The 57,671-nt window shown below is 33.0% G+C and carries 54 protein-coding genes and 1 tRNA gene (1 of these 55 running past the window's edge); 51 read left to right on the plus strand and 4 right to left on the minus strand.

The annotated features are described in order from the left end of the window. Both J6Y29_05560 and J6Y29_05565 read left to right on the plus strand, forming a co-directional pair. The coding region (locus J6Y29_05560) for an aminoacyl-tRNA hydrolase (protein ID MBP5427335.1) at window positions 1-258 on the plus strand (258 nt) is incomplete at its 5' end. A 75-nt stretch (window positions 259-333) separates the two neighbouring features. Continuing rightward, window positions 334-1,197 (plus strand): phosphatidylserine decarboxylase, encoded by an 864-nt coding sequence (locus J6Y29_05565; protein MBP5427336.1) that lies wholly within the window; start codon window positions 334-336, stop codon window positions 1,195-1,197. A gap of 83 nt (window positions 1,198-1,280) precedes the next feature. Here J6Y29_05565 and yabG read toward each other — a convergent pair whose 3' ends face one another. Next, entirely contained in the window at window positions 1,281-2,135 is an 855-nt protein-coding gene (gene yabG / locus J6Y29_05570; GenBank protein ID MBP5427337.1) for a sporulation peptidase YabG, read from the minus strand. Between the two features lie 56 nt (window positions 2,136-2,191). Further along, window positions 2,192-3,175: a CotS family spore coat protein gene (locus J6Y29_05575; protein MBP5427338.1), complete on the minus strand. Its 984-nt coding sequence runs from the start codon at window positions 3,173-3,175 to the stop codon at window positions 2,192-2,194. 121 nt (window positions 3,176-3,296) lie between these two features. Here J6Y29_05575 and J6Y29_05580 point away from each other — a divergent pair, with 121 nt between their 5' ends. The 3 genes from J6Y29_05580 (at window position 3,297) to J6Y29_05590 (ending at window position 4,639) form a co-directional block, all read left to right on the plus strand. Further along, window positions 3,297-3,482 carry a ferredoxin gene (locus J6Y29_05580; protein MBP5427339.1) on the plus strand — a complete coding sequence of 62 codons (186 nt, stop codon included), beginning with the start codon at window positions 3,297-3,299 and terminating at the stop codon, window positions 3,480-3,482. Between the two features lie 74 nt (window positions 3,483-3,556). Then, a complete protein-coding gene (locus tag J6Y29_05585; GenBank protein MBP5427340.1) occupies window positions 3,557-4,138 on the plus strand; it encodes a VanZ family protein in 582 nt (193 codons plus the stop codon). A gap of 18 nt (window positions 4,139-4,156) precedes the next feature. Next, complete coding sequence (locus J6Y29_05590; GenBank protein MBP5427341.1) at window positions 4,157-4,639, plus strand: NAD(P)H-dependent oxidoreductase; 483 nt, start codon at window positions 4,157-4,159, stop codon at window positions 4,637-4,639. A gap of 52 nt (window positions 4,640-4,691) precedes the next feature. On the opposite strand, the gene J6Y29_05595 is transcribed toward J6Y29_05590, so the two are convergent. Next, complete coding sequence (locus J6Y29_05595; GenBank protein ID MBP5427342.1) at window positions 4,692-5,735, minus strand: NAD(P)-dependent oxidoreductase; 1,044 nt, start codon at window positions 5,733-5,735, stop codon at window positions 4,692-4,694. Between the two features lie 351 nt (window positions 5,736-6,086). Here J6Y29_05595 and J6Y29_05600 point away from each other — a divergent pair, with 351 nt between their 5' ends. The 10 genes from J6Y29_05600 (at window position 6,087) to J6Y29_05645 (ending at window position 16,842) form a co-directional block, all read left to right on the plus strand. After that, window positions 6,087-6,749: a ribulose-phosphate 3-epimerase gene (locus J6Y29_05600; GenBank protein ID MBP5427343.1), complete on the plus strand. Its 663-nt coding sequence runs from the start codon at window positions 6,087-6,089 to the stop codon at window positions 6,747-6,749. Window positions 6,750-6,754: 5 nt separating this feature from the next. Beyond that, window positions 6,755-8,134: a DUF4153 domain-containing protein gene (locus tag J6Y29_05605; GenBank protein MBP5427344.1), complete on the plus strand. Its 1,380-nt coding sequence runs from the start codon at window positions 6,755-6,757 to the stop codon at window positions 8,132-8,134. 32 nt (window positions 8,135-8,166) lie between these two features. Beyond that, entirely contained in the window at window positions 8,167-8,802 is a 636-nt protein-coding gene (locus J6Y29_05610) for a thiamine diphosphokinase (GenBank protein ID MBP5427345.1), read from the plus strand. Window positions 8,803-8,830: 28 nt separating this feature from the next. Beyond that, complete coding sequence (holA, locus tag J6Y29_05615; GenBank protein MBP5427346.1) at window positions 8,831-9,841, plus strand: DNA polymerase III subunit delta; 1,011 nt, start codon at window positions 8,831-8,833, stop codon at window positions 9,839-9,841. 89 nt (window positions 9,842-9,930) lie between these two features. Then, a complete protein-coding gene (locus J6Y29_05620; protein ID MBP5427347.1) occupies window positions 9,931-10,236 on the plus strand; it encodes a hypothetical protein in 306 nt (101 codons plus the stop codon). Window positions 10,237-10,239: 3 nt separating this feature from the next. Beyond that, window positions 10,240-10,920, plus strand: a complete 681-nt coding sequence (locus J6Y29_05625; protein ID MBP5427348.1) for a hypothetical protein — start codon at window positions 10,240-10,242, stop codon at window positions 10,918-10,920. A gap of 106 nt (window positions 10,921-11,026) precedes the next feature. Further along, on the plus strand, window positions 11,027-11,272 hold the full coding sequence (locus tag J6Y29_05630; GenBank protein ID MBP5427349.1) for an AbrB/MazE/SpoVT family DNA-binding domain-containing protein: 246 nt from the start codon (window positions 11,027-11,029) through the stop codon (window positions 11,270-11,272). Window positions 11,273-11,423: 151 nt separating this feature from the next. Beyond that, a complete protein-coding gene (recA, locus tag J6Y29_05635; protein MBP5427350.1) occupies window positions 11,424-12,455 on the plus strand; it encodes a recombinase RecA in 1,032 nt (343 codons plus the stop codon). Between the two features lie 140 nt (window positions 12,456-12,595). Then, window positions 12,596-14,173 (plus strand): hypothetical protein, encoded by a 1,578-nt coding sequence (locus J6Y29_05640; protein MBP5427351.1) that lies wholly within the window; start codon window positions 12,596-12,598, stop codon window positions 14,171-14,173. A gap of 74 nt (window positions 14,174-14,247) precedes the next feature. Continuing rightward, complete coding sequence (locus tag J6Y29_05645; protein ID MBP5427352.1) at window positions 14,248-16,842, plus strand: calcium-translocating P-type ATPase, PMCA-type; 2,595 nt, start codon at window positions 14,248-14,250, stop codon at window positions 16,840-16,842. Between the two features lie 246 nt (window positions 16,843-17,088). Here J6Y29_05645 and J6Y29_05650 read toward each other — a convergent pair whose 3' ends face one another. Then, a complete protein-coding gene (locus tag J6Y29_05650) occupies window positions 17,089-17,307 on the minus strand; it encodes a transposase (protein ID MBP5427353.1) in 219 nt (72 codons plus the stop codon). A gap of 63 nt (window positions 17,308-17,370) precedes the next feature. Here J6Y29_05650 and J6Y29_05655 point away from each other — a divergent pair, with 63 nt between their 5' ends. From J6Y29_05655 to pulA, 36 genes are all read left to right on the plus strand, one after another. Continuing rightward, a complete protein-coding gene (locus J6Y29_05655; GenBank protein ID MBP5427354.1) occupies window positions 17,371-17,520 on the plus strand; it encodes a hypothetical protein in 150 nt (49 codons plus the stop codon). Between the two features lie 350 nt (window positions 17,521-17,870). Beyond that, a complete protein-coding gene (rplM, locus tag J6Y29_05660) occupies window positions 17,871-18,332 on the plus strand; it encodes a 50S ribosomal protein L13 (GenBank protein MBP5427355.1) in 462 nt (153 codons plus the stop codon). Between the two features lies 1 nt (window position 18,333). Continuing rightward, window positions 18,334-18,726 (plus strand): 30S ribosomal protein S9, encoded by a 393-nt coding sequence (gene rpsI / locus J6Y29_05665; protein MBP5427356.1) that lies wholly within the window; start codon window positions 18,334-18,336, stop codon window positions 18,724-18,726. Window positions 18,727-18,878: 152 nt separating this feature from the next. Further along, window positions 18,879-20,066, plus strand: coding sequence for an amidohydrolase (locus J6Y29_05670; GenBank protein ID MBP5427357.1), 1,188 nt, complete (start codon window positions 18,879-18,881; stop codon window positions 20,064-20,066). Further along, entirely contained in the window at window positions 20,053-20,508 is a 456-nt protein-coding gene (gene tsaE / locus J6Y29_05675) for a tRNA (adenosine(37)-N6)-threonylcarbamoyltransferase complex ATPase subunit type 1 TsaE (GenBank protein MBP5427358.1), read from the plus strand. Before J6Y29_05670 ends, tsaE begins: the two co-directional genes overlap by 14 nt. 14 nt (window positions 20,509-20,522) lie before the next feature. Then, complete coding sequence (gene tsaB / locus J6Y29_05680; protein MBP5427359.1) at window positions 20,523-21,224, plus strand: tRNA (adenosine(37)-N6)-threonylcarbamoyltransferase complex dimerization subunit type 1 TsaB; 702 nt, start codon at window positions 20,523-20,525, stop codon at window positions 21,222-21,224. A gap of 10 nt (window positions 21,225-21,234) precedes the next feature. Then, window positions 21,235-21,690 carry a ribosomal protein S18-alanine N-acetyltransferase gene (gene rimI, locus J6Y29_05685; GenBank protein MBP5427360.1) on the plus strand — a complete coding sequence of 152 codons (456 nt, stop codon included), beginning with the start codon at window positions 21,235-21,237 and terminating at the stop codon, window positions 21,688-21,690. Between the two features lie 117 nt (window positions 21,691-21,807). Next, on the plus strand, window positions 21,808-22,581 hold the full coding sequence (sigG, locus tag J6Y29_05690; GenBank protein ID MBP5427361.1) for an RNA polymerase sporulation sigma factor SigG: 774 nt from the start codon (window positions 21,808-21,810) through the stop codon (window positions 22,579-22,581). Window positions 22,582-22,720: 139 nt separating this feature from the next. After that, window positions 22,721-23,323, plus strand: a complete 603-nt coding sequence (locus J6Y29_05695) for a hypothetical protein (GenBank protein MBP5427362.1) — start codon at window positions 22,721-22,723, stop codon at window positions 23,321-23,323. A gap of 174 nt (window positions 23,324-23,497) precedes the next feature. Next, window positions 23,498-24,670, plus strand: coding sequence for a SpoIID/LytB domain-containing protein (locus tag J6Y29_05700; GenBank protein ID MBP5427363.1), 1,173 nt, complete (start codon window positions 23,498-23,500; stop codon window positions 24,668-24,670). 58 nt (window positions 24,671-24,728) lie between these two features. Continuing rightward, entirely contained in the window at window positions 24,729-25,115 is a 387-nt protein-coding gene (locus J6Y29_05705) for a TIGR04086 family membrane protein (GenBank protein ID MBP5427364.1), read from the plus strand. 505 nt (window positions 25,116-25,620) lie between these two features. Beyond that, window positions 25,621-26,121: a GtrA family protein gene (locus tag J6Y29_05710; GenBank protein ID MBP5427365.1), complete on the plus strand. Its 501-nt coding sequence runs from the start codon at window positions 25,621-25,623 to the stop codon at window positions 26,119-26,121. A 32-nt stretch (window positions 26,122-26,153) separates the two neighbouring features. Then, window positions 26,154-27,839, plus strand: a complete 1,686-nt coding sequence (locus tag J6Y29_05715; GenBank protein ID MBP5427366.1) for a phospholipid carrier-dependent glycosyltransferase — start codon at window positions 26,154-26,156, stop codon at window positions 27,837-27,839. A gap of 18 nt (window positions 27,840-27,857) precedes the next feature. Continuing rightward, on the plus strand, window positions 27,858-30,287 hold the full coding sequence (locus J6Y29_05720; GenBank protein ID MBP5427367.1) for a phospholipid carrier-dependent glycosyltransferase: 2,430 nt from the start codon (window positions 27,858-27,860) through the stop codon (window positions 30,285-30,287). 69 nt (window positions 30,288-30,356) lie between these two features. Then, window positions 30,357-31,067: a tRNA threonylcarbamoyladenosine dehydratase gene (locus J6Y29_05725; protein MBP5427368.1), complete on the plus strand. Its 711-nt coding sequence runs from the start codon at window positions 30,357-30,359 to the stop codon at window positions 31,065-31,067. Continuing rightward, complete coding sequence (locus tag J6Y29_05730) at window positions 31,049-31,741, plus strand: PilZ domain-containing protein (GenBank protein ID MBP5427369.1); 693 nt, start codon at window positions 31,049-31,051, stop codon at window positions 31,739-31,741. Before J6Y29_05725 ends, J6Y29_05730 begins: the two co-directional genes overlap by 19 nt. Before the next feature lie 45 nt (window positions 31,742-31,786). After that, window positions 31,787-33,061 (plus strand): aminotransferase class I/II-fold pyridoxal phosphate-dependent enzyme, encoded by a 1,275-nt coding sequence (locus J6Y29_05735; GenBank protein MBP5427370.1) that lies wholly within the window; start codon window positions 31,787-31,789, stop codon window positions 33,059-33,061. After that, window positions 33,048-34,310, plus strand: a complete 1,263-nt coding sequence (locus J6Y29_05740) for a hypothetical protein (protein MBP5427371.1) — start codon at window positions 33,048-33,050, stop codon at window positions 34,308-34,310. The genes J6Y29_05735 and J6Y29_05740 overlap by 14 nt, the downstream gene beginning before the upstream one ends. Window positions 34,311-34,409: 99 nt before the next feature. Continuing rightward, window positions 34,410-34,868: a cell division protein SepF gene (locus J6Y29_05745; GenBank protein ID MBP5427372.1), complete on the plus strand. Its 459-nt coding sequence runs from the start codon at window positions 34,410-34,412 to the stop codon at window positions 34,866-34,868. Between the two features lie 170 nt (window positions 34,869-35,038). Continuing rightward, window positions 35,039-36,844, plus strand: coding sequence for a hypothetical protein (locus J6Y29_05750; GenBank protein MBP5427373.1), 1,806 nt, complete (start codon window positions 35,039-35,041; stop codon window positions 36,842-36,844). A 236-nt stretch (window positions 36,845-37,080) separates the two neighbouring features. Next, window positions 37,081-40,284 carry an ankyrin repeat domain-containing protein gene (locus J6Y29_05755; GenBank protein MBP5427374.1) on the plus strand — a complete coding sequence of 1,068 codons (3,204 nt, stop codon included), beginning with the start codon at window positions 37,081-37,083 and terminating at the stop codon, window positions 40,282-40,284. Between the two features lie 366 nt (window positions 40,285-40,650). Further along, the gene (locus J6Y29_05760) at window positions 40,651-40,881 is read left to right on the plus strand and encodes a hypothetical protein (protein ID MBP5427375.1); all 231 of its coding nucleotides are present in this window, start codon (window positions 40,651-40,653) and stop codon (window positions 40,879-40,881) included. A 196-nt stretch (window positions 40,882-41,077) separates the two neighbouring features. Next, entirely contained in the window at window positions 41,078-42,187 is a 1,110-nt protein-coding gene (locus tag J6Y29_05765) for a copper amine oxidase N-terminal domain-containing protein (protein ID MBP5427376.1), read from the plus strand. A gap of 84 nt (window positions 42,188-42,271) precedes the next feature. After that, window positions 42,272-42,427, plus strand: coding sequence for a hypothetical protein (locus tag J6Y29_05770; GenBank protein MBP5427377.1), 156 nt, complete (start codon window positions 42,272-42,274; stop codon window positions 42,425-42,427). 379 nt (window positions 42,428-42,806) lie between these two features. Then, the gene (locus J6Y29_05775; GenBank protein MBP5427378.1) at window positions 42,807-42,986 is read left to right on the plus strand and encodes a hypothetical protein; all 180 of its coding nucleotides are present in this window, start codon (window positions 42,807-42,809) and stop codon (window positions 42,984-42,986) included. Window positions 42,987-43,054: 68 nt separating this feature from the next. After that, a tRNA-Leu gene (locus J6Y29_05780) sits at window positions 43,055-43,143 on the plus strand. A gap of 109 nt (window positions 43,144-43,252) precedes the next feature. Continuing rightward, entirely contained in the window at window positions 43,253-45,010 is a 1,758-nt protein-coding gene (locus J6Y29_05785) for a hypothetical protein (GenBank protein MBP5427379.1), read from the plus strand. A 198-nt stretch (window positions 45,011-45,208) separates the two neighbouring features. Further along, entirely contained in the window at window positions 45,209-47,458 is a 2,250-nt protein-coding gene (csaB, locus tag J6Y29_05790; GenBank protein MBP5427380.1) for a polysaccharide pyruvyl transferase CsaB, read from the plus strand. Next, window positions 47,455-48,186, plus strand: a complete 732-nt coding sequence (locus J6Y29_05795; GenBank protein MBP5427381.1) for a WecB/TagA/CpsF family glycosyltransferase — start codon at window positions 47,455-47,457, stop codon at window positions 48,184-48,186. The genes csaB and J6Y29_05795 overlap by 4 nt, the downstream gene beginning before the upstream one ends. Before the next feature lie 248 nt (window positions 48,187-48,434). Continuing rightward, a complete protein-coding gene (locus J6Y29_05800; protein ID MBP5427382.1) occupies window positions 48,435-48,650 on the plus strand; it encodes a hypothetical protein in 216 nt (71 codons plus the stop codon). A gap of 207 nt (window positions 48,651-48,857) precedes the next feature. Then, window positions 48,858-50,720, plus strand: a complete 1,863-nt coding sequence (locus tag J6Y29_05805) for a 1-deoxy-D-xylulose-5-phosphate synthase (GenBank protein MBP5427383.1) — start codon at window positions 48,858-48,860, stop codon at window positions 50,718-50,720. A 1-nt stretch (window position 50,721) separates the two neighbouring features. Then, the gene (locus tag J6Y29_05810; GenBank protein ID MBP5427384.1) at window positions 50,722-51,528 is read left to right on the plus strand and encodes a TlyA family RNA methyltransferase; all 807 of its coding nucleotides are present in this window, start codon (window positions 50,722-50,724) and stop codon (window positions 51,526-51,528) included. Between the two features lie 12 nt (window positions 51,529-51,540). After that, the gene (locus J6Y29_05815; GenBank protein MBP5427385.1) at window positions 51,541-52,335 is read left to right on the plus strand and encodes an NAD(+)/NADH kinase; all 795 of its coding nucleotides are present in this window, start codon (window positions 51,541-51,543) and stop codon (window positions 52,333-52,335) included. A 5-nt stretch (window positions 52,336-52,340) separates the two neighbouring features. Next, on the plus strand, window positions 52,341-54,053 hold the full coding sequence (gene recN, locus J6Y29_05820; GenBank protein MBP5427386.1) for a DNA repair protein RecN: 1,713 nt from the start codon (window positions 52,341-52,343) through the stop codon (window positions 54,051-54,053). Window positions 54,054-54,488: 435 nt separating this feature from the next. After that, window positions 54,489-55,217: an rRNA pseudouridine synthase gene (locus tag J6Y29_05825; protein MBP5427387.1), complete on the plus strand. Its 729-nt coding sequence runs from the start codon at window positions 54,489-54,491 to the stop codon at window positions 55,215-55,217. Window positions 55,218-55,543: 326 nt separating this feature from the next. Next, on the plus strand, window positions 55,544-57,671 hold the 5' portion of the coding sequence (gene pulA, locus J6Y29_05830; GenBank protein MBP5427388.1) for a type I pullulanase. The gene runs 1,211 nt beyond the window's last position; the window shows 2,128 of its 3,339 coding nt (coding positions 1-2,128); its start codon is at window positions 55,544-55,546; its stop codon lies off the right edge, out of view.

A 57,671-nucleotide genomic window follows, 5' to 3' on the forward strand; every position in this document is an offset into this window, starting at 1 on the left:
CCATCAGGAAGTGCTGGTAGTCACAATGGATTAAAGTCTGTTGTGTCGATGCTAAATAATCAGAATTTTCTTAGGGTTAGAGTTGGAATAGGTAAGCCGCCAGAGAACTGGGATTTGGTTAATTATGTTTTGGGAAAGTTTAACGAGGATGAACAAAAGGATTTTTGTAAGGTAGTTCAAAATGCTAAAGATGCTGTAAAGTGTATAATAAATTCGGATATAAATTCGGCGATGAATGTATTTAACAAAAGATCATAGAGTTATTTATGTTTGTGGATTATGTGTAAGTATAGATAGATTATTAGTAGCATAAAAAGTAGTGGAGGGTAAAAAATGTATAAAGTTTACAACAGACAGACCAAAAAGTATGATACATTGTCAGAACCCAATAGGTGGCTGGCCTTTCTATATGACACAGTGATAGGGAGAGTGTTATTGGGTTTGTTAACCAAGAGAATATTTTCTAGTATAGTTGGCATGTACATGAGTAGCAGCGTGTCGAAATGGAGAATAAAAAGATTTATAGAGAAAAATAATATAGATATGAGCGAGTATCAAGCTGAATCGTATAGAAGTTTCAATGATTTTTTTATAAGAAAGATAAAACCAGAGCGAAGATTGATAGATAAGAAAAAAGATGTTTTGATAGCGGTTTCAGATGCAAGAATTTTAAGATATAAGGTGACGCCTAAATTGACACTTAATATAAAAAACAGTACCTATACAGTGGAAGAATTAATAAAGGATAAAAGAGAGGCAAGAGAGTACATGGGTGGAGAGTGCCTTGTGCTAAGGCTTGATGTGGATGATTATCATAGATATGTGTATTTAGACGAGGGACAGGTTGTAGCGTCAAGGAAGATAAATGGAGTATTTCATACCGTAAATCCTATATCAGATGGTAAGTACAAAGTGTATGCACAAAACACCAGAGAATGGGTAAAAATCAAAACAGAAAACTTTGGAGATATTATACAAATGGAAGTAGGCGCGATGTGTGTAGGTAGAATAAGAAATTTTGTTCATGAGAAAGTGTCTAGGGGGCAAGAAAAGGGTTACTTCGAGTTTGGAGGTTCTACAATAATTATTTTATTTAAAAAAGATGCAGTTTGTATAGATCAGGATATAGTAGATAACTCATTTGTGGGTATCGAAACCATAGTAAAGCAAGGAGAAAAAATAGGAGTTAAGGCGTAAGCAATGAGAGTCGCAAGAGTTTGTGCTGATGTTGGGCAAGACCTTGCGATATCTACATTGCATAGGTTTTTGTTGCCATTAGGTCAAGGCTCTAGAGGGTAGCCATAGCGCCTTTTGCCTCGTGTTTGAATACCACCGATGCCTTTTTCTCCAGTGATAGTGGATCGGATTACTTCTTCTGGAGCAACTATTCTGTCTACCCCAGCACTTGCAACGGTTTGGCATATAAATACAGGGTCTAGTGCATGTATCAATACACGCAGGGGAGAGCTTGCGAAATTTGCACCAGCCTTTATTATGTTTATATACATTGATTGACAGGCCCCTGCGAATATTACTAAATTATCAACGTTTTTCTCGTATTCACGTGCTACTTTGACTGCATCGACGAAGTACTTTGATGTGCGGTAGTTGGATATATTATTGTAGCCGTTTTTAGATTTTATTACGCCGTCGTGTCCGGTTAAAACCAATATATCAGGTTTGTATTTTTTAAGTAGGCGAAGTATTTCAGATGGTTGGTCTTTTTCAGGTACATATACACCAATTGCGTTTAGATTGTTTTTCTTGTATTGGTCAATACAAATTTTTAAGTAAGAATCATCGCCATCTACATGGAGTATCTTGCAGTTGGTGACAAAGTTTTGACGAAGTGAATTTTTATATTTTATGGGATGCCTTTTGTATCGACCTGCCATTTTAAGTTCGATATTCTTCTTATCAGCTTGTACTAACATATTCCTGGTATATTCACTAATTTTATTCTTGGGTTGTAATAAAAGATCGCTTTCTAAGGCATCTGCCTCTAGTCTGTAACAAATGCCTTTTAGTATATAGTTTGTGGTAGAGTCAACTTCTTTTTTGTCGACAACCTTAAATAGAATGTCGGAACCATAGGATTTTCTTGTGACAACGTCACCAATGTTTATATTTTGCATAATATCACCAATTTATATTAGTCATACTATAGCTTATTCACTAATACAAAGCAATGCTACAATACATCATACTTTTTGAGAAACGTTTCAATGGGGCGAATTTCGTCTATTACATTGTTAAGTTTTGAGAGATATATAGAGTCAGATAAATTTTTTTTGCTGTTGTAATATGTGTTTATCACTCGCCAAAATTTTTGAGGGAACATGAGCATAAGTTTCATCACATATAATTCATCATAAGATAATGGAACTTTCTTGCGGTAACAGTCTAGTATTTTCTGAGCTTCATTTATGTCCCAATTGCACTTTCGAAGTTTTCGTTTAATTAGATTGCATAAGTCATAAATTTTTAGTTCGTAACAACAGTATTCAAAGTTTATTAAGAAATAAGTGCCACTCTTATTTACAATGTTGTTATGCGTGAATTCATGGTGACAAAATGAACCTTCTTTTTGTGTCATAGAAACTAAATCCATATAGCGCGATTTGGAAAGCTTCTCTATAACTTCTTTACCTAAATTGTAGAAATAATCAATGTAGTCTAGTAGTAGATAATCGAATTTTGTTTTTCCTAAGTGAGCATTTTTTTTAGCACGCTTTATTTCATCTAGTCGTTTTTGATACACGGATGGAAGCTTTCCTAATTCATCTTTATTGAAAACACTAGGAGATTTGAAAAATCCTCTGGAACTTATGTGAAAATCAGCTAAAAGTTGTGTTGACTTTTCTACATCAGTTGGATTATCAAAATTCATTTCTTGTCCGTCTAGAATATTTGTTAGGGTGTATAGGTTGTTGTTTAGTATAATGAAAGGATCGTTGTTGGTGGTCAACATAAATTCATCTACGTACTTAAAGTTATTGGAAATAAGATGCTGTTTGGCGTTATGTATGAAGCGAACGCGTTCTGGTGAAATAACTTGCTTTTTTAGTAGCATCCGTCCAGTATTGTTTAGTACTATATAGTTATCCCTAAAAGAGGATATATTGGATATTTCAATATTGAAATTACTTTTTAATTTTTCTGCAATTTCTTTCATAGCGAAAATCTCTCCTTCAATTTGATATATTATATTTGTATTACAAGATATGTTGAATAATGCATAGTAGATGTGGACACAATAGTTTAAGTGATAACAAAAAGAAAGAGAGGCGAATTAAATGAGATACTACGTGAATGAAAAATGCATATCTTGTGGATTATGTACGTCTATATGTCCAGAGGTGTTTTCAATGAATGATGAGGGAGTTGCGGTGGCTACGCAAAACACAGTACCACATGAAGATGCGGATAGCGCAGATGAAGCAAAAGAAAGTTGCCCTGTTGATGCAATAGAAGAGGCATAAAAAAATATTCATCCCTTTGATTGACAGGGATGAATATTTTGTCGATATATTGCTAGTGAGAGGGAGATGATACGATGAATTATGTATATTCATTTATGTGTTTTATTTTGCCAAGTGTGGTGTGGCAGATAATCAATAGGGATAAATTAAAAAAGAATCTTGTTAAGCATATTATATGGTCATATGTATTCATAATATACTGTTATTTGGTTGTTGAAGTGGCAGCAGATATGGGAACACTATGGGATTTATTGCATAATCGTTCTATAATAGGACAAGTTTATTTAAAACCTCTCATTGTAAATGAATTAAGATCACATGTATTAAATATAATTATGTTTGTACCGTTGGGATTTTTGTTACCGTGTATATGGAATGAATTTAGAAATGTTTTTGAAGTTTTGAAGATAGGATTTTTCTTGTCTCTTGTAATCGAAGTAAGTCAAATGTTTTGTTATAGAGTAACAGATGTTAACGATTTGATAACTAATACGACAGGAGCGATTGTTGGGTATGGGATATGGGAATTTATGCAAGGTGTTTTTGGAACAAGAAAAAAAAGAGATAATATGATTACAAAAGAAGAAGCTATAGTATATATTTTTGGAGGAACTTGTGGTATATTTATGTTGTATAGTCGAAGATTATTCACATAGGAGAGGAGTAGATTTTTTATGAAGAAGATATTGGTGGCTTATTTTAGTGTGAGTGGTAGAACTAGACAGGTTGCACAAAAGTTGGCAAAATGTATAAATGCTGATTTGTATGAGATTATTCCAGCAGAACCGTATACTGATAATGATATAGACTGGCGATCCAATAAGGAGAATCGAGCATCGATAGAGATGAAAGATAAATTTTCGCGTCCGAAGATAGCAAATGGGGTACAAGATATGGCAAAGTATGATAAGATATATTTGGGATTTCCAATATGGTGGTACGTCGCTCCCAGAATTGTGAATACCTTTCTTGAATCGTATAATATGTTCGGGAAAGTTATTGTGCCATTTGGTACATCTGGTGGAAGTGGTCTGGGGAAAACAAATCTTATACTTAGCCCTTCATGTGAAGGCGCGATATTAAAGGATGGAAGGGTATTTAGCCCCGATGTTGATGAGACTACACTTAAAGAATGGGCGATGAAAGTGATTAATTAGGGTTTACATAAGGCTTACGTTTTACACGTAAGCCCATTATATATAGTATCCGTTAAAAAAATAATTTTGCTATTTTTAGTATGCCTTGACTCCACGGTACTCGGTGTGATACGCCCGATTTATGTTCAAATGACGATAAGTTCTCAAGATACCACTTATAATTTCGAAGAAGAGCATCTTTATTTGAATATTTGGGATTAAAACCAAGTAATTTTGTAGCTTTATCTATTGACACAAAAGACTCTTTGCCAGCAGTTTCGTATACCCATTTATATAGAGGCGAAAGATGCATGAATTCTAAAATTTTTAGACAAATTATCATAAACTTCTCAGGGAAGCAAATAATTTTTTTGCCAAAGCCTGCGTAATCTAATATGTATTGATAATCATTTTTCATTGTTGAGAATTCTTTTGCACCAATGTTAAACGTGTCATTTACTATATTTTCGTCTAGCGTGGTTGTAGAGTATATTGCATCGCAAAGGTCCGCTACATCTAGAAATTGATATAGATTGTTGCCTTTGCCGATCATAGGAAAATTTTTGCCACATCGTGCCCAATCATAAAATAGAGCAAATACACCCAGACGCTCAGGTCCGATAAATGACTTTGGACGAAGGATAGGTACAATCATACCTTTTTTCCTATATTCGTGACAGATTTCTTCAGCTTTAATTTTAGATTTTCCATAAGGCCCAACACCAATTAAAGGATCTGTTTCGTACAATGGATGATGATCTGGAATGCCATAAACAGATGTTGAGGATATAAATATAACTTGTTTTATGTTATGTCTAAAAGCTACTTCCAATACATTACGAGTACCATCAACATCTGTTGAATAAATGTCTTGTTCACTATATAAAGGTAGAGCCGCTGCAGCATGAACAACAATATCGACGTCTTTCATTGCAAGGTCTAGGTCATCAGTATTTCGAATATCGCCTGTAATGACACGTATTTTATCTATCATGTCAGGATAATCGAATTTTGCAATATCAAGAGAAGTTACATCAAATCCTTTTTCAACTAAATATCGAGTAAGATTTATTCCCAAAAAACCTGCTCCACCTGTAATAAGAAATCTTTTTGCCATATCAAAGCCCCCAATGAATTATTTAATGAAAAAGATTAAGCGATTTAGTGCGAAATCTTGTATGTGACCTCTTTTTTTTAGCCTATCAACTTAGATTATAGCAGTAAAAAACATATTTTGTCAAAGCGTTCCTAAATGTTTTTTTAGACATTTTTTGACGATTTATGTAGTATTTTATAGGAATTATAGATATAATATTTAGAAAAAGTTAAATATCTATAGTTTCGAAAATTGTAGCTATTTAACTATATGTAGTTGTCGTTTGTGGTGACTTTTGGTAAAATTTTTAGTGGAAATACAAATAAAAATGTAGTAAAATATAAAGCGACGTAAAAAAGGAGGGTAGATAGTATGATAAAGATAGCGCCGTCTATATTGTCAGCGGATTTTGCTAATTTAGGAGACGAAATAAAAAAGATTGATGAATGTGGAGCAGATATGGTGCATGTGGATGTTATGGATGGGGTTTTTGTTCCTAATATAACTATTGGAGCAGGAGTTGTAGGGGGATTACGAAAGTACACAAAGCTTGAGTTTGATGTACATTTAATGATAGAAAATCCCGATAAGCATATAGAAGACTTTGTAAAAGCGGGCAGCGATATAATAACGGTGCATGTCGAGAGTACAAAGCACTTGCATAGGACAATACAAAACGTAAAGAAAAGAGGAGTAAAGTGTGGAGTGTCGCTAAATCCGGCCACATCATTAAAGGATATAGAATGGGTGTTACAGGATGTAGATATGGTGTTGTTAATGACGGTAAATCCTGGCTTTGGAGGACAAGCATACATAAAGAATATGACAGATAAAGTACGAATGTTGAGAAATATCCTAGATGATAGGGGACTTGATGTCGATATAGAAGTTGATGGAGGAGTATCAGAAGATAATATTAAAATGTTATCAAAAGCAGGAGCGAATGTATTTGTATCAGGTTCTACTATATTTAAATCTAATGATATACAAAAAACAATTTCCGATTTAAGGAAACTTGCGGAAGGAGAAAGGTGATTTTTATGGAAAAAATTAAAAAGTTGTTAAATACAATGAAAGAAATAATAATGAGGTTCCCAGGGGCGGTATTGTTCCTTGTGATATTTTGTATTTTTAATCCTGTTAGATTGGTTTTTAACTCTATTAAATTGGGTGATAAAGACTTTTTAGATAGTTGTCTTAAAATGTGTTCATATGGATTTAATTTGTCTTTTATTCTTGAGATATTATTGGAGAATTTAAGGCAAAAGAGAGTTAGATTTAGGCTCATTTGTTATAGTTTAATCGCGGTGTTTATTGGAACTTTATGGGTAAGTGGTTTCTTTAAACAAGATATGGTAGCAGTTTGGGGAGTATCCACGGCTCTTAGTTGTTTAATGTTATTGGTTTTTGCTAATAAAGACAGAGGATCTTTTGAGTTTAACTGGATAAAGCTTTTTGAGAGTGCGTTTTTGGCGTTTATGTATTCTATCGCTGCTGTATTTGCAGTAGAGCTTTTGGTACTTGCAGTAGATGGATTGATAGGATTTAAGGCAGGGAAGCTGTACTTGGATATATTTTGGGTAGGTACGACATTGGTTAGTGGTTTTATATTTCTTGCTAAAATACCAAAGATTGGAGATCAGTTAGAATGTCCTCTTTTCATAAAAAATATATTTAGGTATATAGTTATTCCATTTGTAAGTATTGCAATAGTCATTGCATATGTGTACCTTATAAAGTTTTATGTAAAAATAGATTTGAGTGAATTAAAAATTCTAGCTATTTCGTTACCACTTACTTTTATGGTTGTATTCACATGTTTCTTTGCAAAAATATTTGAGAGTAGAGGCATGGAGATATTAAAAAAAGTTATGTTGTTGCTATTGATACCAATAGTGTGTCTAGGAGTGGGTGCTGATATTATGGAAATAAAAAAAGAAGCACTAACTATTGAGAATATTTTAATAGCGAAGACATACCTAGTGTTGATTGTATTTATGGTGTTGATTTTGATCAAGAAGTCTAAGTATCAACATTTGGGATTATTATTTGCAGCGGTATTGATGTTAATAAGTACAGTAGGTCCTTTGAAGATGCAAAATTTAGTTTTGAAAAGTCAGGAAAAGAGAGTTATATCTGTATTGACAAGAAATAATATGTTAAAAGATAATAAGTTTGTTGGAGTTGAGAATATATCCCAAGAAGATTATGAAGAGATAAGAAAAGCAATGAATGAGCTTAGAGAGTATAAGTTAGCTGGACCAGAGTTTTTTGAAAGTGTGGGAATGAGTGAAAAGGACTTTAGTGAACCATGGGAGAACTGGAAGATAGAAAGAAAATTCGAAAAGGAAGCTAAGAAAGAGGCATCAGATGAGTCAGCAGATATTAGTGAAAAAAACAAGAGAGATCAAGAAGTATAAGGTTTTAAGGAAAAGAGGTAGCAAAGCAAGGAATGAAAGGGCTTATTATTTGTGGCGGTAGAATAAAAGATAAGGAATTTTTGAGAAATTATACAAAAGATGTAGATTTTGTTATATGTGCTGACAGAGGAGGATTATATGCAAAAGATATGGACATTATGCCTGATTTGTTGTTAGGTGATATGGATTCTATACCAGGCTGTATCCTAGAGGAGTACAAAAATAAAAAAGTAGACATGACTTTGTATCCGTCTGAAAAGGACATGACAGATTCAGAGATAGCTATATTGCGAGCTGTAGAAATGGGAGCAGATGAGCTTATTATAATGGGAGCTTTGGGTAGCAGGTTAGATCATTCGTTAGCGAATATATGCATGTTAAAGAAATTGGTGGATATGCATATTAAGGCGACGATTGTTGACGAGAATAATGAGATAACATTGATAGATAATGAGCTAGAGCTAAAAAAAGATGATGAGTATATGCTAAGTCTTTTGCCGCTAACTCCAAAAGTAACTGGTGTTACGCTAAAAGGACTTAAGTATACTCTAGAGGATGGAACGCTAGAGATGGGGACTAGTCTTGGTGTATCTAATGAATTTGAAGATGATGTAGCCAAGATAACGATAAAAGACGGACTGTTGTTGGTGATAAAATCGAAGGACTAGAGCATAGGTTAAGAAAGGTAGATATCAGATGAGTTCAAATATACTAAAGCAAGAGCTTAAAAATAGAGTTGTTAGGAATGTGTATTTGCTGTACGGAGAAGAAGATTATCTTAAGAAGTTTTATGCTAAAAAGATTGAAGAAATTGTTTTAGAAAAAGATTTCGGTGACATTAACAGGTTTGTAATTGAAGAGCCAAAAGATGTCTCTAAAATTGAAGACTTATGTGAGACTCTACCTTGTTTTGCAGATAAGAAATTTATCCTTGTTAGGAATAGTTCGTTTTTTAAATCGACCAAAAAGGAAGCAAAGTTGAAAAAGGAAAAATTAGAAAAATTAATAGAGATTCTGCCAGAATATGTGTGTTTAGTATTTGTTGAGATAGAGATAGATAAAAGACTTAAAGCAGTGAAGGCAATAGAAAAAAAAGGATTGACAGTAGAGTTTGGAATACAGGGAGATACAGTTTTGTTAAAATGGGTAGAGAAAGAAATGAAAAAATATGGCAAAATTGTACATCCTAGTGTGGCTATAAAGATTATACAATATTGTGATTCTTGTATGGAACAAATATGTACCGAGATGGAAAAGCTCAGGCTTTATGTGGATGATAGAGAAGAGATAACAGATCTAGACGTAGAAAATGTTTGTATAAAATCAGTTAATGTGCGCATTTTTGATTTGATAGATAATATATCACTTGGAAGATCAGATTTGGCATTGAAAAATTTTAGAGATATGTTAATATTAAAAGAGCCGGTTCCTAAAATAATGTATATGATTATACGACATGTGGTAAAGTTGTTGGATATGAAAATGTTATTTGAGGAGGGTTTAGGAGTAAAAGATTGCGTGTCAATAATGAAGATTGCTCCGTATGCAGCAAATAAAATGGCTGGTCAAATAAAAAATTTTGATGTAAGAACTTTAAAGAGAGCCTTAAAAGGAATGCTCGAATTGGATCAAAAAATAAAAATAGGAGAGATCAAGGATGTTTTAGCTGTAGAAGTAGCAATAGTTAAATTGTGTAGTTTAGTATAATTGCCATTGATAAATGTGTTTACAATGCAAACTAAATTAACTAAAATACAAAATGGTTTATGTAAACAAATGGGGGGAATATTTGCTATATGTCAAGATTAGTGGCGAGGCCTAAATCTATAACTTCTGCAAGAATACGTGTAGTTGAAACGACAAAATTAAAAAGAGATGTTGAGAAATTTTGGAATATTGTAACAAAAGGCAGAGTGGCAAGGAGTTTGCAAAATAGTCAATATATCAAAGTCTCGTTAAGAAGCGGATTAATACTTGTACTAAAAAGAAAAGGTACGAATGGGAAAGGTACAATAGACATAAGTGTGAGTACCAAAAAAGTCATGCAAGGAACTAGATTAAAGGACCAAAGAATTCATTTTGTTGAAGCATTGGAGGAATAGTTCATGGTTACGGTGGGTTTTACAAATGTCATGATGTATCAATTAAAGGAATTGAAGGGAAAGGAACTAAAATCTATAAGTTGTGTGGATGATGAAATAAAAAAACGTAAATTTCCAAGATCAGCATATGGAAATTTGTTTTTGTGTGTAGATGATATGTACATGGAAATAGGAAATTTATTTAGAAGTATGAATTACTTCGGAAATGAAGAGGATATATCGACGTTGTTTTGTGAATTGAAGCTAAGACAAAGTGAATGTCAGCATTACATGTATACAGAGATTGCGAAAGAGTACGTTATAGATGATATAATAGAGAACATTATTGTAATAAGGGATAAAATATCTTTGTATCAGAAAGAGTACGGTGTGAAGGTTGTCTCGGATAATTATGAATTAAGAAAAGAAAAGGGAGAAAAAGAGATACCAAATGTAAAAGATTTGGGTGGTATAGAATTAGGTCATTATACATATAATATAGTATTAGATCAAGCATTAGTAATAAAATGCGCCAATAACACATATATTTTTGAGAGAGGTTCGTTGTTTACAGAAGAAATATTAATACGAGTAAATAAGAATTATATGGTAGAAATAGATTCTGTAGAGGACGTAAAGAAGTATTGGAGAGAAGGGAATGAAGGGTTAAGGATAGATGTAGAAAGAGAAAAAATACAAATTTAGAAAAATTTTTAAGAAAATTATTAATATAAAGTATAATTTTCCCGATATTGTAAGCGGTGTAAAATGATACACTTTTATATATTTTATAGAAAGGGGAGGATGTGGAATGAAGTCCACTGGTATAGTCAGAAAATTAGATGAATTGGGAAGATTGGTTATACCAAAAGAATTGAGGAAGACTCTTTCTATAGACGTGAGAGATCCCTTGGAAATATACGTAGATGGAGAAACTATAATATTAAAAAAATATGCTCCAGCATGTATATTCTGCAATGAAGCTAAAGATATAGTTAACTACAAGGGAAAGAATATTTGCATAAATTGTAGAAAGAATCTAGCTGGTCAGGCATAATACAAATCGACACAGTTTTTAGAAGGTACCTATATTTTGTGTAGGTGCCTTTTTGACATAATTTTTTTTGATTGTATATATTGACAATAATAGGCAATTGGGGTATTATAGCATAGAGGTATTATATAAGATTAATTCGGAGGTTTTTATTATGATAGAAAAACAGAAGGCACTAGAGATGGCACTGGGACAAATAGAAAAACAATTTGGAAAAGGGGCCATAATGAAGCTTGGCGAAAATACACATATGAATGTTGAATCTATATCAACAGGTGCATTGGGTTTAGACATGGCTTTGGGTGTTGGAGGAGTGCCAAGAGGGAGAATAGTAGAGATATATGGGCCAGAGTCATCAGGAAAAACAACTGTTGCATTACATGTCATAGCGGAAGCTCAGAAAAATGGGGGAGTTGCTGCATTTATAGATGCAGAGCACGCGTTGGATCCGGTGTATGCAAAGAAACTTGGCGTAGACATAGATAATTTATTGGTATCGCAACCAGATACAGGGGAGCAAGCATTGGAAATAGCAGAATCATTGGCAAGAAGTGGAGCGTTAGATGTAATTGTAGTGGACTCAGTTGCAGCGCTAGTACCAAAAGCAGAGATAGATGGAGAAATGGGAGATTCTCATATAGGTTTGCAAGCGAGACTTATGTCGCAGGCGCTAAGAAAATTAGCTGGCGTTATAAATAAGTCTAGAACAACAGCGATATTTATAAATCAGTTAAGAGAAAAGGTAGGGATAATGTTTGGAAATCCGGAGACTACACCAGGAGGAAGGGCATTAAAATTTTATGCTACAGTTAGAATGGACGTAAGAAGGATAGAATCAATAAAAAATGGTACGGATTTTGTAGGAAATAGAACGCGAGTGAAAGTTGTAAAGAATAAAGTCGCACCACCATTTAAGGAAGCTGAGTTTGATATAATATATGGAGAAGGGATTTCAAAAGAAGGAAGTATACTTGACGTTGCAGTAGATTTAGATATAGTGAATAAAAGTGGATCGTGGTTTTCATATAATGGACAAAGGTTGGCACAAGGAAGAGAAAACGTTAAAAAGTGCCTTAAGGATAATAAAGAGTTGTATAGTGAAATAGAGAAAAAGGTAAGGGAGCATTTTGCAAATCTTGGGGGAGTTGCTCAGGTTGATGAAGAGGAAGAGACTCTTAAAAATTAAGGGAAATAATAGGTAATTTTTGAGGCTTATAATTTGAGCCTCATTTTTTTGTGAGAAAATAGCAACTAAAAGTATAATAAAAGAAGGTATTTGTTACGATACATAGAAATAAAACTCTGTTTAGAGGGGGGCGGTTGGTTGTGATAAAAAAAAGATCTGAATCATTTGGTGGTTTCTCAAATAGAAAATTAAGTATAGGGAAAAAATGGGCTAGTGAGAGAGATTTAAGTAAATTAGACGAAGCTGACAATATATATGTTTTAAGAGAACAGGTTCTAGAACAAAGAAAAGTATTGGAAAAGAAAATCCATAATGTGCCAGAACAATTAGAACAATTAGAACAATTGAAGAGTTTTATGCAGGAGAAGAAAGATGTTAGTGAGAGTATAAAGAGAGGAGAAATATCAAAAAATATTAAAGAAAAACAAGCAAATCAAAATATGAAGATAAAAAATATGCTTTCTACAATTATTAATCAAAATGGTACAAGATTTACAAAATCGGAATTAAAAATAATTTCTAATATAAAGAAGGCAAAAAATTTAGAGTATAAAATGGAATTGTTAAATACATTAATTGCGAAAAAACAAGAAGAAAAAGAATATACAACAGATTATTTAAATCAGTATGAAAATCTTTATAAAGACATAGATGAAGGAATTAAAAAGCAAGTAAAAGGAGTAGAAATTGATAAAGAATTATTTAAAAATAGATTCCATGTAATACAACAATGTGAAGAAAAGTTTAAAGATATATCAAAAGATAAAAAAGAATTTAAAGAAATATGCGAAAAAGGTAGAATTAGAGGATTGGAAAGTAATTTATATAATCATGGTATAGTTGGGCTTAGAGAAAATAATTTTACAAAACTTTATGAAAATATAAAAGGGTCAAAAAATAAATATTTAAGTGTGATGATGAATATTGTTAAGTATGGAAAGAAAAAAGAAGAGAAATTTGATGATTACTTGCATAAAAATAAAAATAAAATAATAGAAGAGATAGAAAATGGTGTAGCACAGTTTAATGAAAAAAAGGAATCTAATAAAAAATTCTGGTCTGCAGAAAAAATTAAAGATGTTGAAAAGGCTATTAAAGAACTAAATAGCAAATTAAATGACATAAAATCTAAAAATAAAACAGATAAAGAGTATCAACTAGAACAATTAAAAGAACTTATAAAAGATACATACAAAACAATGGATACAGTACAAGTAGAAATATATAATAATAAAAACTTTAAAAAATTGCAAAAGATAGATAAAATGCAAAATGATCTAGATTTTGTGCATACTTCTTTGTGTGATGTTGTATCAGATGTAGAGAGAATGATAAAAGATGAAGAAAAAACTATTAATATGAAAATATATTATGAAGGTGTACTACAAAAAAATAATTTTAGTAAAGCTTTAAAACCAACAGATAAAGCCAAGAATAATGATTTTATGTATAAAGATGAAAAAGTAATACGTGATGCAGAAAAAATAAAAAATGAGATTATTAATATGCGTAAATCAAAAGAAAAGAAAAGTATAAGAGATAAATTTAAAGAAGCATCAATTCTTGTAAAAAGATTGAATGATAAGGGATCTAGGGGACTAGATATAAATATATTAACAGTAAATAATAAAAAACAAGAAATTAGGAAAATTATTAATAAAGATATAAAGAGAGCTGACAAAAGAAGAAAAGAAATGGGTAGGCAGATGGATCGTTAAAGTTTAGAATAATAGAAAGCAATTAAACAAACAATATTATAAAAAAGTAAGCGAAACTTGAGGGGATGAGTATTATGGATGATGTTTATTTAACAATAGAGGAAGTTTTAAATAAATATAACACAAACAGAAAAACAGGGTTATCTATTGAACAAGTCCATAATGCAAGTTCCCTTTATGGTGCCAATAAACTAAAAGATAAGAAGCAAAAGCCGTTGATAACTAGGTTTATTGATCAGTTTAAAGATATAATGATAATAATTTTATTAATTGCGTCAGCTGTGTCATTTGGTGTGGCAATTATGGAAAAGGATCAAAGCGAATTGGTAGAACCAATATTAATAGTAGCTATAGTTATAGCTAATGCTATACTAGGTGTGATCCAAGAGGGTAAAGCTGAGCGATCACTTGAGGCGTTAAAAAAGATGTCAGCATTAAATGCACGAGTAATAAGAGAGGGGCAGGAGTGTATTATACCAAGTGTAGATGTGGTGGTGGGTGACGTAATAAAATTGGAAGCAGGGGATTTTATTCCAGCTGATGCACGTCTTATAGAGAGTGTAAATTTAAAGTGTGAAGAATCAATATTAACGGGAGAATCCTTACCCAGCGAGAAGGATGCGGGATGTGAAGTCCCAGTAGATGCATCGCTAGGGGACAGGAAAAATATGATTTTTTCTGGATGTAGTGTTGTGTCAGGTACGGCGTTGGCAGTTGTTGTTGCAACGGGAATGAAGACCCAGGTTGGAGATATTGCAAATCTATTGGATAGAGAAGAAGATCAAAAAACGCCACTTCAAGAGAAAATAGCAAGCCTTAGTAAATATCTAGGGCTGGTTTCTATTTTGGCATGTGTGGTCGTATTTATTATAGGTATGATTAATGGTATGAGATTAAAGGATATTTTTATGGTGTCAATAGCACTTGCGGTTTCAGCTATTCCAGAAGGCTTGCCGGCTATCATAACTATAGTTTTGGCGATGGGTGTAACAAAGATGGCAAAGAAAAATGCAATTATACGAAAATTGCCTGCAGTTGAGATATTGGGTAGTGCATCGGTGATTTGTTCAGATAAGACAGGGACCCTTACACAAAATAGAATGACCTTGGTTGAGATATATACACCAGGATCAGGAGAAATTGAGAAAGTGAGTGACAATAATTCAAATGATGCAAAAAAATTGTTAGAGTACGCGACAATGTGTTGCGATGGAGTCATAACAGTAGAAGATGGTTTAGAACATCACATTGGGGATCCAACTGAAACGGCCATAATAAAAGCTTGTATGATAAATGGAATATTAAAGGAGGAGATAAATGAAAAAAGCCCAAGAGTCGCAAGTATTCCATTTGATTCTGATAGGAAATTGATGACTAGCGTTAATATAATAGACGGGAAAAAAGTTGTTATAGTAAAAGGTGCGTTTGATGAGATGAAAAGTAGGTGTGTCAATCAAGATTTGGCAGCTGCAAAAGAGCATAATGATGAGATGAGTAGTAGGGCGCTTAGGGTAATAGCAGTAGCATACAAATATACAGATAATGTGTCGGCAGAGGATTTAGAGGATGGACTTATATTTCTAGGCCTATTGGGCATGATTGATCCACCAAGAGATGAAGCTAGGGAGGCAGTGGCTTTATGTAAAAGGGCGAAGATACGTCCAGTTATGATAACGGGAGATCATATAATTACTGCAAAGGCGATAGCAAAAGATATTGGTATAATGGATGACGGTGATTTGGCTATTACAGGACGAGAGCTAGATAAAATGGATGAAGATGAGTTTTTGGATGCTGTAGACAACATATCAGTGTATGCTAGGGTATCTCCGCAAAATAAAATAAGGATAGTGAATGCATGGCAAAAGCGAAATCATGTGGTTGCGATGACAGGGGATGGAGTAAATGATGCACCAGCATTAAAAGCTGCTGACATAGGATGTGCTATGGGTATTACAGGAACTGATGTAGCGAAAAATGCATCTGATATGATATTAACAGACGATAATTTTGCTACAATAGTTCAGGCGGTATCTGAAGGAAGATTGATATATAAAAACATAAAAAAAGTTATAGAGTATCTTGTAGGAAGTAATATAGGAGAGCTTCTAACAGTGTTTATTGCTATGGTATTGTGGGGATTGAGTCCATTGGAATCTATGCAGCTTTTGTGGATAAATTTGATAACAGATGGATTTCCGGCAATAGCGCTAGGTATGTCAAAAGGATCGGATGATATAATGCTTAAAGGGCCTAATAGTAAGGATGAAAATCTCTTTTATGGAGAACTAGGAAAAAGGGTTTTATTAGAGGGTATGATAATAGGAACAGTGACAACTATAGCTTTTTATATTGGCAGTAGATTTGGAGTAGTAGGGGGAAGAACATTTGCATTTATAGTCTTGTCGTTAACTCAAGTAATAAATGTGTTTAATATAAAAACTGATAAATCAATATTAAAAGAAGATGTTTTTGATAATAGTTATTTAAATTGGGCATGTCTTAGTTCATTGGCTTTAATGTGTGTTGTGTTATTTACACCACTGGGTAAGATATTTGGTTTATGTAAATTACAGAGCACGTATTATATTGTAGCTATATTGCTTTCTTTATTTCCAACAGTGCTATTTGAGATATTGAAAATTAGGAATCAGAAAAGAGAGGATTAGGTATAAGACATTTAAAAAGATATATCCGGATTAAAAATATAGAAAATGATTTTGTAAGGAAAATGGATTTAGAGAGTTATGTTAAAAATTCAAAATATAATCAAAATAGATTGACTGCTCCCAAGGATTAAAATCATGGGATTCACACTCGCTTGCCACTTGGTGACTGAACAATCCATTTCTGGTAGTTCGTACGGTGTGGTATGGGTGCGCCATCACCCATCATAGGGCAGAACATATAGTTCCCTATGCAGTATGTCTGTTACCAACATACTCAGTTGATCTACATATATTCATTGCTCCAAGCAAGTCCCTATGTGTGTGAAATCCGCATTCACACACATAGCTTCTATCATTTGCGTGATGCACACTCCCACAAATTGGACACTTCTGGCTCGTATAAGCAGGATTTACATATTCAACCGATATCCCTACACGTTTTGCTTTGTATTCTATAAATTGCATTAGCCTATAGAATGACCAATTTTAAATGAATATTATAATGCAATATTACAATATAATCATACTATGGACTTGTTGCGTGCATGTAAAATTGCGACAAGTAAAGAAAGAACGAGTGAATTATTTAATATAATACGGAATATATCTAACGAAGAAGACAGAAGTAAGGCAATAGATTTATTAGAAGAACAAATAGAAAGAGTGGACGTAAAATAGTGTATATTTTGTTGTATGGTGATTATTCTACCCTAGCTAGATCTTGGCTAAATGTTAGATAAAAAATGATATTGAAGGTCGATTAAAAGAGAGAAAAGGGTATATTAAGAGAAGAAAAAAGAGAAAAATACGGATAAATTAAATTTTTGCAAAAATATACTTGACATACCCAGGGTTTTTGTAATAGAATAATCTGGTACTTAAGTTTGTCTCGTTTTAAGGATGAGCTGATCGTTCAATAAAAACAATTGCGTCTGTGATAATTGTTCATAGATATAAAGACTTGTTTATTAGAGAAAGTATCAAGCGGAAAAAAGAGTTAGAAATATTTTAAGGAGGTAAGTTTTTTAATGAAGACTTTTGTAGCAAAACCGAAAGAGATAGAAAGAAAATGGTTTGTAGTCGATGCTGAAGGAAAGACATTGGGAAGATTAGCAAGTGAAGTAGCAAAAATTTTAAGAGGGAAACATAAACCTGAGTATACGCAATTTGTTGATACAGGTGATTACGTAATTGTAATAAATGCGGACAAGGTTGTGTTGACAGGAAAGAAGTTGGAGCAAAAGATGTACAGACACCATTCAGGATGGATTGGTGGAATGAAGGAAATAAAGTACAGGATATTTATGCAGAATAGTCCGGAAAAAGCTGTTGAGATAGCAGTTAAGGGAATGCTTCCACATAATAGCCTGGGAAGAGCAATGTTTAGAAAGCTTAAAGTTTACAGAGGTAGTGAGCATGGTCATGAAGCACAAAAACCAGAATTTTTAGATTTAGGAAAGAAAGATAAGAAAGGGAGTGTAACAGAGTAAAATGGCTAAAGTTGAATTTCGTGGAACAGGTAGAAGAAAAAGTGCAGTGGCAAGGGTGAGGCTTATACCAGGAACAGGTAAGTTTATTATAAATAAGAGGGAATTAGATGATTTCTTTGGTTTAGAAATATTAAAGACTATATCAAAGCAACCGTTGGTGTTGACAGGAACAGAAGGAAAGTATGATATTTTTTGTACAGTAAGAGGTGGAGGCTTTTCAGGGCAAGCTGGAGCTGTAAGGCATGGAATTGCAAGAGCTTTGCTTAAGTCGGATGAGGAATTGAAGTTGGCATTAAAGAAAGCTGGATACTTAACAAGAGATCCAAGAGAAAAAGAAAGAAAGAAGTACGGAAAGAAGAAAGCGAGAAAAGCGCCTCAGTTCTCAAAGAGATAATATGGAACGGATCCCATGGGCATGCCTGTGGGGATTCTTTTACCCTAAAGGTGTAAATTATTTATCAAACGATGGTGTGTATCGGTTGATGTTTGGTTGTGCGTGAAATTTAAGATGATTTTAGATTGCAGATGAAAGGAGGAAAGTTTGGAATGATTTTGATAGAGAATGGCATGGTATACACAATGAATGCTAATAATGATGTCTACGATTGTGGATGTATATTAATTGATGGTGGTAAAATTCTAGAGGTTGCAAGAGATAGAGAATCAATTAGAAGTGATATATCACGAGATGTAACAGTTATAAATGCAAAGGGAAGGTATGTGTTTCCTGGATTTGTGGATCCACACTGCCATATAGGTTTATATGAAGATTCATTGGGGTTTGAAGGAGAAGATACAAATGAGAGTACAGATCCTGTGACACCTCAGCTTAGGGCAATAGACGGAATTAATTTTTTTGATAGAAACTTCAAAGAAGCATATGAAGCAGGGGTTACAACAGTTGTAACAGGACCTGGAAGTGCAAATGTTTTGGGTGGTCAGTTTTTAGCCATGAAAACGTATGGTAGAAGAATAGAGGAAATGATAGTGAAAGATCCTGTTGCGGTTAAAATTGCATTTGGAGAAAATCCTAAATCGGTGTATAATGAAAGAAAACAGATGCCAACAACTAGAATGGCGACTGCTGCGATATTAAGAGAAGAATTAAACAAGGCAGTAGAGTATAATGATAAGAAGAAAATATATGCTAGTACTAAAGATGAAGAAGACAAGCCAGAGTATGATGGGAAACTGGAAGTTTTGATTAAGGTATTAAATAAGGAGATTCCGTTTAAAGCACATGCACATAGGGCAGATGATATATTAACAGCTATTAGAATAGCGAAAGAATTTGATGTAAATATTACGATAGAGCATTGTACAGACGGATCAAGGATAAAAGATATACTAAAGAGTGAAGGTGTTCCTGTAATAGTGGGCCCAGTGATAACAGATAGATCTAAGCCAGAACTTGCAAATCAGAGCGCGAGTACGGGAGGGATTTTGGCTAAAGAGGGAATTGATGTTGCTATAATGACAGATCATCCAGTATTTCCTATAAATTATTTGCCAATACAAGCGGCTATAGTGGCTAAAGAAGGCATGGATTGTATGCAGGCATTACGAGCTATAACTATTACTGCGGCAAAAGTGTGTGGAATAGATGATAGAGTAGGAAGTATAGAGGTTAACAAAGACGCAGACATAGTAATATTTGATGGTCATCCATTTGAGATAAAGACTAATGTTTTAAAAACAATAATAGATGGTGAGGTTGTGTATGATAGAGATTAAAGCATTTAGCGCGGATGATACCATAGCTTGTGGATATAAGCTTGCAAAGCTTATGGAGAGTGGGGGAATAATATTGTTGGATGGAGATTTAGGTGCCGGCAAAACTGTATTTACGACAGGAATAGCAAGAGCACTTAATATATCTGATTATATAACTAGTCCGACATTTACTATAGTGAACATGTATGTTGGTGATAAGCAATTGAATCATTTTGATGTGTACAGAATAGAAAAGGAAGATTTGGATGATATAGGTTTTTGGGATTATATATTGCCTGACACTTTTGTTGTGATAGAGTGGTCCCAGAAGATAGCTGGCCTTTTGCCTAGGGACACTGTTGAAGTGAATATAAGCAAAGATTTAGATAAAGGGCTTGATTATCGTAGTATAACAATAAAGTGCAATGGTAAATATGAAGAGTTGGAAAGTAAAATGATATAGAAAGGGAAAACTTTATGAAAATATTAGCGTTAGATACATCAACTAAGGTCGCGAGTGTTGCGATAATTGATCAAGATAAAATGCTAGCAGAGTATTTTGTAAATACTGATAAAATGAATCACTCACAGAAATTGATGCCGGTGATAGATGGTGTAATAAAGGATCTAGGAATTGATCTTAGAGAGATAGATTATTATGCAGTGTCCGTTGGACCAGGATCTTTTACGGGTTTAAGAATAGGAGTGGCAACAGTAAAGGGAATGGCATACGCAAACAATAAGAAGGTTGTTGCGGTAGATACGTTGGATGCTATAGCAAATAACGTAAGTTATAGTGATGATATAGTTTGTTGTATAATGGATGCAAGAAATCGACAAGTATATGTGGCTATGTACGATGGAAAGAAAAAAATAGTGGAAGATACTGCTATTGATATAGATGAGCTTATAGATAAGTTGATCTTTTTAGGAACAAGAATTATATTTGTCGGTGATGGAGTGTTAGTCTATAGTGAGTACCTAAAAGAAAAATTGCAAGATAATTTTGTTATGCCAAGGAGAGTTGATGTATTACCAAGGGCTTCTAGTGTAGCAGAGTTGGCATTGGGAAAGATACAGAATCAAGAGATTTTATCATGCGAAGATTTAGTGCCTAATTATCTAAGAAAATCACAAGCTGAGAGGGAGTACGAAAAAAATCATAAAAAAGGTGATTAAAGTGGATGATATGAAATTGGATATGGAAGACATAAAAATTAGATGCATGGATGTAAATGATGTAGACCCAGTGTTTAGTGTTGAAATGCAATGTTTTAGTACACCGTGGTCTAGGGAGTCTTTTGAATATGAGATGAAGGAGAATGATAAAGCAATTTACGTTATAGCGGAATATGGTGGTAATGTTTTGGGTTATGCAGGCATGTGGAAAATTTTAGATGAAGGCCATATTACCAATATAGCAGTGCTTAGAGAATTTAGACAAAAGGGTATAGCAACAATGTTAATTAAAAAGTTGTTAGATTTAGCAAAAGAGGCTAGTATAAATAGTTTTACGTTAGAGGTAAAGAGCACAAACGATGTGGCTATAAAGTTGTACGAAAACTTTGGCTTTAAAAAATGTGGGTTAAGAAAGGGATATTACAAAGACACACAAGATGATGCCCTTATAATGTGGAAGAGGTAAAGTGTTCACTGCCGCGGGAAGTGAGATATTTCGACATTGTTATATTTGTATAAAATAATAATCACGTGTCAATAATGATAATAAACAAAATTATCATGAAGGCGAGTGAAAAATTTTATGCTAATAAATAAAGTTGAGATATGCGGAGTCAACACATCAAAACTACCAGTATTGTCAAGTGAACAGAAGAGGAAATTATTTGACAGAATAAAAAAGGGAGACATGCAGGCGAGAGATGAGTTTATAGAAGGAAACTTGAGATTAGTATTAAGTGTGATACAGAAATTTTATAATAGAGGCGAGCATGTAGATGATTTGTTCCAGGTAGGGTGTATAGGGTTGATAAAGGCTATCGACAACTTTGATTTAAGCCAGAATGTAAAATTTTCAACATATGCGGTGCCAATGATAATAGGGGAAATACGCAGATATTTAAGGGATAATAATTCAATAAGAGTAAGTAGAGGATTAAGAGATACAGCATATAAAGCATTGCAAGCGAAAGAGAGACTAACGATAAAGCAATGCAAGGAGCCAACGGTATCGGATATAGCAAAAGAAATTGGCGTATCAAATGAAGAAGTGGTATTAGCGTTGGATGCCATACAAGACCCTATATCATTGTTTGAGTCGGTGTTTAATGATGGAAGTGACACAGTATTTGTTATGGATCAAGTTAGCGATGAAAAAAATAAAGATGATAACTGGCTAGAGGATATATCGCTAAGAGAAGCAATGAAGAAATTAAGTAAGAGAGAAATGTTGATTTTAAATTTGAGATTTTTTGATGGGAAGACGCAGATGGAAGTAGCAAAAGAAATTGGTATATCACAGGCGCAGGTATCAAGACTTGAAAAGACTGCATTATTGCATATGAGAAATCATATATAGAATGCGGAAGGGGTTAAAAGTTACTCTTAAAATAAGCAATTTTGTGAAAAATATTGACAAATGTTGTCTAATTGTATACAATAGAAACATTGAAGGAAATAGTCCTTCGATTTAATAAGAAGTGAAGGGGAAGTAAGATATGAAAGAGAAATGTTTGGAATTTGCTAGAGATTTTACTATAACAGTGTTAAAGATTGAAAAGTATTGTTTTAAAGGTAGAGTTTATTTGTTTTGGGGAGAAATGGCCATCATACTTGGAGAAAGTGTATTTGCAGGTTTGGGACTAGGTCCAGTGATGGGATCAGTTTTGTTGATGCCACTTTGTATGAAGCTTGCAGAAAAGATTAGTGAATCTTGGGATGAAGTATATGACAAAATGGTTGAGTTTGTTGATGCTAAACTTACAAAGAAGATACAAAAAGCAAAGGAAGAAAGAAATAGGGAAGCTATAGAAAGAGTTGCAAAAATTGTAAGACAGCGAAGTAAAGGTGATTATAGTAAAAGTGATAAGGAAGCTATAGAAAGAGTTGCAGAAATTCTAAAAGATATAAGTAAAAGTGATTTTAGTAGAAGTAATTATAGTAAGGGTAATTATGTAGAAAAACAGGCGCACGAGTTTGCTTATTATAAAGATATAATGAATAGGGGAACATCAAGAGATTCTGGAAGGAATAATCGATTTGATATACCAAGAGAAGATATGGGTAGAGAAAATGATAGTTTAGGGTTTCAAATACAATAAATAAATTGATAAAAGACTTGTTCTTGGGAATAGGTCTTTTAAATGAGCTAATATTTTTCTATCCAAATTTATTTTTTTGTAAAATTAATGACATTTTAGGAATTTATGTGTATAATATACACATAAATTCTTACTATTTTGTAAATAAAATGTATTTTGGAGGGGGCAATAAAAATGCTAAGGAAAATAGTAGCTTGTTTTGCAATAATTTTGGGAAGTGTTATTAATTCATATGCAGCATCATGTGACAAAGAAGTGAATATCGGATTATTTTTTGACACCAAAATGAATCAGGTAGATCAAAATTATAATAATTTTAAAGTGAGTGTTGAAAGTGAATTCGAGATAAAAAAATATACAAAGGATTGTATTGAAATTATAGGCTGCAAAAATGAATCGATCGATGTAAAAAAGATGACAGATCAAAATAAAATTGTTGTTTATAAAGAAAACAATAAATTTTTATGTGCAAAAGATGATGAGTATATAGAGATAGTGCCAAAGAATCGTTTATTCACAATAAATAGTGAAAGAACCTATAGGGGTAATTTGATTTTAAAAAATACAAGTGAAAAAAAATTTGTTTTGATAAATAAATTATTTATGGAAGAATATTTATATGGAGTTGTTGTAAAGGAAATTGGATTTAGAGCACCAATAGAAGCCATAAAAGCACAGGCTATAGCAGCAAGGACGTATACTCTTACAAATATGGGTATGTTTTCTACATACGGGTTTGATTTAACGGATAGCAAGTATCAGCAAGTCTATGGAGGATATACTTCAGAAAAGGAAGAAGTAAATTCCGCGGTAGATGAGACTAAAAATCTTACGATGTTTTATGATGATAAACCAATAAAAGCGTTTTATTTTGCAAGTAGTGGTGGTAGAACTGAGAATTGTGAAAATGTGTGGGTTAATAAAATTCCATATTTGGTGAGTGTTCCAGACGAATATGAAAGGAATAGAGGTCCTCGTAATTGGTCGGTTTATTTAACTTGTGATCAAATAAGTTCGCGTATGAAAAATCGAGGAGTAGAATTAGGTGAAATATTAGATGTTGTTGTGACAAAACGCGTTGCAAGTGGACGAGTACTTGAGCTAAAGATTATTGGAAGTAAAGGGACATATACTCTAAATAAAAATGAAGTTAGAGTTCCGTTTAATTTAAGAAGTCAATTATTTTGGATACAGAAAGAAGGAAACACGTTTCATTTTTATGGGAAAGGATTTGGACATGGTGTTGGATTAAGCCAAATAGGTGCTATGGCAATGGCAGATGCAGGTTTTAATTACGAGGGGATACTTAAACATTATTTCACGGGTATAGAAATAAAAGAATATTGATGTATGTTTTGCATAGATATGAAAGTAGCAGATAGTAATTTTAAGAACAAGGAGAATCATGAACACCAAGAAGAGCAAAATTATAAAAGGTATGCTACTTTCATATGGTATAACAATAGTGGTTTTTAGTATATTTGGGGCATTGTTTTATTTTACAACAATAGATGATACACATGTGTCTATAATAGTTAAAGTTACTATATTAATTAGTGTTTTACTAGGTGCACTAATATCCGGCAAAAGAGTAGGAATTAGAGGCTGGCTTGTTGGGGGAACCACAGGCTTTATGTATACACTTACTTTATTGATAACAAGTATGTTGTTTATGAAGAATTTTTCTATTACATCACATAGTATAAAAGTGATAGCCATTAATACATTAGTAGGTATGTTTGGGGGTATAGTTGGAGTTAACACAAACAGTAGCAAAGGAACCAAAAACTAATTGGTCCCTTTGCTATAAAAAAACCGTCCCCATAATAGCTTATGGATTTTAGCGTTTGTACGAAAACTCAAGCCCTAAGGAGCTTACAATAAATCTCATCGGGTCACGATACTCACGCACTATCAAAAACAATTACAAAAAACAGCCTATATTCGAATGGTTGGTAATATGAAAAAGCCTGTTAAATTGCTCAAGTTCCCAAAATCCGAAACCAAAAACCATTCAGCTATATAATAGCGACTAACCGAACAGATAACCTTGATAAAACAAGATTACCAAGCACACAATTATTATACAGAAATAAATTTTCTAAGTCTATAGTACATATTAATATTTTTTTGAAGTAAAAAGCATAAATTTTTGTATAAAATGACAAAAAATAAATGTAATATTTTGGATAAAAGTAAAAAGGTGAGCGAATAATAAGTTTGCTCTTTTTTTTTGTCACTAAATGTGATACAATTTGTAATAGAGTAGTAGGTTTTAAAGGAGGAAAGTACAAGTAATGAATTTTTCAAAACTGTTGGACAAACTAAAGAAGTACCAATTAGTGAGAGAAATATTAACTGATGAAGGGATACAGCAATTTAAGAGATATGTTATAACAGGTATGACAACGTTTGTTGTTGAATATTCATTATTTTATTTGTTTCATGAAATAATATTTGGTAAGTATAGATTAATAGGGTTTGAACTGGCACATAAGTGGTTTGGAGCAGATACATATACATATAAATATTTGTTGTCTAATACGATAGTATACAGCATAGATTTTTGCTTGAATTTTACAATAAATAGAGTTTATTCGTTTAAATCGAAAGCTCCACTTATGCGGCAGGTTAAGAGATATGGAATACTATATCTTGCGAACTTGGCAATAACGAGTGTGTTGTTATATATGTTTGCGGATATGCTTGAATTATCACCGTACATATCTAAGTTTTTAGCTATGAATATAATAATCAGTTGGAATTTTATTATATACAAAAAGTTTATATATAAGTAGGTATATTTTTCAAAAATGGAGGGCATGATGATATGAAGCTTAAAATTGACAAGAAAGATATTCTTATAATGACGGTGTTGTTTGTTTTGTACGCGATAGTTGCAATAATTAATTTAGGTGATAAAAAAGTTCCTGAGACGGAGTATACACCTGAAAAAGTGGGAGAAAGTTTTATATTACAGTTTCCAAGAAAACATGCAATAAACAGAATAAATTATTATTCTGGGCTTGGATTTACAAGAGAAGTTGAATTAGATATGTCAATAAAGTATAGGGATGCAAACAATAATTTTGTTCCACTTACGAGTGGCGGAGAAAGCTGCAAGATAGAAAAAAAGTTTGGGGAATGTTTCATACTAAATAGTATAGATTTTGATGTGGTTGGTACAGATGCATTAAAGTTTGAAGTAACCAAGGTCGGCGGAACAATAAATGAGATTTCAGTTTACAAAGTTCGAAGTAAAACACCAATAGAGGGTATTAAGTTAGTTGATGCAACAAATGAGAATGCCAAATATTTAATTGATGAAAGCGATGTAATGCAGTGTTATAGGACACATAAAAATAGTACATATTTTGATGAGATATATCATGCAAGAACTGCATATGAACACATACACAACATAAAGCAATATGAAAATACACATCCGCCATTAGGAAAGCTTTTTATAGCTCTTGGTATAAAGCTGTTTGGTATGACTCCATTTGGCTGGAGAATAGTAGGTACACTGTTTGGTGCGTTTATGGTGCCTGTTATGTATTTGTTCGGGTTAAAAGTATTTGAAACAAAATTCCTTGCAACAATGTGTAGCTTACTTATGATGTTTGATTGCATGCATTTCACGCAAACACGTATTGCAACCATAGATGTGTATGTTACATTTTTTATAATACTTATGTATTATTGGATGTATGATGTGTATATGTTAAAGGATAATTATTATAAAAGTTTTGCGTTGTCAGGATTGATGTTTGGTATAGGCGTTGCAAGTAAGTGGATTGCTTTATATGCAAGTGTAGGATTGTTTATATTGTTTTTGTTGTCTAAGTATAAGTTGTATAAAAAAGGAAAAGATCTAGAGATAATGAAAACGCTTGTATATGGATCAGTATTTTTTGTTATAATACCAATCATAATATATGTTGTGTCATATATTCCTGTAATGGGTGGTGAAGATGGATACATGGGGCTTATTGACACGGTAATAGGCTATGCTAAACATATGTATACATACCATTCTGATACAGTACTAACAGCAACACATCCATTTCAGTCAAGGTGGTATGAGTGGCAAATAATAAAGCGTCCGATATGGTACTATGTCGCTATGGGATTACCTGGAGGTAAAAGATCAACTATAGTGTGTTTAGGTAATCCGGCAATATGGTGGACGTCAATTTTGGCGTTGATCTATACAATAGTGGTTGCAATAAAAGAAAAAGATAGACGTATGGTGCCAATACTTGTGGCTTTCTTTTGCCAATATGCTCCATGGATGCTTGTTAAAAGAGTAACGTTTATATATCACTTTTTCTCTATGTTGCCATTTGCAATAATTATGGTTGTTTATATGTTTAGAAAGAGGACAAAATTAATATATCCGTACATGGCAGTGGTTATGATTTTGTTTATTGTATTTTATCCAGCGATATCAGGGATACCAGTTACAGAAAATTATATAGATAAATTAAAATGGTTTAAGTCTTGGGTATTCTAAACTAGGGAGGATAGCATGGTGAAAAGGATAGTTAAACTATTGGTTATAATTGGTGTTATGCTTTTGGGAAAGGTTGTCTTTGCAGAGAGTATATTATTAAACGGCGATTTTAGTGAAATTGGCGAAGAAGGCATAAAAAATTGGTTTTTAAATGATGGAAAGCCAGATAGAAGTAAGATTTTTTTGGTGGATGACGGTGTGTTGTGTATAGAAAATAAAATTTCTAATGCAACAAAACTAAGACAGAACGTTAAAGTTGCTCCAGATAGTTACTACAGGCTTTCTGCTAAGGCGAAAGTGTTAAGAGAATCTAATTCAGGTGTATATTTGGAAATTGATTTATTAAATGATGCAGTAAGTACTAGGTCTAATATAGTGAAAAAAAAAGATGTTGATTGGGAAGAGATAGCATTATACGGAAAAACAGACAAAGATCAGTATTTTATAAATGTAAATTTATGTTTAGGTGAGAAGAAAAATGAAGTAATTGGTAAAGTGCTGATAAAAGATGTGAAGTTAGAAAAGTTAGATTATCAGCCTAAGTTATATGATAATTGGTACACTAACGAAATAAATTCAAATGAAGTAGGTATACTTGCAGATTTATGTGTGAGAGTGGTACTAGCGGTATTTTTTATGCTGGTGATTTGGTTTATCGTGAAAAATATTAGTTTTGATGCAGAAGAACCTATAAGGGAAGATGGTTTTAGTAAAAAGGATGTAATTTTAGTTTTTGTACTAACAGTAGCGTATTTGGTAATGGCGTTATACAAATTGGGGAATACGTTTGCAACGAAAACAGGCTGGCTTACTAAAAGTGAAGGTGAGTACGTTGTGATGAAGCTTCCTATTATGACTCACATAGGTAAGATAAATATATTTGAAGGTCAAAATGACAAAAATGCAAGTCGTGGCAAGTTAAAAATTGAATATTTGGATGAGGAGTTGGAAGATGGTGATACTAATGATAGGTATCATATAATAAAAAGAGTAGATTTTGGAAATCATATATTAAGAGAAATAGTGGAAGACACAAAAGCAATGACTTTAAAGATTACTGTGCTAGAACCTGGTTTGGACATAAAAGAGATCGCTATATTTGAAAAAGGACATACTGATCCAATAGAAGGGGTAAAAATATTGGAGGATCAGACTAAAGATCATGTTGCAAATAAGATTTTGGATGAACAAAATCTTATACCATACAATGGCAGTCATATGATTAATGCTATTTTTGATGAGGTACTTTATGCAAGAACGGGGTATGAATATATTAATAATAAAGAGGGATTTGAAGCAACACATCCACCGTTAGGGAAAATACTGATGGCTGTTGGGATAAAAATATTTGGTATGACACCATTTGGTTGGAGAATTAGCAGCACAATTTTTGGGGTACTTATGGTGCCGCTTATGTATATGTTTGCTAGAAAATTTTTTATAAATAGATTATACATTGTAGGATGTACTATACTTATTATGTTTGATTGTATGCACTTCACACAAACAAGAACGTGTCTGATAGATAGTTATGCTGTATTTTTTATAATTATGATGTACTATTATATGATGAATGTTTATAGAAGTGTTAAGATGGATAAAAAATATATTATATCGTTTATGTTATCAGGACTATTTTTTAGCTTGGGGATTGCTACAAAATGGATAGTTTTATATGGAGGATTAGGCCTTGCTATATTATATTTTTTGTCACTTTACAAAAATTTTTGGCACAAGAAACCTGACTTGTTAAAGTCAGTTATACTAGGGATTACATTTTTTGTAGTTATGCCTATCATTGTGTATCTTTTGGTGTATATACCGGTTTTAAGACCGACAGAAGTAGGATATACACTAGGTGGAGTAATCGATCAAGTGAAAAGTATGTTTGTGTTCCACAGGTATGAATCAACGGCTCATGAATATTCATCTAAGTGGTATGAATGGCTAGTTATGATAAAACCGATGTTGTTCTACGGTAAGGAATTAGACGGGGGAATGTATGAGAGAGTTATAACCATGGGTAATCCGCTTATATGGCATTTATCATTAGTATCAATTATTGCGAGTGCAATAATTGGATATAAAAAGAAAGATAATGGTGTGTGGGTTTTTGTGTTAGGATATTTGTGCCAATATTTGCCGTGGATGTTTATTACTAGGACTACATATATATATCATTATTTTTCGGCAGTGCCATTTGCGATATTTGCAATAATGTATGTTATGCAAAACTTAGATAGATATAAGGTGTATGACGTTGTAATATATCAATTGATGGTTGTGATTACATTTTTTGTATTTTATCCGTTGGTACAGGGTATGGTTGTTAAAAAGTTAAATTATGATGTATTAAGAGAGGTTATGGTATACCCTATTTCAATTTGCGAGATTGTGTACTGTTCGAAAATGCTAAATGGGAAAATAAAGATGAAAAAACTGGAATAAGTGGGTTGTTATAAAAAAAAAAAAGTGATATAATGAACACGAGTTTGTGAAAGGAATAATTTTGGTGCGATGGATGAATTTCAAAGAACAGAGATGTTGATAGGTAAAGATAATTTGGAGGAAATAGAAAACAGCAAAGTTGCAATTTTTGGAGTAGGAGGAGTAGGTTCATACGTTGCAGAGGCATTGGCAAGAGCAGGGATAGGGCATTTTGTGTTGGTGGACAATGATATTGTATCAATAACAAATATAAATAGGCAATTAATAGCGCTCCATTCTACATTGGACAGAGCAAAGGTTGATGTTATGAGAGAACGAATTTATGACATAAATCCTAATGCGGAAGTAAATGTAAGTCAAGAATTTTATGATGGAGAGAGTTTGGAAAAATTGATTGGTAGTGAGTGTGATTATGTTGTTGATGCAATAGACTCAGTGCCTTCGAAGATTAAGTTGATAGTTGCGGCAGATGCTTTAAATGTGCCTGTCATAAGTTCGATGGGAGCAGGAAATAAGTTAGACCCGACTATGTTTCGTGTATCAGATATATATAAGACGTCGGTTTGTCCATTAGCAAGAGTTATGAGAAAGAGGTTAAGGCAAGAAGGAATAAGTAGATTAAAAGTGGTGTACTCCCAGGAGGAGCCAATAAGAAAGTGTGAAGGGAAAGTTCCAGCAAGTATATCTTTTGTACCATCGGTAGTAGGATTGATTATAGCGTCTGAAGTTGTGAGGGACATAATAAAAGGAGATGATATTTTATGTCGGACTTGGCAATAAACGAATTTTTAAAGAGTGGAGATATTGTAAGGTCAAGGAGATACGGTTCTAATGAGTGGAACACAAACGTGATATTTGATATAAAAGAAAACGAGTTTGTGATTGACGCGGGTACCAAAGAAGAGACTTTTGGAGATATAAAAGAGGGTAATGAATTTGAGCTAAGGTTTACTACAAAGGAATTTGAGTATAGTATTAGAGCTTGTGTTGTAGGGGTTTTTGTATCCCCAATACAGACAGTTGCGTTAAGAGTGGAAGATATAAAAAAATATAACAATATGAGAAAAGATTTGAGACATTTTGTGTATTTATTTGCGTTAATAAGAAATAAGAAAAATGAGAAGGATCCAATTTTTGCAGTAGTAACAGACATAAGCGCAGGAGGAGTGGCTGTTGCGGTAAATGATAAAAAAAATTTAAATAGAATGGAGATAAAAGTTGGAGAGGAGCTTTCTTTTGAGGTGTCATTAGAGGATCAAAGAAAATTACATTTTATAGGTACCATAAAGAGAAAGAAGGAAAATGGGGATAATACTGAGTATGGTGTGCAAATAAAAGATATAGACAAAAAGAATAAAGATATGCTAAATGATTATGTTTATGAATTGGAGACGGCGGATAAAGAGTTTCAACAATTAAAGCAGGAAATATGGGAATATAATTTTGGATTATAGGCTTGGAATAGAGAGAAAAATGATGAAAGTGGAAGGTATGGTTTAATGTATGGGAAATTTGGTATAAGTGAGGAGCTAGTGAATCTATCAAGAGAAGTGGAAAAAGAGGTAAGGGATGAACTAGACAAGATAGAGAGAATAAGAGAATATAACCAATTAAAAGTGATAAAAGCCATGCAGGATAACGGGTTAAGTGATACGCATTTTTGCGGGAGCACAGGTTATGGTTATTCGGATAGAGGAAGAGAAGTTTTAGATGAAGTGTATGCTGATGTGTTTAAGGCAGAGAAGGGGCTTGTGCGACATCAGATTGTGTCAGGAACACATGCGTTGTCGTTGGTGTTGTTTGGACTTTTGCGTACTAAAGATGAATTATTGGTGATAACAGGAAAGCCGTATGATACAATGGAAGAGGTTATAGGAATACGCGGAGAAGGAATGGGATCACTGAGTGAATTTGGTGTTTTGTATAAGCAAGTAGATTTAAAAAAAGATGGTAGTGTTGATATAGATAAAGTGTGTCAAGTGATAAACGAAAAGACAAAGGTAGTTATGATACAAAGATCCAGAGGATATGAATGGAGAGATTCGCTAAGTATAGATGATATAGAATATATTGTGTCATGCATTAAGAAGAAAAAAAACGACGTAATAGTTTTTGTAGATAATTGTTATGGTGAATTTGTTGAGAAAAGAGAGCCAATAGAGGTGGGTGTAGATATTGTAGCAGGATCGTTGATAAAAAATCCTGGAGGTGGATTGGCTTTAACTGGGGGGTATATTGTTGGCAAGGCTGAGCTCGTAGAGAAAGTGGCATACAGGTTAACAGCACCAGGCATAGGAAATGAGATTGGAGCGTCACTTGGAAATAACAGATTGATGTTTCAGGGGTTGTTTTTGGCGCCGCATATTGTTTCTGAGGCTATGAAAGGAGCAGTATTTACAGCAAAGATGATGGAGAAAATAGGTGTTGCAACGTCTCCAGCGTCAACAGCCAAGAGAAGTGACATAATACAGGCGATGAAGTTTGAAAATAAGGAGGAATTAATTGCATTTTGTCAAGGAATACAAAAGGGATCACCAGTTGATTCGTTTGTGGTGCCTATGCCGTGGGATATGCCAGGTTATGATAATCAAGTTATAATGGCGGCAGGGACATTTGTTCAGGGTTCATCAATAGAATTAAGTGCTGATGCGCCAATAAAGGAGCCATATATAGTGTTTATGCAGGGTGGATTGGTGTATGAGCATGTTAAATTAGGAGTTATGATTGCTATAAGTAAATTACGAAAGAGGAGCTTGGGGCATGGAGAAGACTAAAGAGAAGGGTAAATCAAATTTGATATATGTTATGATAGCATTATTTTTAGCTGTATATATACCGTCTATATATAATTTAATTTGCGGAAAGACGATAAACGTTGGATTTATTTCCATTGGGGATATAGAAGAGTCTATTAATACGCGGGCATATATTATAAGAGATGAGATATTAATAAATGCGCCTTTTACAGGTAAGTATGTGTCAGATGTTAGGGAAGGAGAGAAAGTACAGGCAAATCAGGTGATAGCACAGGTGTTAAGAGAGGGCGACGAGGAGATTTTAAGAGACATAAAAAAGCTAGATTTTGAGATATTAGAAGCAAAGAGAAGTAAGGCTAGTGGGAAGGAAGTGTATAATTCAGACATATTAAAAATAGACAAAAAAATAGAAGAGAATATTGAGTTTTTAATTAGGGAGACAAATGATGCAGGGAACACTAATTATAAGAGGATAAAGGATGAGATAGATTCACTCATGATGAAAAAGAGTGAGATTATTGGGCAAAACGCAGCGAATGACTCCTATATAGACACAAAAATAAATGAACGCAAGTTATTGCGTGATAGATTAGACAAAGAGGATAGAAATATTAGAGTTCAAAATGCGGGGATGATAAGCTTTTGTGTGGATGGATTTGAGAATATACTTAATATGGCATCAGTACAAAATTTAGAGTATGATTTTTTTGATAAAGAAGATATAAAAAATGTGAGAAGAGATGCAGATAACATAATGGCAAAGGCGAGTACACCATTTGCCAAATTGATAAAAGGGATAGACGCTTATGTTGTAGTAGTCCTTGATGAAAAAAGCGCAACAAAGTACCAAGAAGGAGCACAGGTTAGAGTAAGATTTAATGATGTTAATAAGTTAGTGCCAGGGAAAGTTGTTAAAAAGAATAGTAGTCAAGGGAAGACAGTGGTAGCAGTTAAAGTAAGTAGTGCGCTACAGTATTTATCTTCTTACAGAGTATGCAATGTGGATTTAATAAGCAATGCGCATAGTGGATTAAAAGTACCTAAAAAAAGCCTTAAAGATTATGATAAAGAGAGTAGAATAGCAAAGATTGGGGTAATTAAATCTAATAAAGTTGAATATAAATACGTAAAAGTATTGGGATATAACAATGAATTTGCTATAATAGAAAATAATCCATTAAAATGGGATCAAAGTGTAAATTTATATGATGAATTTATTATAGAACCAGAGAATGTAGTGGAAGGACAGATAATAAATAAAGTTTAGTGTAAATAAAATGATTTTTTGGCCGACCAATGTAAAAGGGACAGTTTTTTACATATATGGTCAACAAGAAGAAATATATTTTTGTAGGGAGGAATAAAAATGTCGAACAATATAGTAAGTAAAGTAAAGAATTTTGTGGGATGGGAAGAAGAAGAGGATATGGAGTATGAGCAAAATCAAAATGATATGCCACACACACAAAACTTTTTTTCGACAGCAGCTGTTAGAAAGAATACACAGGATGGTAAAACCATGAATCTTAATGCGATGTCATCTAAGATGAAAGTTATAGTTATGCAACCAGAAAATTTTGATGATGCGCAGGAGATATGTGATTATTTAAAAGAGAAAAAACCTACAGTTATCAATTTGGAGAATGTAGAAAAAGAAAATGCGCAAAGAGTTATAGATTTTTTAAGTGGAGCGGTTTATGCATTAGAAGGAACAATACAAAAAGTAGCTAGTGGGATATTTATAGTAGCGCCACACAATATTGATATAATGAACGATTTAGATGATGATTTAAAAGACAAAGGTGGATTTATCTGGAATAGATGAGATATAGATTAGGAAAATGAAGTGGGGAACACGATAGGGACGTTGTGTGCAAAAATATGGCAGTATTAGTATGGTATAGTTGTTTGTCGTATTTCTTCCAAATTTAAAAATATAATATCAGGGAAGTTTTGAGGAGCACATCGTTGTATTGTGTATGGAGGTGTTTTGTTTTGCGTGAAATAAAGGACATAAAAGTAGGAAAAAAACGATCAGAAAGGGAAGAATTTACTTTTAGGGAGGAACTTGAAAGTGCAGTAAAAGAAATATCAATAAGTTTTAAGAATGTCAATAAATATTTTTCGAGAGCGTATATTGCAAAGTTAGTTAAAGAAAAACTTGTAGAAGGAGAATTCGAAAAGTTAAAAGGTATAGAGAAAGAATTAAAAGAGCAATATGTTGGGAATGGTCGAGTTAGCAAAGAAGATTTAGAAGAGTTGAAAAAATTTTTAGGTTATCAAAAGGACCGGAATAGAGAGTATTTAAGGCATGAGATATTGGATTATATGGCAAGACCGCAGTATGTGTACGAGAAGAAGAGTAGAGAAAGGTGCGAATTGGCGAGAAAATATGTTTTGGATGCGCTTAGTATAGATGATGCAACATATGAAAAAATTTTACGAAGTGGTCAAAGGAAGAAAGAAAAAGAAGAGATCATATCAAAGATTGAATCTGTAGTAGATTTTTTTTGCCCCTCCGATGAAAAAATACAAAGATATTCAAAAGCGTATATAGCCAATAAAACAAAACAAGCATTGATTAAGGGGAAGGTGGACGAGATAGATAAAATTTTTAATAAATTGGGGAAAGGTAGTAAGAGTGGTTCTAGCTTAGAAAAGATAAGAGGGACAATTAAATTGAAAAACGTAATAGAGTACGATGATCAGGAAAATGATTTTATATTAGAGAAACGCTTGCAAAAAAACAAAGATAATTTTAAAATAGAACTTGATGATGATACTTACGAAAAAATTGTAAGTGAAATTAAGCCCCATGAAGAGAAACGTGATATAAAGATAGATACGTATGATGAGTCTATGGAGCTTTATTCAGACAAATTGATGAATGATAGTGGAATAGATTTATATGATGATCCGCATGCATACATCTTTAAAAGTAAGTATTTGAAATCCTTGTTTGAAACGTCGGTATATTCGTATGTGGATTTTTTCTGTGTTTATGTAGCAAATGTTTTTAAGTGTATGGAACCTAATTCATCTGAGACATATATTAAAAATCTCACAAAAGAAGCGTTAAAGAATGGTAAGTTAAATGAATTAATAGAATTTTTTGATACTGATGGTTTAAACGAGAAGAAAGATGGTTTAATAAAATTATTAGATTACAGAGAGGAGGAGAATGAGGAGTACAAAGAGAAAGTTTTTTGTTTTTTAGTGGATGAAAGTGATATAGAAGCAATTATCAAGGAAAATAAATTGCAGACATTATCGAGTGATACAAAGCAGTACTATAAGCAACCAGCATTTTATCAAGAGACATCTATGAGTTGGAAGGAGAGGAATAAGCATTTGTTTAACGATAATGATAAATATTATAATATTAGCGATATAAGTTCAATAGAGACTATGAATTCTTATGGAACTTATGATGAATATTTGGAAAACGTTGATGCAAAGAATGATGGTTTGTATAAATTGAAAAAGCTTCTTTCTAAGCTTAATCTTATAAAGAATAAAACAACAGATGTTAAACACGATAAAGAAATTTTATCAGAGGATCTAGAAAGTGTTTCAGATTATTTCTATGCAGAAAGTGATCAGCTTAGCGACTTTGAAGAAGAAATAGTAGAACAACAGGTAAAAGAGATTGAAAAAGAACAAAACAATAAGACGGAAACAAAAAGATCTAAGGAGCGCAATATACCTAAGGTAGAGGAGGAACCTTTAAAGATAGATTTAAATCAGAATAGGAATAGAAATAGAAGACCAATCTTTGGGTATCTAAAATCAAAACTATAGTAAGGGGAGTTGCTGAGGTGATATTATACTTCAGCAATTTTTTTTGCCAAAATTGCCGTAAAGCTTTAGTTATGGTCGACAAATTTACCAAGTGACAAGCGAGTGTGAATCCCATGATTTTAAACATGAGGAGCCGTCAAGTAAGTTTGAGTAAGGGACAATATTGCCATGTCGTGTGAGATGATATATAATCTTTTCTGAAAGTTGGTACTAATAAGAAAAGGAGAATAAGAAGTATGGGCAAAGAATTACTCAAGGTTTTTGGATCGGAAGATGTATCAAGGGTAGAAAAGGTTTTAAAACGGATAAATACAAAATCAGAATTAAGACAAACAGAAGAAACAACTCAGGTGGCAGGAGAATTTTCTAAAGATGATTTAATGGCAATACATTTTGCATGTGAACAAACAGAGACAGGAGTAGTTGTGACAAAAGATAAATTTATGGCAATACATATTGCATGTTGTTGGGGAACATTAGATATTGTTGAAAAGTTATTAGATAAGAGTATATTGTTAGGAGATCCAGATTATGTAAACGCTGTTAGTGAATTCGGTTGTAGGCCGTTGTATGCAGCAATTGGTATGGGTCATGAAGATATAGCGTTGAGATTAATAGAAAGGGGAGCAGATATAAATAAGGGACATGACAATACATGTACACCACTTATTATAGCATGTAAGATGGGCTATATGTCGGTTGTAGAGGAATTGATAAAAAGAGGTGCAGATTTAGATAGAGTTACGAATGAAGGGATTACAGCATTAAATAGTGCATTTTATTATGAACATGAGAAAATAGTGGAAAAACTAATAGATAGTGGTGCTGACTTAGATAAGGCAAGGATTGATGGGATTACACCTTTATATATTGCATGTGAAAAGGGGTATAAGGAATCAGTGAAAAAGATGATAGATAGAGGTGTAGATGTAAATGAGGCAGATAAGAACGGGATTACACCACTATTGACAGCATGTTATTTTAGACACCCACAATTGATAAAGGTACTAGTAAGTAATGGCGCAAAAATAGATAAAGTGAATCAAGAGGGAACTACAGCGCTATATATAGCATGTCAGAGGGGATATAGTGAAGTAGTAGATGAATTAATCGATATGGGGGCTAATTTAAATAAAGAGGACCAAGAGGGAAGCACTCCATTAGCGACAGCGTGTCAGAATGGATTTGAGAGAATAGTAAAAAGATTAATAGATTGTGGAGCAGATGTGAATAAAGCCAAGTATAATGGAGTTACGCCATTATACTTAGCATGTCAGAATGGGCATAAAGAGATAGTGAAAGAATTGATAAAGAAAGGTGCCAATATAGAAAAAACAAGTAATAATGGAGTTTCTTCGTTATTGATTGCATGTCAAAGTGGGCATAGAGATATTGTAGAGGAGTTAATAGATTGTGGAGCAAAAATAAATGGCGCGAGTAAAGATGGATCTACGCCAGTATATATAGCGTGTCAGAATGGACACAAAGAAGTAGTGGAAATTTTATTGAAAAAAGGTGCGGATTTGAATAAGGCTGGAGATGATGGTACTACACCATTATATATGGCATGTCAAAGTGGGAAAATAGAAATAGTGGATGAATTGATAAAGAATGGCGCTGATATAAATAAAGCTGCTAATGATGGAGGTATACCATTAGCAGTGGCATGTGAAAGAGGATACAAGGAAATAGTGGATAATTTGATAAAACATAATGCAGATGTAAATATAGCTATGAATAATGGTATTACACCATTATATATAGCGTGTCAGAATAAGCATAGGGAAATAGTAAAGGAATTACTAATGGCAGGCGCGGATGTAAATAAAGCTATCTATAGTGGAGTTACACCACTGTTAATAGCGTGTCAGAATGGAGATAGGGAAATAGTAGATAAATTAATTGAGATGGGTGCGGATGTAAACAAGGGGGAAAGAAATGGAATTACACCTATATGTATAGCTTATGTAAAGAGAAACATAAGCATAGTTAATAAACTTCTAGCATCACCGGGAATAGATGTAAATTTGGTTACAGGGTGTGGCGGGAATACATTGTTACATCTTGCATGTAGTATAAAAGATTTTTCTATGATAAAAAAATTATTGTCAGCAGAAGATATAAACGTGAATGTGATTAATGCAAAAGGACAAAAGCCATTGGACTTGGTAAACAGGGAAGAGAGAGTAAAAGTAATTAAAATAATAAAAAAGGAAACATTAAAAAGAATACCAGTTTTATGTGAAAAGGGGAACATACAAAGTATAGATAAACAATTAGATATAGTAGGAGATATAGATGCGTTAAATTTAGGGAAGTGTTTAGATAAATCAAATGACGAAGTTACTCAGTATTTATTAGATAAAGTGGGTGTGGTTAAGGTAGCAGAAGCGTTACAGTACATAGGTGGTGATGTGTATGGGCGCGTGTTAGATAAAATATGGAATAAGAGAGATGAGTTAAAGGGAGAAGAAGAGCAGAAAAAGTTGTCATTAGAACTAAAAAGAGCATGTAGAGATGGAAATGAATATAATGTTCGAAAGTTATTAGATTTTAATATAGATGTATCAAAGGACCAGTCATATATAAATGCGGCTTGGGGGAATAGTTGTATAGTGGAGATATTGAGAAAAAGAGGAGCAAAGGAGGTATTACAAAGAACAATTACTACACGAGAAGAAATTTCGCAGCATAGTAAAGATGAGTTGCTGCTAAGTGCAATTAATGAAGGACGGGTTAGTGAAGCGAAAACATTGTTATACAATAAAGCTAATGTTAATGCAGCAAATGAGACGGGTGTTAGTGCACTGATGAATGCTATAATTAAGGAAAACAAAGAAATAATATCTGCATTGTTAAAGAGAAATGTAGATATAAATGCAGTTGATAATAACGAGAGAAGTGCTCTAATGTACGCTATTAAAAAGGGAAATGTAGAAATTACAAGGGAATTGAAAGATAAAGGAGCTAAATTAAACATAAGAGATGGAAAAAATAAAAGTGTGCTTATGTATGCATTAGAGCAGGGTGAAAGCATGGAATTTATTATAAATGATACTATAGCAGAAGCTGATAAGGACGATATAGATGATCTACATAAGGATTTGTTGATGTATGCATGTGAAGGTGGATATATGCCTACAATAAAACAATTGGTAAATCTAGGAGTAAACCTAGATAATGTAGATAACAATGGCTACACAGCGCTGGGTAGGGCATTTGATAAAAGGCATATGGAGGTAGTAACATATCTCATGAAAAAAGGTGCGTGGAATGCTGGGAAAATAGCCAACATGGCTGAATTTTGTAAATTGCAATCAAGAGTTGAAAGAGGTGTACCACTGAAAGAAGAGGGGAAAAAGAAAAGATTATCAAGAGGGAAAGAAATTGATAATGCTGCTATTTATGCTAAGAAAAAAGGAAAAGGAAGATTAAAATAATTCAGTTAAATTATCTCCCACTAATGTATAGGATTTTTTTTAAAAAAATCTTTATATTAAGGTGAGAGATTTTTTTATAATAAGTTTATCTAAAATTTAGCGATTCATCTCTTAAAGTAAGGGATAAATTGCTAAAAAAATATTTGACAAAAACGTTTCAAAAAAAAGATATATTCCTTCTCCCAAATAATATAGTGAGTAAAGAGTGGAATCATGATAAAGATATTTATGGGAAAAATTTGAGATGTAGGTGGAGGAGGGGGAATTAATAGAAAATAGATTCACCTTGACACGTTTTGTATAGTTATGCTATCATAGGAGTTGCTTTTAGTTATGATTATTTAGTAGTAGGAACCAAGAAAGAGAGTGAAAAGAAATGAAGAAAATATTAAAAAAGCAGCAGCTGGGATGTTGTGGTTAGGGGTTTGGGAAATAAAAATTATCCTCTGGGTATTTAAGATTATTACATTGTTTGCTGTGGGAGCTGTGCTTGTACCAGAAACACTACCAATTATAGTTCAGTTTGTTTGTATTGTTGGATTAACAAGTATAATAGGTAAAGGAACAGATATGATGCCAATTTCAGAGGAGGTATAGATATATAGCAAATTGAATAAATAATTATCCTAGAGCTAAGTTTAATTATAAAAATACTAACCAAATGCTGGAAGAATTATGTTTGTAATTAAAAAACGCTTATTCATATATTTGTAAATATATATTGTATTTAACTACTCATATATATTATAGATAGCATATGTAACAACACATGAAAAAGAAAGGATTGATTTTTATGAAACCAAAATTTTTCAAGTTTATTCTTATGACATTAGTAATTACTGGTTGTTTGTTTAAAACAAATGTTTTAGCAGAAAGTATTCCAGTATATCTAAATAATCAAAAAATAGAACTTTCAAATGATATTTTTATTGAAAACGGAAGAACTATAGTAGAGTTAAGAGCAATTTGTGAGGCATTGGGGTATGATGTTAATTGGAACGATCGGAACATGGAAATAGAAGTAAAAAAAACAGGACAAAGGTTACATGTCTTATTTAAAATTGACGATTGTGAAGTTAGGAAAATGTATTTTTATCCAAATCATGGAGATGTATTGCATGAAGAAAAAACAATAGATATTGCCCCTAGAATAATAGAAGGAAGGACATATCTTCCGCTAAGGGCATTAGTTGAAGCACTTGGTGATACTATAGTATGGGATGCTAACTCAAGAACTATACATGTGACAAAGAATCCTAAGTATGATAGGATTAAGTCTTATAATCTTGAGGATAGGGACAATGATACAAGAAATTATGGTTATTTGCCTCAAATAATAAATCCATCAGAGGGAGAACGTAAAATAAATGAAAAAATTATGTCAAGACTAAATGATAAAGACGAGGACAGAATATTTAGTGAGAAAAAAACCAGTGTATTTCGAAACGATTATTCATATGAAATAAAAAATAATAAGAATAATATTTTTTCTATTCTTTATGATAAGACTAGTACTTTTCATAAAGTAACTGAAGGGATGAATTATCCAGCAGTAAACTATTATTTTTATGATACATTTTATAAAAATACAGGAAAGAAACTAGAGATTGGAGATATATTAAAAGGAACGGAGGAAAAGATAGGGAATATATTATTTGAAGAGTACCAAAAAGGTGGTAATCTTATGCCCAAAAATACAGTTGACCGTGGTTATTCACCTTTACTTGATTTTGAACTATTCGATTACGAATATTTAATAGATAATTATGATTTCTACATAGAAGGCAATTATTTATTTATAACCGTTGATTATTCTGAGGACTATTATTGTTTATTTGGAATAAATATAATTGACAATGCTTACTTATTTCAAGAAGATTTTTTAGAGAATTTTAATAATTAATGATTGAGTGGAAGAGGGGAATTTAATTTTCCTGACTTTCGGGGTTAAGATGAAAATATAGTGCTAAGCCACAAGTTAAAATTTGTGACTTGGCATTTTTTTACTTGTGCAACAAAAAGGAAAGAAGATATTAATGGCAATTTTGTTTTTACTGATAATGTTTTAGAAGATGGACTAACAAAGATAGAGGTAAATAAGAAAGATGATATAGTATGGTTGTCACTTAGAACAGATTGGTAATGAATTAAAAACGACAACAAAAGAATTGTTGGAATTATATGGTAAAACAATATCGAAGAAAATAATAGTAAAATAGATTATTAGAGGGTGAGAAAGTGGTCTAAGAAAATTAATATCAATAATACAAATTAGTAAAGGAGGTTAGCTAAAATTATAGTTTGTTTTTTTGTAAATTGAGGTAAAAAGTAACACTACACAGATACAAATGGTAAAATTAAATTGCCGGTTTGAGGGTAAAAAAATGACACATAATTAAAACCATGATACAATGTTAGTGCAACCAAACATCGAAAGAGAGTATATAATTATGTGTCATAATATAAATGAAAACACAAAAAGAAAAAAAATAAACAGTTAAATTATGAAGAAAGATTAGCAATTGAAAGGTGGTATAATTATAGAAAAGAAAAAGAAAGAAGAGATAGCAAATCTTTTAGATAGGTGTGAAAAAACTATAAGGAATGAAATAAAAAGAGGACTTACAAAAAATCTTACAAGTGATTGGAAGGAGGTATATGTATATAGTGCGGATATAGCACATCAAAAATATTTTTTTTAAAAGGTATTGACAATAGAATTAAAAGATAGTATTATAAAAAGGCAGTCAAGACAGAGCAAAGTTGATTTGCCGGAGTGGCGGAACAGGCAGACGCACAGGACTTAAAATCCTGCGGGAGTTAAATCCCGTACCGGTTCGATTCCGGTCCCCGGCACCAGTTATAACAAATTTCAATTTTTTTGAAGTTTGTTTTTTTAGGTCTAGATAGGTATTATTAGGAGTTTGGTAGTGAAGTACCTCAAATAAACCAAGGAAGGGAAATTTTTATGAAGAAGGCATTGAAGTATTTATGGATTATTACGGTGATTTTAACTGGGTTTTTGGGATTCAATTTAAGGTACAGTAATGACGAACTAAACAAACATGTATTGTTTTTTGCTAATTTTAAAGAATTATTGGAGATGGAGAAGGATATAGGAAAAGCAAAGGAAGATATAGTAGATGAGCAAAAAAATGCTGGTATTGCTGGGGTACTAATAGACAAAGAAGATATATTGGAGTATAACGATTTTTTGAAGAAAAATCGTTTAAGGCTGTTGCTTAAAATAGATAGTGATGGGGATATAAGAGAATATGAAAAAATTATAAAGGATTGTAAGGTAAAATACATTTGGTTTGATTATGACGAGGAAAAAGAAAATAGAATTAAAAAAGGAAAGGAAAAAGGAGAGCTTAGTAAGACTATAGGTTATCCGGAGGATATAGATTATGTAGTGAAGGTTATAAAAGAGAATAATCTCGTTGTTATAGCAAAGGAAAGAATTAGTCAGATAAGTATACAGGATACAAAGGGAATAAAAGATATTATACGAAAAACTGATTATTCAGTAAATAGAATGTATAGTATGATGGATAAACAACTTATGCAATTTGATGATCGTGGACAGCCACGTATGAATGGAGATAAATTGTTTTATGAACTTATGAGGGCAGTTGTAGATAGAGGTATAAGAGTAATAGAAATAAAATATATAAAAGAACTCAAAACTGGAGATACACCTGGTATGATGTATAATGAAACTAACTTAGGAGTTAAAAAGCTTAGTAGTTTTATAAAAAAAATGGGTTATGATATGGATGGAGATCTAGAAAAACTGGATGCGAAAGAACTAAATATTAATTACTATCTTTTAGTTATTTTTGGATTAGCATTAACATCCGCTGCATATGGTAAGAGATTATTTAATACAGATAAGAAAACAACTTTTATTGTGTTTGCAGTATCTATGCTTTCGTTAATGATGGTTTTGCCAGTGAAAGGTATAGAAAGAAATTTAGCACTCCTTGCGAGTATAATATATAGCGCATTGTCGAGTTTGGTTGTGATGAGGATTTCAGAAACAGAAGATAAAAAGGTTATGCTAAAGAGTGTAGTATCATTTTTAGGGATAAGTTTTTTGGGTGGCTACACGGTGGTGTCGTGTCTTAGTAGTTTAAGGTATACAATGACATTGGATTTATTTAGAGGAGTTAAGATAGCATTTGTTATGCCGCTTATTATGTATACCATAAGTTATGCTATAGTGTATAATATCAGAATTTCAGATATTTTGTCTTATATTAAGAAAAAGAGTAAGCTAGGGATTGCGTTTGTAGTGGCGTTAATAGGTTTTATATTTGCGATATACATATTAAGAAGTGGTAATTTCAAAATATTAAGAGCAAGTGCATTTGAGTTGAGGGTAAGAGAAATATTGGAGTATGTATGGAAAGTACGCCCTAGGACGAAAGAGATAGCGATAGGATATCCAATGCTTATGATGTTTGTACATTTTAGAAAGAGTCAGAATAATATAATAAAGTATATACTAGGGTTTGGTATGACAATAGGTAGTATATCGGTTATAAATAGTTTTTGCCATGTTTTTACACCGATAGTTATTTCTATGTCAAGAGGGATAAATGGATTGATAACTGGAGTAATTATAGGAAAGTTATTGCTTATTTTGTTGACAAATGAGAGTTTGAAGAAATTTTTACAAGATAAAAAGTCAAAAATGATTGCCCGGTTTAGCAAGGCCTAATTTGGATATTGACAAAGAATAGTTTTGCTGATATACTGCATTTTAGAAATGTAAGTTAGCTTGTATAAAAGACGTAGGGAGTAATCTTATCGATGATTGATAAGGATACTCTCCCCGTGTTGTGGAAGTGGTGTTTTTTGTGCTATTTAAAAATGTTTTGCAGGGTGAATAGAAGACACATAAGAGGTGGCAGTTGATATGAGAGTTGTTCATTTGATAGGTGGAGGAGACGTTGGGGGCGCAAAAATTCATGTGCTTAGTTTGGTAAAGGAACTTAGCAAGAATATTGATGTTAAGATAATTGCTTTAAGAGAAGGAATTTTTTCAAGAGAAGCCAGGTCTATGGGGTTAGATATTGAAGTAGTAAAGGGCAAGAGTATTATTTCCGATTTGCGTAAAGTAATAGAGATAGTTAAGAAGGGCGAGTATGATTTTTTGCATTCACATGGAGCCAAAGCCAATTTGTTTGCAGTTGCGTGTAAATTTATGACAAAAGTATGTACTATAACGACTGTACACAGCGATTATAGATTAGATTATTTGCAAAGTAAGGTTAAGAAGCTTGTGTATGGTACTATAAATGCAATTTCAATAAGATTTTTGCATTTTTATGTTGCTGTGTCTAGCGAATTTAAAGGGATGTTGGTGAATAGGAATTTTCGTGAAGAGAACATATATACTTTGTATAATGGTATAGATTTTAATTTGCCTGTGGGTAAATATAATAAAGATGTAGTGTGTGAAAAATATGGTCTTAAAATCGATGAAAATGATTATATAGTCGGAATTTTAGCAAGGTTACATCCAGTTAAGGATATACCTACTTTTCTTGAAGCCTCAGCAAAAGTTTTAAAATCGAGAAAAAATGTAAAGTTTATTATAGGTGGAGATGGTGAGCAGAAAGCGTATTTAGAGAAATATGCAAGAAATTTGGGTGTGTTGGATAATGTATATTTTGTAGGCTTTGTTGATAATCCATATGAGTTTATGAGTATTGTTGACGTAAATGTGTTAACTTCATTAAGTGAGAGCTTTCCTTATTCTATACTTGAAGGTACAAAGCTTAAAAAGGCTACAATAAGTACAGACGTTGGTGGTATTTTTGATTTGATAGATCATAATAAAAATGGATATTTGTTTAATGTGGGTGATTATGATCTTTTGGCTAAGTATATTTTAAATTTATTGGATGATGATGAATTGCGTAATAGATTTGGTGAGGAGTTAAACAGAAAGGCCAGGAAAGAATTTTCATTAGAGCGAATGGGAGAGACGCAGCTTAATATTTATTACGAGATAAAGAATAGGGAGAAAGATGTTAGTCACAAAGTAAGTGATAGATACGATGTATTAATATCAGGTTATTATGGTCACAATAACATGGGTGATGAGGCAATGCTCGAGGCGATAGTAGATACGCTTAAAAAAGAAAGAAAAAGAATAAAGCTTGCGGTATTATCGCAAAAACCAGAGGAGACGACTAAGATACATAATGTGAGGTCCATATATAGATTCAATCTTTTTAGTATATTAAAGATGCTTATGAAAACTGATTTGTATATAAATGGTGGAGGTAGTTTAATACAGGATAACACAAGTAATAGATCTTTATACTATTATTTAACTTTGATTGTGTTAGCAAAGTTGACAAGAACTAAGGTTATGATTTATGCTAATGGAATAGGTCCAGTTAAAAATAAATTTAATAAGTACATTACAAGAGTTATCTTAAATTTAGTTGATATCATAACAGTAAGAGATGAGAATTCATTAGTAGAGCTTGAGAAGTTGGGTGTACATGGACCAAAGATAGAGTTGACAGCTGATTGCGCACTAACATTAAAGAGTGTTAGTGATGAGAGAATAAGCGAAATACTAAGAGAAGAGGGGATAGATGAGAATAGATCGCTTATTGGTTTTTCCATAAGACAATGGGGCGATGACTTAGAGTATTTAAATACAATAGCTAAAGTTGCAGATGTTGCGTATGAAAAATATGGATTAATGCCAGTATTTATAGCAATGCAGAAGAACAATGACTCTAAAATGAGCGAGCGCATAGTAAAAAAAATGTCGAGCCCTGCGTATATTGTAAGAGGTAATTATTCGCCAAAGGAGATTTTAGGAATAATAGGACGAGTAGACATATTGATTGGTATGAGGTTGCATGCGTTAGTGTTTGCATCAATGGAAGCAGTTCCTTGCATAGGTGTTGTATATGAACAAAAAGTAGAGGGATTTGTGAATTACATAAGGCAGATGTCAGCTGGGGATGTAAAAAAGCTAGAGGCTGGTACATTATGTGAGATGCTAGATGAAGAATGTCAGCACAGGAATATGATGAAAGAATATCTTGTTAGCATAAGAAAAGAGCTTCAGGATAAGTCTATAAGAAATGCGAAACTTGCGCTGGAGTTGTTAGATAGGAGGAAAAAAAGAAGGATATGAGAAAGTGTGTAAGGATATTAGACGTTAATGTTGACGATTTAACGATGGATGGGGCTATAGATAGTATTGTTAAGCTTTTAAAAGATGATAAAAACAATATTATATGTACGCCTAATGCAGAAATTATGATGACAAGTTATAAAGATGATGAATTAAGATTTATATTAAACGAGTCAAGTATGGTTATTCCTGATGGTTGCGGGGTAGTGTTAGCGTCAAAGATTTTAGGAGTGCCTCTTAAGGAAAGAGTTGCAGGGTATGATTTAGTGCAGGGAATTTTTAAACTCAAGCTAGATAGAAAGATACGTATGTTTTTGTTAGGAGGTGCACCGCTAGTAGCAAAAAGAGCAGCGGAAAGATATGCTAATTTGGAAGGAGTAGAATTTGTAGGATATTATGATGGTTACTTTACGGAAGAAGAAGAGCCAGGCATAATAGATAGAATAAATGAGCTTGATGTAGATATATTATTAGTTGGTATGGGTGCTCCAAAGCAGGAGAAATGGATGTATAAAAATAAAGATAAACTTAAAGTAAAAATAAGTATGGGTGTTGGAGGATCTTTTGATATTATGGCAGGAGAAGTAAAAAGAGCTCCAAAGTTTTTCCGGGACAATGGATTAGAGTGGTTTTATCGATTATGTAAACAGCCAACTAGATTAAAAAGGATGTTAAAACTACCTAGATTTATTTTGTTGGTTATATATAAAAGATTAGTTAATGGATAATAATAATTTTCTTTTGCGTACAAAAATATTATAAAAATAGTGTATGGTGTGAATTTAAGCTATACGCTATTTTGTTTTTGCTGCGTACAATTATATGTATAGATTTCCCAGATAACATAAATAAATTATATAAAATGACAGTTAAAATTTTAAATTTTTTTGTAAAAACTGTTGACAATTGTAATTTAATGTAATATAGTGGAAGTGTGATCACAAAAAAGTAAAAAAATAACATTAGGAGGAGAAATATGCTTAAAAATGAAATTAATAAAAATTTTGTAGGTATATCTGAAGATATATTGCAGGATATAAATGGTGGTTTTAGGGGAAACATAAAACAAAGAATACTTGACATAATAGAAATTGTCGATGCAGTGAGGACGCTTTTTATTGATAGCAAAATAAAAAGAAGGGGTCATGATAAATTCTATAACCCTAGACAAAATTGGGTTAGTGTAGGATAAGGTCATAAGAAGGGATATGTAGGGTAGGTAGTTTTGTGTTCGGGCTAACGACCTACATATTTTCTTAATATATTTTCTGTTAAAGAGGGGCGTTAAGTTTTCGGCCAAGTTATCCAAAAAAAAGTTTATCTGGCAAATCTAACGTAATAGTGATATAATTTTATATTGTAAGTAGTAGTTATAGAAAGGATGAAATATTTTAAGTTTATGTTAGAAAAAATTAATTGCCCAGGTGATATAAAGGGGCTTAGCAAGGATGAACTAAATATACTTGCAAAAGAGATACGGGAATTTTTAGTAAAACACGTATCTAAGACGGGAGGTCACTTAGCATCTAATTTAGGAGTAGTAGAAATTACTTTGGCGTTGCACAAAGTATTTGACACACCAAAGGATAAATTTATATGGGATGTTGGACATCAAAGTTATGTACATAAAATATTGACAGGCAGGAAGGATAAGTTTGATAAGCTAAGACAGATAGATGGGATAGCTGGTTTTCCAAAGATATCTGAGAGTGAGCATGATGCGGCCAATACTGGGCATAGTAGTACGTCTATATCACAGGCGTTGGGAATGGCTAAAGCTAGAGATTTAAACAAAGAGGACAATAATGTAGTTGCGATAATTGGTGACGGAGCGCTAACAGGAGGAATATCATATGAAGCGCTAAATCATGCAGGCAAGGCCAATACTAGCTTCATAGTTGTGTTGAATGACAATGAGATGTCGATATCAAAAAATGTTGGAGGTATGCCAGAGTACCTTAACAAAATACGGACTCAGCCAATATATTTTAAGGTTAAGGAAGATATAGATGTTTTTTTAGATAAAATTCCTGCAATAGGAGAAACGGCAAAGAAAGCGTTGAAGAAAGTTAAGGGATCAATAAAGTATATGGTGATGCCAGGTATAATATTTGAAGAATTAGGGTTTAAGTACCTAGGACCAGTAAATGGGCATGATATAGGTAGTCTTCTTAAGGTATTAGAACAAGCAAAAGGCATCAAGGGACCAGTTATAATACATGCTATTACTAAAAAAGGCGAAGGATATAAATTTGCAGAGGAAAATCCTGATAAGTTTCATGGGATAGGGGCTTTTGATGTAGATACGGGAGAGACAGTATGTAAGAGAAAAGATAGTTATTCTAAGGTATTTGGAGAGAGTTTATTAGATATAGCAAGAGTTAATCCGAAGGTTGTTGCAATTTCTGCAGCAATGCCAGGAGGAACAAAAACAGATATGTTTGCAGCGGAATATCCAGAAAGATTTTTCGATGTAGGAATAGCTGAACAGCATGCAGTTACATTTGCAGCAGGTATGGCAAGTGGAGGCATGGTACCTGTGTGTGCGATATATTCATCTTTTTTTCAAAGGGCATATGATCAGATATTACATGATGTAGCTTTGCCTAATTTGCATGTAGTATTTGCAGTGGATAGAGCAGGTGTTGTTGGGGAAGATGGAGAGACGCATCAAGGTATATATGATATGTCGTATTTTAGAAATGTACCTAATTTGACAATACTTGCGCCAATTGATTATAAAGAGCTTCGTTGTATGATGGATTTTGCGATAAATGAAGTTCATGGACCCGTTGCAGTGCGCTACCCTAGAGGGAGTGGAGAAGAGGAGCTTGTGCCATATCAACCGATAGAGTATCAAAAAGGAGTAAAGCTTAGCAATGGTAACGATGTCTTTATAGTGGGGATAGGACGAATGGTTAGTGTGGCGTTGTCGGTTAAGGATAGATTAGAGAAGTTGGGTCTTAGTGTGTCGGTAGTTAATGCCAGATTTGTAAAGCCACTTGATGAAGAACTAATATGTAAAGAAGCGATTAAGTGCGATAATATTTTTTTGATAGAAGATAATGTAGAGTGTGGAGGTTTTGGAAGTGGCGTACTTGAGATGTTATCTAAAAGAAGAATATATATTAAAAATAAAATTTTTGCATGGCCAGACAAACCACTTGAGCAAGGTGCATGTGACAAATTATTTGAGAGATACAATTTGACAGACCAAGCGATAGCAAATGATATATTGAATATATTAGGAAAAGGTGTGTAATATGACAGAAAAAGAAAGACTAGATATAATTTTAGTTAAGAGAGGATTTATGCAGAGTAGAGAACGTGCCAGAGGTGCAATAATGGCGGGACATGTTTTTGTTGATGGACAAAAAGAACAGAAATGTGGTGCGAAATTTAGCATGGATTGTAGTATAGAAGTAAAAGAAAAGCAAAATCCGTACGTTAGTAGAGGTGGTCTTAAAATTCATAAAGGGATAGAGAAATTTGGTATAGATCTTTGTGATAAAATATGTATGGATATAGGAGCATCAACGGGAGGATTCACTGATTGTATGCTAAAGCATGGTGCATCAAAAGTGTATGCAGTTGATGTAGGTTATGGACAATTGGCATGGGAGCTAAGACAGGATAGTAGGGTTGTGTGTATGGAGAGAACAAATATACGATATCTTGAGCCAGAGAAGTTGCAGGAGTTAGTTGACTTTGTGTCAGTTGATGTATCATTTATTTCACTAAAGAAGGTTTTACCAAATGCAATAAATTTATCTACAAAGAATGCAAGTATGTTGTGTCTTATAAAACCCCAGTTTGAGGCTGGGCGTGATAAAGTAGGCAAGAAGGGCGTTGTAAGAGATAAGGATGTGCATAAGGAAGTGATATACGATATAGTAAATTTTGCGGTGGAAAATCATTTTAATATATTAGGACTAGATTTTTCGCCTATAAAAGGGCCAGAAGGGAATATAGAGTACCTTATATATATACAAAAAAATAGTGAGAACGAGTGTGATGTAAGTGCATTAGTGGGGAAAATAGTTGATTGTGCGCATGAGACTCTAAATTAGAAGGGGATTATTATGGATATAGGTGTATTGGTGAACGAAGCCAAGGATGAGAATAGGGTGTATACAAATTTATTATGTGATATAATAAGAAAGTATAAGCTTAATGTGTCGATAATAACGGATGGTGATAATTGTAGTATATTTGATATTATTATGTCAGTTGGTGGTGACGGGACCCTGATAAAGACTGCTAAGATTGGCGCAAAATACAATAAACCTATTGTTGGAGTAAATTTGGGTAAACTTGGTTTTCTAGCTAAGATTGATAAAGATGATATAGAAAGCTATATAAAAAGAATATCTAATGGCGATTATACATTGCAAAAGAGAAAATTGATAAATATGAATATTATAAGAGAAGGGGAAAAAGTTGTTGATGATATAGCGTTAAATGATGTTGTGGTGTCTAGAAAGTTAGTGTCTAGAGGTATTAGAATAAATACATACATAGATGATATGTTTATTAATAATTATTTTGCAGATGGAGTGATTGTTTCGACACCATTAGGATCAACAGCGTATTCTTTGTCAGCAGGTGGTCCGATTGTTGATGCAAGAGCAGATGTTTTGGTAATTACACCAATATGTCCACATTCGTTTAGTGTGAGGCCATACATAGCTTATTGCAATAGTGAGATTAAGATTACATTAGATTTAAAACCTAATCAACATGGGGTTTTGATAGTAGATGGTAGTGAAAGTTGTAGTGTTTGTCAAGATGATGTTGTTTTGATTAAGGAATCAGAAAAGTATGCAACATTTATTAATTTTGGCAATGAAAACTATTTTGATAAATTGACGAGGTGAGGGATATGTTAAGTTTCTTAGAAATACAGAACGTAGCTATAATAGATAAGATAAGTATAGAGTTTGGAGAAGGGCTCAATGTTATGACAGGAGAGACAGGAGCAGGAAAATCTATCATAATAAATTCTATAAATGCTATACTTGGGGAACGCATATCCAAAGATGTTATACGTGCTGGGGAAGAGTTAGCGAAAGTTACGGCGGTATTCTACACTAAGTCTTATAAAGTAAAAGAGATGTTAAAGGAGTTAGACATACCACTTGAGGAAGATGGAACGCTAATAGTTATGCGTGAAATTTATTTGTCGGGGAGGAATGTTTGCAGGATTAATCATAAGATAGTTACGTTGTCGGTGTTAAAAAAGATTGGCGAGTATATAATAAACATACATGGGCAAAACGATAATAAAGATTTGATTGAGGCTAAGCGACATATAGGATTATTGGATTTATTTATTGGGAAGAAGATAACAAGTCTTAGGAATGAGTATCAACAAAAACTTTGTGAATTAAAGAATGAGAGAGAAGCATTGTGTGTCCGAGTTGGCAAAAGAGAAGAGCGCGAGAGAAAAATTGATTTACTAAAGTATCAACTAACAGAAATAGAAGAAGCTAATTTAATGATTGGGGAAGATGAAGAATTAGAGAAGAAGCGTGCTATAGTAGCGAATACTGAGAAAATAAAGATGGTGTTGGCAATGACAAATGATGTACTTTGTAGTGACGGTGGGCTGCGTGATTTGGTTAAGGGTATGGCGAATAACATTGGCCAAATAGCAGATTTAGATGAGGGATATCGTAAGATATCGGAGGCTGTAAACAGTGTGTCATATCAATTAGACGATGTTGCAGATGATGTGAGATGTAGACTAGAGGATTTATTTTTTGATGAGAATGAGCAAGAAATGATAGATGAGAGAATAGATTTAATTGTACGGCTAAAACGCAAGTATGGCAGTAGTATAGAGGATATTTTAAATTATATGGATGAATGTAGAAAAAGTCTTGATGAGTTGATAAATAGTGAGGAATATATAAAAAAATCACAGCAAGAGATAGAGGCATTAAACAAGGAATTATATAGACTTTCGATGGACATGCATGATATAAGATTTGAGTATGCAAAAGTACTTCAAGAGAGGGTGACAAATGAGTTACAGGATCTTGAGATGAGAGATAGTAATTTTAGTGTAAGGGTTGATGTCGCAAAAGATATGGATGAAGACGGAATATATAATTTTAATAGTAATGGATTAGATAAGGTAGAATTTTTTATATCGACCAACAAGGGACAAAAGGAAAAACAGCTAGTAAAGATTGCTTCTGGTGGAGAAATGTCTAGGGTTATGCTTGCAATAAAGAGTATTATTTTAGATAAAGATAATTTGGAGAGTATTATATTTGATGAAATCGACACAGGAATAAGTGGTAGAGCGGCACAAAAAGTTGGAGAGAAATTGTCGGTGCTGTCAGGAATGCATCAAATAATATGTATAACACATTTGTCTCAAATAGCTACTATGGCTGATAATCACTATATAATTGAGAAAAATAGTAGCAAAGATGAAACAAAGACTAGTGTGCGAAAACTGTCAGAAGATGGTAGGACAAGAGAGGTAGCAAGGATAATTGGTGGTGCTAATATATCGGATATAACAATGAAAAATGCGAGAGAGATGATTAAAATAGCAAATGATTGGAAGCGTATCTTGCAGTAAATAATGAACAGACATTATTTGTGATTTGTTGCAAAAACATAAGAGAAAAAATATGTCAACATGATAAACTGTATATAGAATGAAGTTATAAGGCGAAGAAAATACGTCATACTAGATTTGGCATTAATAATATAAGCTGCCTACTTTTTCACAACAACCAACTCCTTCTAAACATATCATAGTTGCTTTAACTATAATCTCATTGTAACATCTTTGTATAAAAAGTTACTTTTGTAGAGAAAAATCTTCTTAGAATGAGCGGGCATTATCAGGTATATTTGATATTAATTTCCCAATATCTTGATCAATTAATATCATTATTGTAGCATAATACTTTGTAGAGTTGTTTTGTGTAGACAAAAAATTAATTTTGACAAGTTGTAGTACAGTAAATTATAATATCTTGGTAAAAAATATTTTATAAGGAGTAGAGCTATGGAAGGGATAAGACTTAATTCATACATAGCCCGATGTGGTGTTGCATCGCGCAGGAAGGCGGATTGTTTAATACGGGATGGGCATGTCTTTGTAAATGGAGAAAAAGTGTCAGACATGGGCATTAAAGTTACAACAAAGGATGTTGTTAAAGTTGACGGGAAGATCATAAAAATGCCATGCGACAAAGTTTATATATTGCTAAACAAGCCTACTGGGGTTATAACTTCTTGCAAAGACCAATTTGATAGACCTACTGTCATTGATATTGTAGGAGATATCGGTGTTAGGCTTCATACAGTAGGCAGGCTAGATTATGATACATCGGGGCTAATCATTTTAACTAATGATGGGGAACTTACTAATATGTTGACACATCCTAAGTATCATGTTGAAAAAACATATGTAGCAAAAGTTAAGGGACAATTGACTAATCAGGATGTATATCAACTTGAAAATGGAATAGTGATAGATGATGAATATAAAACCTTGCCAGCTAGAATAAAAATTCTACAGAAAAATAAAGATACTACTAGAGTGAAAATTGTTATTAGAGAAGGGAAAAATAGACAGATAAGAAAAATGTTTAAAAACATAGGACACAAAGTGCTTTTACTTGAGCGAGTACAGATAGGGAATATAAAAATAAACGATTTAAAAAAAGGAGAGTTTAGATATTTAAGTAAACAAGAAGCATATGGGATAATAAAACCCCTAAGTATATCATAAATAGTGGGTATAAGGCAATAAGTAAATTCAACAATAAAAGGTCATGATATCAAGAATATTTTGTTGACATCAACAGCAATACTATGATAAAATTTTACATTGTAGGAGGTTTATTTATAAAAATGTCATAGTTTGCATAATAATGGTTATGCTTTAAGGGCAGTTTGTAGGACTGTCTGCTTTTGTTGAGCAGATGATTGAAAAATTGAAGTTTAAATTTGCGACTCATGGTGTGTATTTATATTAATGGGAGCGTTAGTTGCTGCCGTAAGCGAAAGTCGATGAGGGGTCGTCAGACGAAGTAAAGACACATGGGAGGAATATTAATGTCAGATTTTCAAGAAAACCTAACGGAGAGAGAAAACTTAAAGCTTAAGTTATATTATCATCGTATGGATAATAAATATGATGAATGGAGTGCTCTAGTTTGGATTGAAGGGTCAGAGTGTAGGAAAGTTAATTTTTTTGAAGATGCTGAGAGTTGTTCGTATGGGAGGGTAGCTAAATTAGAATTGGAAAATCTAGGGAAACAAAACAAAATATTTTTTGCTATAGGCAAACTTGATAGGAATGACAAATTTATAGAAAGAGAATGTGAGGATGATAGGTTCGTGTTAGGTACGGATGCTGATGAAAATGGATGTATAGAAGCTTACGTTATACACGGGAAAAAAGAGTTGCAAAAAAAAGAAAGAGACCTAGTTGTCAATATGCACTATAGACGGTGGCGTAGGGACTACAAAGACTGGGATGTGCATACATGGATAAATGGAAAGAAAGAAGATGTAAAGTTTGTAAATGAAGAAGATCCATATTGGAAAGTAGCAAAATGTAAGTTGAGTGGAGTTAAACCAGCGGATAAATTTGGCTTTATAATCAGGAAAGGTGGGAACAAGTGGTCAGACAGGGAGTGCAGGGAGAAGGCTGTAAACTTGAGAAGTTATGACAGAGATGGGGTTGTAGACATATATATGGTGCAAAATATTCCCAAAATAGTGTATAACAGGCCTATTTTAGTTAATTTTCATTACAAAAGATATGATGACGACTATGATTTGTGGAATATATGGGTTTGGAAGAAGTTTAAAACAGATGTAACAATAGAAGAGCCAGGATGTGGTATAGCTTTTGTGAACTATGATGATACATATGGTAAGGTAGGAGGGGCAAGTGCGGGGAAGGTTGCAACTTTTATATTGGAACCAAATGAAAATATAGAGAGTATAGGGTTTTTGATAAGAAAAGATAATTGGATAGATAGAGACATTGACCAAGACAGGTTTGTAAGATTGGAAGATATACTAAGGATGCAAAAAGAAGGCAAAGTGGACATATATTTAGCTCAAGGTGACTTAAACATTGGATTTGGAGAAAGAGAGATAGATTTGTCACCTAGGATAGTTGATGCTACATTTAGATATCCAATGGATAAGGGTAAAATAAAGACAGTTTATGTTGAGTTAAATAAAAAATTATATGAGGAAATAAGTAGCAGAGAAATGGATAATGCGCTAGTTGCACCATTTGTATTGGAAGATGAAAAATCAGAGGTTGTTCCTATAAGTAGTGTACAATATAGAGGAGAAAAAAGGGAAGAGAGAGATAAAAGGCGGTTTTTTAGGATAAACTTAAAAACAGAGGGAGATAGTTATAAGTTAGAACCATTTAAAAAGCATTACAGATTAAGACTAACTGGCTACAAGAGTAGATTTATATCATTAAGAAAGTTGTATGATCATACTGAATATGTAAAGAATATTACATATGACGGGGATGATTTGGGTGTTACATATAAAAAATGGAGGAGTAAATTTAGAGTTTGGGCACCTGAAGTTGAGAGGGTGGAGCTTTTGTTATACGATAAAGACACAGGAAGTTTGCCAGTAAAGGTCAAAGATTTAAGAAGATCAAAGGGTGGGACCTGGCGTACTAAAGTTAGGGGAAATTTAAAAGGAATGTTTTACAAATACAGAGTATATTCAGGAACACAGATGGTTGAAACAATAGATCCATATGCTAAGGCGGCGGGGATAAATGCTGAAAGAGGAGCAATAATAGATTTTAAGGATACGAATCCAGAGGGGTGGGGTGATGTGGCCATACCTAAATCTGGTGAAATAACAGATGCTATTATTACAGAAATACATGTAAGGAATTATAGTATAAAAGAAAGTTCAGGTGTTAGTAAAAATAACAGGGGTAAGTTTTTGGGTTTGACGGAGAAAGGAACGACTACATCGGATGGAACTAGTACATGTTTATCGCACATAATAGAAGAAGGTTATACTCATGTCCAGATAATGCCTATAGCCAAGTGTGGTACCTTAGATGAAACACGAGCAGAAAGGCAGAGTAATTGGGGCTATGATACAATACATTTTATGGTGATAGAGGGCACGTATTCAACAGATCCGCATGATCCTGTAGCAAGGATAAAAGAATTTAAAAAGATGA

Source organism: Clostridiales bacterium (genome assembly GCA_017961515.1).
Taxonomy (GTDB): Bacteria; Bacillota; Clostridia; order Acetivibrionales; family RGIG10202; genus RGIG10202.

Coding starts and splice junctions, on each gene's coding strand:
- J6Y29_05605 (MBP5427344.1), top strand. CDS start 6,755: ATGGAAAAAATTAAAAAGTTGTTAAATACAATGAAAGAAATAATAATG.
- J6Y29_05805 (MBP5427383.1), top strand. CDS start 48,858: ATGTTAGAAAAAATTAATTGCCCAGGTGATATAAAGGGGCTTAGCAAG.
- J6Y29_05575 (MBP5427338.1), bottom strand. CDS start 3,175: ATGAAAGAAATTGCAGAAAAATTAAAAAGTAATTTCAATATTGAAATA.
- J6Y29_05625 (MBP5427348.1), top strand. CDS start 10,240: ATGGTTACGGTGGGTTTTACAAATGTCATGATGTATCAATTAAAGGAA.
- J6Y29_05795 (MBP5427381.1), top strand. CDS start 47,455: ATGAGAAAGTGTGTAAGGATATTAGACGTTAATGTTGACGATTTAACG.
- J6Y29_05590 (MBP5427341.1), top strand. CDS start 4,157: ATGAAGAAGATATTGGTGGCTTATTTTAGTGTGAGTGGTAGAACTAGA.
- J6Y29_05765 (MBP5427376.1), top strand. CDS start 41,078: ATGAAACCAAAATTTTTCAAGTTTATTCTTATGACATTAGTAATTACT.
- recA (MBP5427350.1), top strand. CDS start 11,424: ATGATAGAAAAACAGAAGGCACTAGAGATGGCACTGGGACAAATAGAA.
- J6Y29_05800 (MBP5427382.1), top strand. CDS start 48,435: ATGCTTAAAAATGAAATTAATAAAAATTTTGTAGGTATATCTGAAGAT.
- J6Y29_05630 (MBP5427349.1), top strand. CDS start 11,027: ATGAAGTCCACTGGTATAGTCAGAAAATTAGATGAATTGGGAAGATTG.
- J6Y29_05585 (MBP5427340.1), top strand. CDS start 3,557: ATGAATTATGTATATTCATTTATGTGTTTTATTTTGCCAAGTGTGGTG.
- J6Y29_05725 (MBP5427368.1), top strand. CDS start 30,357: ATGGATGAATTTCAAAGAACAGAGATGTTGATAGGTAAAGATAATTTG.
- recN (MBP5427386.1), top strand. CDS start 52,341: ATGTTAAGTTTCTTAGAAATACAGAACGTAGCTATAATAGATAAGATA.
- J6Y29_05670 (MBP5427357.1), top strand. CDS start 18,879: ATGATTTTGATAGAGAATGGCATGGTATACACAATGAATGCTAATAAT.
- J6Y29_05740 (MBP5427371.1), top strand. CDS start 33,048: ATGGAGAAGACTAAAGAGAAGGGTAAATCAAATTTGATATATGTTATG.
- J6Y29_05705 (MBP5427364.1), top strand. CDS start 24,729: ATGAACACCAAGAAGAGCAAAATTATAAAAGGTATGCTACTTTCATAT.
- J6Y29_05730 (MBP5427369.1), top strand. CDS start 31,049: ATGTCGGACTTGGCAATAAACGAATTTTTAAAGAGTGGAGATATTGTA.
- tsaB (MBP5427359.1), top strand. CDS start 20,523: ATGAAAATATTAGCGTTAGATACATCAACTAAGGTCGCGAGTGTTGCG.
- J6Y29_05580 (MBP5427339.1), top strand. CDS start 3,297: ATGAGATACTACGTGAATGAAAAATGCATATCTTGTGGATTATGTACG.
- rpsI (MBP5427356.1), top strand. CDS start 18,334: ATGGCTAAAGTTGAATTTCGTGGAACAGGTAGAAGAAAAAGTGCAGTG.
- J6Y29_05700 (MBP5427363.1), top strand. CDS start 23,498: ATGCTAAGGAAAATAGTAGCTTGTTTTGCAATAATTTTGGGAAGTGTT.
- J6Y29_05595 (MBP5427342.1), bottom strand. CDS start 5,735: ATGGCAAAAAGATTTCTTATTACAGGTGGAGCAGGTTTTTTGGGAATA.
- J6Y29_05810 (MBP5427384.1), top strand. CDS start 50,722: ATGACAGAAAAAGAAAGACTAGATATAATTTTAGTTAAGAGAGGATTT.
- J6Y29_05620 (MBP5427347.1), top strand. CDS start 9,931: ATGTCAAGATTAGTGGCGAGGCCTAAATCTATAACTTCTGCAAGAATA.
- J6Y29_05755 (MBP5427374.1), top strand. CDS start 37,081: ATGGGCAAAGAATTACTCAAGGTTTTTGGATCGGAAGATGTATCAAGG.
- J6Y29_05735 (MBP5427370.1), top strand. CDS start 31,787: ATGTATGGGAAATTTGGTATAAGTGAGGAGCTAGTGAATCTATCAAGA.
- J6Y29_05695 (MBP5427362.1), top strand. CDS start 22,721: ATGAAAGAGAAATGTTTGGAATTTGCTAGAGATTTTACTATAACAGTG.
- J6Y29_05785 (MBP5427379.1), top strand. CDS start 43,253: ATGAAGAAGGCATTGAAGTATTTATGGATTATTACGGTGATTTTAACT.
- J6Y29_05610 (MBP5427345.1), top strand. CDS start 8,167: ATGAAAGGGCTTATTATTTGTGGCGGTAGAATAAAAGATAAGGAATTT.
- csaB (MBP5427380.1), top strand. CDS start 45,209: ATGAGAGTTGTTCATTTGATAGGTGGAGGAGACGTTGGGGGCGCAAAA.
- J6Y29_05565 (MBP5427336.1), top strand. CDS start 334: ATGTATAAAGTTTACAACAGACAGACCAAAAAGTATGATACATTGTCA.
- sigG (MBP5427361.1), top strand. CDS start 21,808: ATGCTAATAAATAAAGTTGAGATATGCGGAGTCAACACATCAAAACTA.
- tsaE (MBP5427358.1), top strand. CDS start 20,053: ATGATAGAGATTAAAGCATTTAGCGCGGATGATACCATAGCTTGTGGA.
- J6Y29_05745 (MBP5427372.1), top strand. CDS start 34,410: ATGTCGAACAATATAGTAAGTAAAGTAAAGAATTTTGTGGGATGGGAA.
- J6Y29_05825 (MBP5427387.1), top strand. CDS start 54,489: ATGGAAGGGATAAGACTTAATTCATACATAGCCCGATGTGGTGTTGCA.
- J6Y29_05710 (MBP5427365.1), top strand. CDS start 25,621: ATGAATTTTTCAAAACTGTTGGACAAACTAAAGAAGTACCAATTAGTG.
- holA (MBP5427346.1), top strand. CDS start 8,831: ATGAGTTCAAATATACTAAAGCAAGAGCTTAAAAATAGAGTTGTTAGG.
- J6Y29_05645 (MBP5427352.1), top strand. CDS start 14,248: ATGGATGATGTTTATTTAACAATAGAGGAAGTTTTAAATAAATATAAC.
- rplM (MBP5427355.1), top strand. CDS start 17,871: ATGAAGACTTTTGTAGCAAAACCGAAAGAGATAGAAAGAAAATGGTTT.
- J6Y29_05715 (MBP5427366.1), top strand. CDS start 26,154: ATGAAGCTTAAAATTGACAAGAAAGATATTCTTATAATGACGGTGTTG.
- J6Y29_05600 (MBP5427343.1), top strand. CDS start 6,087: ATGATAAAGATAGCGCCGTCTATATTGTCAGCGGATTTTGCTAATTTA.
- J6Y29_05650 (MBP5427353.1), bottom strand. CDS start 17,307: ATGCAATTTATAGAATACAAAGCAAAACGTGTAGGGATATCGGTTGAA.
- rimI (MBP5427360.1), top strand. CDS start 21,235: ATGAAATTGGATATGGAAGACATAAAAATTAGATGCATGGATGTAAAT.
- J6Y29_05815 (MBP5427385.1), top strand. CDS start 51,541: ATGGATATAGGTGTATTGGTGAACGAAGCCAAGGATGAGAATAGGGTG.
- yabG (MBP5427337.1), bottom strand. CDS start 2,135: ATGCAAAATATAAACATTGGTGACGTTGTCACAAGAAAATCCTATGGT.
- J6Y29_05655 (MBP5427354.1), top strand. CDS start 17,371: ATGGACTTGTTGCGTGCATGTAAAATTGCGACAAGTAAAGAAAGAACG.